Genomic DNA, 57202 nt, shown 5'->3' on the forward strand with positions numbered 1-57202 from the left:
TCGGGGACGTCGTCCTCGTCATCACCAGGATCAAAACCGCGTTGTGTCATGAGGACACATTAGCTTCCCGATGATGGTTAGTGATCGCCTGGAGCCGGACGTGATGCCGCGTTCGCCGAGGGCTCACTCATGGACGGAGAAACTGGATGCGCGACAACGAGACCGCGGAGCAGCCCAAGGGCATGACGCGAGAAGAGTTGCTGGCCCTGCCCGCCGCCGTCGACCTGGACACCGGCAACCGGGCGCTGGGCTTGGGGCGAAGTAAGGGCTACGAGCTGGCCAAGCGCGGCCAGTACCCCTGCAAGGTCCTGCGCCTGGGCAAGGCGTACCGCGTCGTGACCGCCGACCTGTTGAACCTGCTCGGCCTGGCCGCATGACCGCCCGAGCCCATAGCAGACGCTTCTGCGCTGAGCTGACACAGAAACGCTGGACTGTGTCGGGGCGTGGACGTACTGTCCGTGTTCCCTCGCCCCGGCCCAGGAAGCGAGAAAGCCCCCGGCGCGCCAACGCCGGAGGCTCCGCACACTCCACTGCCCGCATACCAACGAACGACCTGCGTGAGTCGGGCCTGCATGCCCGACGTCACCGGAAAAGGAGCTGCCCTGTGCAACCTACGACACCCGAGCCCTATTCCGCACCCGGCAAAGCGGCATGGCCGACGGTCGCCGTGCCCGGCCGGCCCGGCCACGCTCCCGAAGCCGCCCCGGCGGCCGAGGAGCGGGCGCCGGATACGGTCCCGGTGAATCAGCCCGCCGAGGAGGCGGTGCCGGACCCGGAGCCGACGTACGGCTCCGAGCTGCTGAGCGAACTGCGTTCCCAGATAGCCCAGTTCGTGATCCTGCCCTCCCAGCAGGCGCTACACGCGGTCACGCTGTGGGTCGCGGCGACGCACCTGCAGCCCGCGTGGCAACACGCCCCGCGCCTGGCGGTGGTCGGGCCGGCGAAGCGGTGCGGCAAGTCACGGCTCCTGGACGTGCTGACCGAAACGGTCCACGAGCCGATGCTCACCATCAACACCACCCCGGCGGCCATCTTCCGCTCCATCACCGACGAACCGCCCACCCTGCTGGTGGACGAGGCGGACACCATCTTCGGCACCCCGAAGATGGCGGAGAAGAACGAGGAGATGCGCGGCCTGCTCAACGCCGGCCACCAGCGCAACCGGTACGTCACCCGCGTCGTCGGCAACGACCACACGCCCCACAAGTTCTCCACCTTCGCCATGGCCGCGCTCGCGGGCATCGGCGACCTGCCCGACACGATCATGGACCGGTCTGTGGTCATCCGCATGCGCCGCCGGGCCGAGGGCGAGAGCGTCAAGCCCTTCCGCTCCCGCCGCGACACCCCCGCACTCCATGACCTGCGCGACCGCATCGCCGCATGGACACGGCCGCAGCTCGACAAGGCCGCCGACCGGGAACCGGCGATGCCGGTGGAGGACCGCGCCGCCGACACCTGGGAACCCCTGGTGATCATCGCCGACCTCGCCGCCGGCCCCTGGCCACGCCTCGCCCGCGCGGCGTGCGCGCAGATGGTCAAGGCCGAAGCGGCGGCCGAGGAGGACCACCCCAGCTCAGCGCGGATCCTGGCCGACATCCGCCGGGTCTTCGTCGCCCAGCGCGAGGTCGACAGCCTCTCCACGGACGAACTCCTGCACCACCTGCGCCAGGACCTGGAAAGCCCGTGGGCGGAGTGGGGTCGCAAGGGGCTGGGCCCGCGTGAGCTCGGCTCGCTGCTGCGCGACTTCGACATAAGGCCCGGCAACGTCCGCCTCGCCGACGGAACCCAGCGCAAGGGCTACACGCGCAACAAGTTCCTCGACGCATGGCGGCGCTACTGCCCGACCGTCCACCCGGTCGACACCGGCCCCGCGCGCAGCGAGGGCTGAGACCCACCCAGTCCCCGGTTGCCGTCCTTGCCGTCCCTGCCGTAATCCCGCAGGTCAAACGGCATGCAGGCAAGACGGCAACCGGGGCCAGGACGGCAACACGATCATGACCGACGTTGCCGTCCGCCGGGACGCCGCCCACATCCGTCTTGTGCCGTCCCGGACGTCCCCGCCGTATCACCGCAGGTCACAGTACATGCGGCCGGGACGGCAAGACGGATGCGATCCGTCCGTGGCCACCGAACCGCAGCACCCGCCGCCGGTGCGTGGCCCCAGGACGCGCCGGCGCCGCCAGGACGGAACACCGCCCCCCTGCCGTACCGGCCCTGACCTGCGCTTGCAACGGCCAAGACGGCAAAGACGGACCACGCCACCACCCCAGGAGAACCCCGCTTGACCACCCTCTCCACACCCACCCACCAGGACCATCGCCCTGGCGAAGGACGGCCGATGACGAGCAAGCAGGCCGCTGAGCGGTACGCGCTCGTCGCGGCGGGCGTTGTCATCGTGGCGCTCACCGCCGGCGGATTCTGGCTGTCGTACGCGCACCTCGCAGAGGTCGCCGGACAGCACGGCCTCAAGAACTCCCCGGTCCGCCAGTGGGCCTGGCCCGCGACCCTGGACGCCTTCATCGTCGCGGGTGAACTCCTCATGCTCCGTGCGGGTCTGCGCCGCGTCGCCGACGGCTGGGCCATCGCCCTCACCGCCACCGGATCGATCGGTTCCATCGCCCTCAACGTGGCCGGGGTCAACGGCACGGGCAACACCAGCGCCGTGCCCCTCCTCGACTACGTGGTCGCCGCGGTTCCCCCGACAGCCGCGCTGCTGGCCTTCGGCGTCTTGATGCGGCAGATCCACCAGCTCGTCGCCGACCCACCCGACGCCACCGAACGCCACAACGGTCTCCCGGAGCCAGCCGGACTCGACGTGGCGGACGGTCAGGCCGACGTGGCTCGGGGTTCTGCCGAGGTGGCGCAGGGCGCCGCCACTGTGACGGAAACCCCGCAGTCTTCCGCCGAGCCGGAAGACCAGAAGCCCAGCGCTGTGTCCGACGAGTACCTCGCGATTGCCCGTACCGCGCCACTGGGACGCGGAGACCGTGCCTCGCGCCGCCACATCGAAGCGACGATCCGCGGCAAGGGCCTCCCGATCGGCAGGGCCGACGCGGAAAAGCTCAAGGACGTCCTGCAAGCCGAACTCGATGAGGCCGCCTCTCAGCGGCAGGACGACCTCGACATGACCCCAGCTGGCGCTCCCTGAGCCCCCGCGCTCCCATCGCTCCGGCGCAACTCGCATCGCTCGTCCCCGCGCAGGTCCGCGGGGACGAGCGACCGCACCGCAACGAGTCAACCCGACACCGCCGCTCCACCCGTCCTCGCCCTGACAGGTATGGGACGAGGTCGACCGGTCACTGGCTGGCCATCAACACCCCATGGAGAAGCACCTCATGCGCAACCAGCACCACGAACCCCCGTCGCACCAGCAGGAGATGACCACCACCCCAGCCACCAGTGCGCCAGCAAGGTATCCCGCTGGACCGTCCAAGGACGGCCGCAACGGGGAAGTCTCCGCCCCGGGGGTGGCGGAGGACCTCGGGCGCCAGGGGACACCCGAGGAGGAACCGTCCGCCGACACCGCCGCCGCCCAGCTGCCGCGCGCCGCTGAAGCCGCCGCACTGCACCGTGTCGCCCGACGCCGCAAGCCCGACCCGAACGGCCAGCGCAAGGAGCGTGTCGATGCCCGCTACAGCGTCGACGAGAAAACCGAGATCCTCGCCATGGCCCGGTCGCTGAACATCGCCGGCGCCCACTACGTCGGCGCCGTCGTCATGGCACACGTCCACGGCGACCTCGCCCTGCCCGGCCAGCGAACCCCGCTCGACGACTACATCGACGAGCTGACCGCCCTGCGCCGCGAGGTCGCCAAGATCGGCCACAACATCAACCAGATCGCCAAGAAGCTCAACTCCGGCGGCCATCCACACCCTGTGGACGCCGCCGTCCTGGCCCAGGGCGAACGCACCCTGACCGCGGTCGGCGCCACCGTCCGCCACATCGCGGCAGCCGCGAACCAGGCCGTCGCCAAGAAGGCGGCCCGATGATCGCGAAGATCCGCAGCGGTAAGGAAACCGCCGGACTGATCCGGTACCTGTTCGACACGAAGAAGGCCAAGGACCACACCGACCCCCATCTGGTCGCCTCCTGGGACGGCTTCGCCCCCGACCCCGGCCGCGCCGACGACTTCGACGCCGCCAGGAGGCTCCTCGTGGCCGACCTGGACCTGCACGTCAAGCAGGCCCGGCGGCTGGGCCGCGCTCCCGAGCAGCACGTGTGGCACTGCTCGATCCGAGCCGCCGAGAGTGACCGCATCCTCAGCGACGAGGAGTGGGCCGACATCGCCCGCCGCGTCGTCGCGGCCACCGGCATAGCACCCGACGGTGATCCGGACGGATGCCGCTGGGTCGCCGTCCGCCACGCCCCCGACCACATCCACATCGCCGCCACCAAGGTCCGGGCGGATCTGCGCACCGCACGCCACTGGAACGACTACCTCACCGCCGACCGTGAACTCGCCGCCATCGAGAAGGAATACGGCCTGCTCCAAGTGGTCCGCGGTGACCGCACCGCTGCGAAGCGGACCACCCGTGCCGAGCAGGAGAAGGCCCGCCGCGCCGGCCAGGAGAAGCCCGCCCGCGAACGGCTGCGCGCCACCGTGCGCACCGCCGTGGCCGCCGCCACCAGCGTGGAGGAGTTCGTCCACCTGCTCAGCCACATCGACGGCGTACTCGTCGAGATCGTCTACTTCCCCTCGGGTGACGTGCGCGGCTACAAGGTCGCCAGCGAAGACACCACCACCGCCGACCACGAGCCCGTCTGGTTCTCCGGCTCCGAACTCGCCCCGGACCTCTCCCTCCCCAAGATCCAAAAGCGCCTGGAGAGCATCGACCCACAGTCCGCTGAGAAACCAGGCCGGCGCAGGCCCAACCCCTGGCACCAGGCCACCGCCGCCGCCGAACGCATCCCCCACCACCTCGACCAGACGGACGACGAAGCCTCCCAGGCCCACCTTGCCGCCTTCGGCGAGGCCCTCGACGCCCTCCCCCTCCTCGCACCCCAGCCCCTGCGGCCCCAACTCCGAGAGGCGGCGACCGCGTTCGAGCGCGCCACCCGCTCCCGCATCCGGGCCGAACACCACCACGCCCGCGCCCTGCGCGGCGCCGTACGCGCCATGCTCCGCGAGCCTGCCCCCAAGGACGGCGCCGTCCTGGCGATGTTCCTGGACGCGGCGATCCTCGTGGTCGTTGCCGCTGCCCGCTGGCACCAGCTCCGCCACCACGACCAGCAGGTTGGCGCCGCCCAGCTGACACTGCTCCACCTCCAGGCCGCCTACGACCAAGCCGCAACCGCACCCCTGGCCGCCCTCGCGCAGCGCCAGCCACCCCAGCAGGCCGTCGAACGGCAGATCCGCCGCCTACGCCAGGTCGTGCCCGAGCACGCGGAGCAGATCATCGAAGACCCCGCTTTCGCGGCTCTCACCACCACCCTCGCCGAGGCAGAAGCAGCCGGCCACGACCCGGAACGGCTCCTCCAACAGGTCACCGACCAGCGCGCCCTGAACGACGCGCGCCGCCCTGCACGAGTCCTGGCCTGGCGCATCCAACGCCTCAGCGAAAGGCCAGCACCCAGCGCACAGACCCGCGCAGCACAAGCCCACAGCCCAGCCTGGGCCGGCAGCGCAGCACGGCGCCCTGACGCTCCAGAGCACACGGCAGCAGCCGCCCCGGCCCAGCAGCCGTCACAGGCACGACGGCGCTGATCTCGATCTCAGTGCGTGCGGTGACGCGCGGGGAGACGCCAGAACAAGGCACCGCAGCACGAAGCCGGGCTCCCCCAACTGGGGGGCCCGGCTTCACCGCGTGGGAGGCCCTGGAACTGCTGGAGCGTCCAGGAGCCGGTCGAATGTGCTCTCCGACAGCACCCGGCGCAGCACCGGTGCACTGGAACTGAGGGAATCGGCGAACACGGCGACAAAGTCATGCGCGCCAGCGCCGAACGACGCCGACAGGGAGGTCACAAGGCTGCCTCGGCCTTGTCGAGCGCCTTCTCCAGGTTGGCGTCCACAAGTCCCGGCGCGCCCGAGACGAGCACAAGGACGTTGCCGATCCGGATCGCCGTCTGCTTGACGACGCTGCGCTGCCCACCGATCGAGTAGGTGAGCCGCTGGCTCCACTGCTCGTTGCCCAGGTCGGGGGCGGGCGTCACCTGCGTGCCCACTGTGACGACGGTGTTGCCCGACACCACCTGGTACGTGGGGCAGGAGACCATCGCATCGAAGATCTCCCCAATGCCCTTGGACAGCTTCGCCGCGGTGTCGCTGTACAACTCCTCAGCCAGCTCGGAGTTGCTGCCACCAGCGTAGGCGAAGGACGCCTTGGCCTTGCGGGGGAAGGCGAGGCTTGTGCCGGTCGCGGCGTCGCCGCCGAGCTTCTCCAACGCTGGGCAGCCGATCACGGTCACGTCGTCGTGGGCCGCCGCGCGCTGCGGCATGCGGGTGTAGTCCCCGCCGAGGTCGCTCTCGTCCAGGAGCCGCTTGGCCAATGCGGTCGAGGACAACGGAGCGAGCGCAGAGGCGCTCTCGCCGTCCGGGCGCACCGGGACGGTCGGGGAGGGCATCGGGCCGGAGGAGGTGGCGCTGCCATCGGAACAGCCCGGCAGGGCCAAAATAGCGAGGGCGCTGAGGCTGAGGACGGTCGTGGCGTGAAGGCGCATAGGAAACCCCTTTTTGGCCTGTTGTGGCCTGCGAAGCGGACGGTCTGACCAGGCCGGCCCTCCGGGCGCCGGCGGTACGAAGGGGAGCGGGGGTTTCAGGAGGTCAATGGCCGAGGTGGCGCAGGCCCTCTTCGAGAGTGGGGTGGAACTGGTCGACGGGACCGGAGTGGCGGTTGAACCAGACCGCATCCAGGCTGGGCTCCTTCGTCTCGTGGCCCGCCCGGCAGCGCAGCCATATCGAGTCGTTGCGCCTGCAGAAGACGATCCAGTCCCGGTACGCGCCGCACCCGGGGCACGTACGGACCTCGCCGTCGACGACGAGCGGCTGCAGCCAGCGCATCATCACCCCGGCCACCTCCTGGCGCGACGGCACCCGCAGCTCCGGCGGCAGGAAGTCGGGCACAACCTCTTCCCCTGCGGCGGGGGCTTGTGGGGTCGGCTCGGGGAAGTCGGGCCACGGCTGCGTGGCCTGCAGCCGCAGGAGCAGCGCGTGACCCGCACGCTGGGCTTCACGGAACTCGCGGTCCTCGCGAGCGCGTCGGAACAAGAACAAGGCACTCTCCTTCTCTTTCACCTGGCGGGCACGGGGCACGCCTCGTTTACCCTGCTGGCACTCCGGAGATCGGCGACGAGCCGTTTACGACAGCGGCTCTATTGGGCGGGCGCCGTCAGTTGCGGCGGACGACGGTGAGCCGCCCCTCGGCGCTCGCGGGGACGGTGCGGCGGGGCACAGGGACCGGTGAGGCGAGCGAGGCGGCGAATGCCGCCACCAGCTCATGGAGGACGCTGGTGCTGAAGCTGGCACACCACAAATACGGGGCGCTGACGACGGGTTCCGCCCACGCCTGCCAGCCCACCAGGTCGGGGCGCGGGTCGGCGTCTTGGATGAGTGGCGGCAGCATCTCCAAGGAGACGCTGCAGGAGAATCCGGGGTCCGTGGCGGTGGTGCGGGGGCGGTCCACGTCGCGGATCCAGCCTCGGGAACTCAGCTCGTTGAGGACCCTCCGCGGCGCCTCGGAGCCGACGTCGGGCGCCTCGCGGGTGTCGATCGCCACGAGGAGATCGGCGAGCGCTTCGTACGGGACGCCGGCCGTGAAGTACGCGTTCCACGCAGGCACCACGGAGGTGGCATCCGGGCGGGCGCTCAGCTGCCAGGCAACCGGGAGGCCGCCCAGTTCGAACGGGTAGGCCGCGAGGGTCCATTCGGCACCGCGCAGCTCATCTGGGCTGACGTACAGCAGGGTGTGGCGGGAGGTAGGCCACATGCGCCAGCCGAGGCCAGCCAGGGTGTCGCCGATCCGTTCGGCGAGGGCCCCGTCGTCACCCGCCAGATGGCGCGGAGTGACCCAGTACACCGGGTCTGGCGAGTCGGGATGGGAGGGTTCGCTGGGGTGGTGCGGGTGCAGGGGCGTCTCCGTGGGATCAGGGGGAAGGTCTTCCTCAGGGCGTTGTACGTTGGCATGGTTTGCAGCAGCACACCAGCCCTTGCGGGATCTTTCCTGTCTGCCTCCGGCGAACTTGCTCCCCCCAGGCCATTCAATCGACGCGTCTGACAGCGAACCCAGCCGTTTCGGCCTTTGTGATAGCGAACCTAGTCGTGAGGGGTGAGCACGCTGGGACCACACCCCGTGCGTATCTGCCGTACGGGGGAACATGCACCGAGCGCTGCCCTCAAGCGCGCGGCCTCGGGACGGCCATTCGCAACAATCGCCGCTATGACATCGATGACGCAGACCTTCCGACAGGCCCTGCAGACTGCGCTGGCCAGCCGGAAGACGGTGAGCATCCGCAGCACCCTGATCGAGATGCTGGAACGGGATCCCTCCAAGGCAGAGATCTCGGCAGCCAACAAGGCGGCCCGAAGGATCGCCGAGGACGGGGACGCGGTCCTCATCTCCCTGCTTCCCGACCAGGCCGGCGCCGGCGCGTACGTGCCTACGGCCCGCGGCGCCAGGGGGCGCGCGTCGAACTACCTGACCCTGGACGAGAAGATCATCAAGGACCTGCCCTGCCGCGTCGAGTTCGCGACGGAGAAGTGGGACGCGCTCATCGACGAAGGCATGCGGTCCACCCAACAGAAGATCGAAAGCGACCCAGGTCTGTCGGCGTTCCTGCCCGACTGGAGAGCCGAACCGCGCGCTGAGAAGCGGGCTCGCCTCACGGCGGAGGCGGCAGGAACCAGCTGACCCGCTGTTCAGTGCGTCTTTTCCGACACCGGCCTGTTTCGCCGCATCGGTTCAGTGGCGTCCGCCTGGATCCGGGCACCGGGCCGTCCATGACCCGGGGAAGGTCCTCCTGGACGGTCGCCCTCGCGGTCGCGCTGGGCGGAGCTGCCTCGTCGATGTGGGCATGCTGCGGGCGGAGCCAGCCGTGTTCGGGCCGGTGGCCTCCGACTCGACGGTCTCCCGCCTGATCGGCCAGCTGGCCGCCCGCCAGATAGCTAATCCCACGATGCCAGAGCATCGTCTACCGAAGGAGCGTTCTTCGCCAGGGTCGTCCGCCAGTCAAGGTGACCGCGGTGTTGAAGATGACCGACGATGACGATGCGCGCCACGTCAAGCTCAACGGCCAACTGATTGACCCAACGCGCACCGATACGATCTGGGACGTCAGGAATGCCGTGCGGGAAAACCCACTCCGCGGCCTCCGTGTCTGCGTCCTTCTCCCATTTCGTTTCATTTCCTTGAGCCTCGTCGAGCCCCTCGACGATGAGGTGTTCAGCGTCGACGTGATCAAGCAAGATATGCGCAATCTCATGCAAAAGAGTAAATAGGATCTTGTCGAGCCTTTTGCCGCGACCAGACAAGCCAATGACTGGATATCCGTCGACCAGCATCGAGCACCCGTCAATCTTGGCACCCGGAAGCGATTCGACATATACCAGACGCACACCAACCGCACTAAAAAGGTCAGGTAGGTCCTCGAAGTCAGCGGCCGACTTCAGTGTGCGCGAAAGAGTGCCTGCAAGCTCCCTCAGGCGTTTCGCGCAGTATCTCTCCTGAGGCGGAAGCTTACGCGCTTCCCTTCTGATACACGCGACCCATGCTCGCTGCAGCGAGCTGATATCTTCGCTACGGTTGGCTCGTCTAGCAGCAGCTGCGAATCCGGGCTCGTCATCAAGGGAATCCAGCTCGAAAAGTTCCTTCACCTCGGCCTCGAGGGCATCCAAGGTGGCGCCGGTGAGGAAGCCGCGCCTCTTCAATAGCTGGATTGGCCCCTTGTCGTTTAGGCGGGCACGCCGACGCACCTCGTCCAGCTTTACCTGGGCGTTCTCATTCTTGAACTGCTCGGCGAGTAGGTACTGGTCCTGAAGGTTGAGCCAGTACTCCGCTGTATGGCCAAGGGCTGCGCCGATCTGCGCCGCCGACTCCCTGGTGATCTCCTTTTTGCCGGTAACGATCTCGGAGACGAACTGAGTCGGGCGATCCAGAACCGCAGCGAAATCAGCCTGAGACCAGTCCCTGGCCTCGAGCTCCCTCCCGAGGAGTTCGCCAACCGGCACCTGGGCGATCGGCAGCGGGTCGTGTGGAGGGGTGCTCATCGCGAGGCTTCCATCTCTGGAGTCAATAGCTCGAAGATCACGGCACTGTGGCTCTCTGTGCTCTTGAACGTCAAGTTGATAACGCGGCCGGAACTCAACTTCGCCCGCGCCTTGTTCAGGTCATGGGTGTCACCGGGATGGATGCGCAACATGCGCGAGTTCCGCAGGTCGGCGTCGAGCCGAGCTGCACGCGCGCACTGAACGAGGACGCGAAAGTCCGAGACCTCCCGGGCGCTCCAGCCTTGCGGCCGGAATCCGGGGTCCGTAGCGAGGCGATGCAACTCCTCATCCATGTACTCCCGGTCCACGTGCCTGTTCTCCATCACCCATCGGCTGATGACGCTCCTACCTGCTTCGCGCGGATTCTACAGGCATCACCGAATTTCAAGGCCCCTTAACTCACACTCACCCCTTCACCCATGGGGTGATGATGTTGATGCTACACTCGCATCCGAGCTCGCCGATCGGCGGAGGGCGCCATGGAAGGGGACTGTCATGACTGCACCCAGTCACGAGCAGGAGCATGACAAGAGGGATAAAGAGTTTGAAGTAGCCATCAACGGCACAATGGTCACCCTCGACCACGACACCGTGACCTATGACGAACTTGGGCAGCTCGCGTACCCCGGTCACGACCCGCAGGCGATGTTCACCGTCACCTACAAGAACGCCATTGCACCCCATGGCGGGGACGGCATCCTGGTCGCCGGCGAGTCCGTGAAGGTCAAGAAGAAGGGCACGTACTTCCATGTCCGGCTCACGACTCGTTCGTAGTAGCGCCGACCTGGCCCGTCTGGTGCAAGACGGGTACGCCGTCCGCGTCGTCAACGGGTTCCTCGTAATCGACGACATTCCGTTCGTGGACGATGCCGCCCAGGTTCAGTGGGGATCCTTCATCTGCCCGCTGGATCTGAGCGGCGACACCGCGACGGCTCCGAGTAGTCACGTTATGTGTTTTGTTGGCGGCGTACCCCGCAACAAGAATGGCGAGCCCATCGACGGGCTCGTAAACGATGGCGTTCAGAAGTGGTCTGCCAGCCCGGAGCTCACCGCGAGCTGCGGCTTCTCCCAGAAACCCGCGGGCGGCTATCCAGATTATTACGAAAAGGTCACCCAGTACGCCGCGATGGTCATCGGGCCAGCCCAGGCCATCGACCCCGAGGTGACCCCGCTGACCTTCAAGCCTGTCGAGACCGACGAAGACGATGGTGTGTTCCGCTACCTCGACACATTCTCCAGCAGGGCTGGCATCACCGAGGTCAACGCGCGCCTCGCGCTGAAGAAGGTTGTGATCGTCGGTCTCGGGGGTACTGGCGCATACCTGCTCGACCTGCTCGCCAAGACCCCGATACACGCGCTTCATCTCTACGACGGCGACGTCCTCCGCACGCATAACGCCTTCCGGGCCCCCGGTGCCGCGAGCCTTGCGGACCTACAGGAGGGCCTGAAGAAGGTCGAGTACTTCACACGGATGTATTCGCAGATGCGTCGTCACATCGAGGCTCACCCGGTGAACGTCACCTCTGAAAACGTCGGCGAACTCCTCGACGCCGATTTTGTGTTCCTTGCGATGGACACGGGCCCGGACAAAAAGGCCATCATCGAGGCGCTAACCGTCAACGGTATCCCATTCATCGATACTGGTGTCGGGGTCAGCAAGGACGCCGAATGCATCGACGGGCAAATTCGCATCACGACGTCCCTTCCGGGTCGCGTGGAGCATATTGAGCGAGATGGGCTCATCTCGTACTTCGCCGGGGAGGGCGCCGAGTACGACACCAACCTGCAGGTAGCCGAGCTGAACTCCTTCGCTGCGAACTTGGCAATCTTCCGGTATAAGAAGTACCTCGGTTTTTATGCTGACACTGAGAACGAGCTGCACACCGTGTATGCGGTCGGCTCGAATGATCTCTACAACCGCTACGGCACCTCTACCAACCAAGACGAGGGCATCGGACTGGGCGCCGAGCCGGTCCCGGCCAGCGCTGATACTGGGGACGGGTCGGAGGCCGCCGCGTGAAAGCTCGATCCTTGATGCCGGTGTTCATCGAGCACATCCCGGCCGAACCCGAGCCGGGTAACATCTACATCTCCATGCAGTTCGAAACCGCAGTCCATCTGTGCGCATGCGGATGTGGTTCGAAGGTCGTCACACCATTCGGACCGCACGACTGGACCCTGACCTTCGATGGCACTGTGTCCCTGCGACCGTCCGTCGGAAACGGACAACAGCAGTGTAGGTCGCACTACTACGTCCGCAGCGACTGTATTGACTGGTTGCCACGAATCTCGGTGGCAACCAGTCGAGTCGCTAGCTCCCGCGACCGCGCCGCGCACGTCGAGGCCCTCCCTCAACCTCTGGCGGGACGAGCGTCCTGGTGGCGCCGGATTTGGAACCGAATGCGACGCTCCTCCGGCACCAGCCGTAGCAAACGGGATGAATAAATCGCCCCAGCGAACTGGGATAACGCCTGAAGAATTGATGCCAAGCACGTCGCTGCAACGACCAGGAGCACTTAGCACCAGACGGTCTTGTATAACAGCACACCGTCTCTCCGGACGTGCCCTGGCGGCCCACACCCTCGAAAGCGACACTCCTCCACGGCATCGCCCGCCATCAGCGCCTCTGCTGGATCGCGCGGCTGGCGGATCGCATCGAGCGCAAGCAGAACGGCGCCGACTCACGATGGTGAGTCGGCGCCGCGCCCTGATCTCAGACGTCGATGCGGGCGACCTTACGGCCGACCTTGAGGTACAGCTCGGCACCTTCGAGTGCCCCAACCTCGCTCACGACCTCACCGAGCGCCTGCTGCACGGACGCCTCGGTGAGCGGCGTAGGTGCCTGCTCTCCGTCCGCCTCAAGGATCAGACGGAGGCCCTTCTGCTGAGCCACACGGCGCACGGCGGAAATGCTGGGAGCGAAGTCCAGCGTGCGGCTGATCAGCGCCCCGAGCGTGTCCTCGGCGTGGTCCTTCAGGGAGATCACGGGGAGGTTCTGGGTGTCCGCGAAAGAGCGCTTGGAGAAGCGCGCCGTGAACTCCGCGCGAGCGGCAGCCGCAGCGTCCAAGCCGTGGAGGGCTGCCACCACCTCGCCGGCGAGGATGCGCTTGATCGCCATCGGGTGCGCGGTCCCCTCCTCCAGGCGCTTGGTGATCACGCGAATCTCATCGTCCGTCCACTCGGTGAGCAACTGGAGGTACGGCTCGGTCAGGTGGTCGGGGATGGACATCAGCCGGCCGTAGACGTCATCAGGCGACGCCGTCAGGCCCACGTAGTTGCCCTTGCTCTTGCTCATCTTGGTGCCCGTGCCGTCGGTGCCGTCGATGAGCGGGGTGGTGATGACGACCTCGGGGTTCTGGTCCGAGATCTCCATGACCTTGCGGCACATCTGGAGGTTCAACAGCTGGTCCACACCGCCGAGTTCGACATCGGCGTCGATGGCCACGGAGTCCCAGGCCATGACGACGGAGTAGACGAACTCGGCGACGGACAGCCCATGGCCATCGGCTAGCCGGGTGCGGAAGTCCTCGCGCTGGAGCGACATGGAGACCGGCACCCGGGCAAGAACCCCGACAAGCTCCGGCAGGGTGACCTTGTTCAGCCACTCGCCGTTGAAGCGCAGGTCGGCACGCTCGAAGTCGATGAACGGTGTGACCTGCTGCTGGTAGCCGCTCAGATTGCGGGCGATGTCCTCGTCGGTGAGGGGAGGCCGATCCGAGGACCGTCCCGACGGGTCACCGATCTTGGCCGTCACGTCACCGATGATGAAGACGACGTGGTGGCCCATCCGCTGGAACCGGCTGGCGATGATGATCGGTACCGCGTGGCCGAGGTGGACGTCGGGCGAGGTCGGATCGATGCCGTACTTGACGACGAACGGGCGTCCGGCGACCTGCGCGGCTTCGATCCTCTCGGCGAGCACCGCGGCCGAAGGGATCAGGTGGTTCGCACGCCCCTCGACCAGTGCGGCCTGTTCCTCGGGGGAGAGGTCGGAGAGGTCGAGGGAGCGCCGTGCTGTTGTCTCGCTGAGCAGCTGCGCGGCCGTATAGTCCGCGCCCAGGTCCGCTCCATCGAGGATGTGCATGACACGGGTGACAGACTCGCTCAAACGGCTCATGGCGCTTATACGCTCCTGGGTCGGACAACTGGCCTGACCAGTAGGGATTGGAAGCGGCGATTTTATCATCGCCACCCCCGTCGCATCACCGAAATGATCACGGTTCAGCCCGCTCTCCCTGGGTCGTCGAGAGCTGTACCAGCGGCCGGCCCACGATCGCACTGGAGAGGGAGCGTAGCCACGGGGCTATTGGGTCTCGGGCTCGGAGCGTGGCGATGAGCATCCCCGGAAGGAAGATCATGGCGGGCAGGTGCTTCTTTCGCTGCAGGGCGGATTCCACTCTGTGCCCGGAAGCGAGTACGCGGAAATGCTGGGAGATCCCCCTGAGCTGGCGAGTGGTCGCCCAGGTGGGAGGGTTCCCATCCATCATGCGGAGCCGATCGGAGAGTCCCAGACACACCTCGGCCCGATAATCCTGCGACAGGCCGGGCGTACTTCGGTCGGTCATGTTGTGCGAGTGGACCCGATAGGAGGTCAACGGGTCCTGGAGGACGGCACCGCGGCCAGCCTCGCGCAGCGCGTGGAAGAAGATCTCGTTGCTCACCGGCAGGAGGCTGAGGGTAGCCTCGCGATGGACCACCAACGTGCTCGTGTTTCCGCCCGGGTGCGGGTCTTTCAGCTTGGGGTTTCCGTTGGAGTCGACGACGTTTTCCCAGTGCTCAATGAACAGCGTTTCACCCGTCATCGCCTCGGCGCATGTACGGAGCTTCGATGCGTGGAACCAGTCATCGGCGTCGAGCGGAGCCACCCAGTCGCCTGTGCTGAGAAGAAAGGCGTCGGTCAAGGTTTGGCCGAAACCTTGCTGGCTCCTCCGGATGACCTTGACGTTCTTTTCGTGGCGACGGCATACCTCCTCAGTTTCGTCGTTGGATCCGTCGTCGATGACGATGATTTCGTGAAGGACGAAGTTTCCGGGCTCCTGTTCAAGACAACTTGTTATGGCCTGGTCGAGATATCGGCCGTAGTTGTGGCACAGGATCACGCACGAAATACGCGGAGTGGCGCTCACCGGTCACCCCCGTACACGCGGGCGTAGTCGTCCAGGATCGTCCTGTGTTCCTGGGCCCTGTAGTCGAGGAACTCGTGGTCGAGGCGACGGGGCCTGGAGCCGAGCCGCGCTGTCGCTTTCTCGAGCGCGGTCAGGAACTTCTCTCCGAAGAGGTTGGGATGCCCCTGCGACCAGTCGAACCATTCGGGTTCCTCGACGAGCCCCTTGTGCCGCTCATACTGCTCGGGCAAGTGCCCTGTGAGGGAGCAGACCGGAAGCAGGTTCAGGTCGAAGGCCAGTTCCAGCTGCCCGGAGTGACTCCCCCAGAGGTACGGCAGCAGCAGGGAGTCCGAAGCCAGCCCGGCTCTGACCACTTCGTCGTCCGTGGGATACGGGCGCATGGTGAGGCGGATACGGGGATCGTGCCGGGCCGTCTCCAGGAGCAGAGGGGCACGGCCGGCGTCAGCGAAGTCTGCGGGGCTGAACGCGCGCAGGAGGACGTGGAGCGTGCTGTGGGGATCCGTGATCCCCAGGCTCCAGTTGGCCATGGTGGACAACTGGTCCCGGCTGGCCCGGGAGGCACCGAACATGAGGTACCTGGCCCCCGGGCCCCTCGCCTCGCGCTCCAGGTCAGCCAGCGACTCCGGGGCAGCGACGTATCCGTGGGGGATGACCGTTGCAGTGACCCGCTCGCCGAGGACCTCCGTCAGCTTCGTGACGGATCCCTCAGTGAGACAGACCCAGCTGACCTCGGCAGATCGGAGCAGCCGCAGCCGCTCCTCGAAGCGTTCGGCGTTGCCGACCATGGGCCGGGTGTCATGGGCGGTGAAGACCACGTTGACCCCGTAGCCCAGGCACGCGTCGAGCAGGCGCTCCAGGGTGGCGATGTCCTCGAAGTCGATGTGGTGCAGGTGCAGGACGTCGAGCCACGTGAGAGGGCCGTGTTCGAGTAACCATGCGGCGCTGACCGCCTCTGGCACAGTCTCGCCCGTGGGAATCTCCGTCCCGTTCAGGATGTGGAAGTCAGGGCTCTGGAGCTTCCACGCGTACGGGGTACGAGCCGGCAGGTGAACGACACGCAGGCCCCTGGACCGGGGAACCGCCGTCACTGTTCTCCCACCTCCGTCCCTCCCGCACCGACGAGGAGCAGCTGGGTGGACAGACCGTTGGAGGCGTCGTCGCTTCGGGTGAGGCCCGCGTAGTGGATCTCGAATCCGGATACCCGCAGCAGCGCCTGGAACTCGTCGCTTGCCCACTCCCGCACATGGCTGGGGTTGCGCGGTGGTCCAGGGGTGTCGTAGCCGCTGCGGCGCTCACGGGCCGGTGTGGACAGGACGGCAGCGGCGCTGCCCTCCTGCAGCAGGGCCAGGATGAGGGACAGGGCCGGGGCCGGGTCCACCAGGTGCTCGATCACGTCGGAGCAGATCACCACGGACCGGCGGACGAGGTCCGGGTGGAGCGGCAGCCGCTCTGACGATTCGAGGTCCGCCTCCACCCACTGTCCGAAGGGGTGGTTGTCGTGGCACCAGCGCAGGTTGTCCCCGAAGTCCACGCCGACGAAAGTCCAGTCGGGGTGCGCGGCGGCGAGCGAGGCCAACTTGCCCGCCTGCCCGCAGCCGATGTCGATCACGACGTCACGGCCGAGCTCGTTGGCCCGCTCGGCGGCGTAGGGGTACACGTCGGGCTGCCAGGTGACGGTGTCGTCCGTCTCGTCAACGAAGTACTCGACCTCGCTCCGGCTGCGGTAGCCGCGGCGAATGAAGAAGGTCTCGGGGCCGCCTATCGGCTGCGAGGACTCGGAGAGGGCCGGGGGCTGCGGGGCATCGGGGCCAGTCAGGGGCTGTGATGTGGTCGTGGTGTCCGCGTGCACAGTCAGACTCCTTGCTTGCTCGGGTGTGTGGTGCGGCAGAGGGCGCACGGCCTGCTACAGCCGCGGGTTCGGCGCTCCGCCGGAGGGGGCCTGCTACTTCGGCCAGCAGGAGAACAACGTGATCAGCCGCTCGACGAGCTCCTCGCGGATCACATGCCACTCCCGGTCTACGGCGCGCCGCGCGGCGGAGACGCGGTCGTACTCCGCCTGGCCGACCTCGGGCAGACACGCGTACATCTGGAGCAGGGCCGACCCGTCGTCGGAGGGTGCCGAGTCGGTGTCCGCCGCCAGCAGGGCCCTGATGTCCTCGGCGGGCATGGAGCCGTCGATTCCGGAGCCGGGGATGCTCTTACTCATCTTCGGCAGGCCCCCGAGGCCCGGGATCATCTTGGTGTAGATGCCGGCCAGCCGGTCTGCGGGCAGACCCCAGCGTTCCGCCCCGCGCCGGGCGAGGGCGACGTACTTGTGCTCGTCGACGCCCAGGGACACCAGCACGTGCCGTCCTTCGCGCAGCAAGTGCACGAAGTCAGCGGCCATCAGCAACGTGGCCTGCTTCATGCCGTAGTTGAGGTGGTCGAAGACGCCGTGGTTGCGGTAGAGCCCGGCGAGGTCCTCCTCGGCCCAATGGAAGTCGTCGTCGTCCAGATGGCGCGAGAGCAGGAACGCGGTGGCCATGACATCGGTCTCGCCCTCCTGCCGACGCAGTACACCGCGCCCTGGATCGAAGCCGAGCCCCAGTGCGAACTCCTCGTACTGGTCGGCCAGGCGGCGCACCGCGTCCAGCGGCGTGCGGCGCGCGTTGTAGGAGTCGAGGTCGCCCAGCACGATCTGCACGTCGAGCCCGTGCTGCTGGAGCTTGACCGCACGCAGCAGCTGGAAGAGGGTGCCGGCGTGCGGTGGGCCGCCGAGCCCGATGCCGGTCGTAACGATCGTCGGCTGGCCCGCCGCGACGGCGTCCGCGAACTCCCGCGCCCCGGTGTGGCACACCCACTTCGTGTGCAGGTCACCGGGGCTCATCCCCGCGAGGGCGAAGTCGATGGTGCCGAGGCCCAAGTGCTCGTACTGGTGCTGGTCGATGACGCTCTCGTAGTACGCGGTGTCGAACTTCATGCGATCCCCTCCAACTGAGGCTGCTCTCGTAGGGCGAAGGCTCGGCGGACCAGTGGCTCGAAGCCGTCGGCCAGCAGGTCCCCGATCACGGCGTTGCGGGGCGCGGCCACGCTGCCGAGGTCCGCGGTGACCGTTCCGTCGGCGAGGACCCAGACGCGGAACGGGTACGGGTCCTCGGGCGCCCGTGTGGGTTGGGCGAAGATCTCCACCGGGGCGACGGCACCGCGCACCCCGTCCACGGCTCGGACGAAGTCATCCCGCTCGAAGCCGTAGAGCTCCGCCTTGCCCGCGCTGGCACGGCCGATGGGCCTGTACTGGGAGATCAGCCAGTACTCGACCGGCGTGCGGTCAGCGATGGCGGCGACGAACTCCGCGAGCCGCGGCAGCTCCCGCGCGGACGCGGCCGTGGTGAACGTGTTGAAGGCGAGTCGGCGCCGGTCGGCGACGAGGAACTCGACGTTGGACCGGAACCGTTCGAAGTAGCCCTGCCCGCGGAACCAGTCGGCCGAGTCCGCCTCCGGACCGTCGATGGCCAGGGAGTAGAGGGTCACGTGGTCGCGCACCCCCGCGTAACGGTCGCTCAGGAGCAGCCCGTTGGTGTGGAGATTGGTTTCGAAGCCGGCTTCCCGTGCGTGCCGGAGGGCGACCTCCAGGTGGTTGTCGTAGGGCATCACGGGGTCGCCGCCGGTGAACACGATCCGGTGGGCTTCGGACTCGGCGCGGACCTGGTCGATGACCCTCCGGACGGTGTCCGGGTCCGTCTTGACCCGGTTGCGCTCCCGGTAGCAGAACCGGCACACACCGGGTGAGGCGCTGGTCGGTGCCAGGTCCCAGGCGTTGCAGTCGGTGTTGAGGACCAGGTGAACGATCGCGAGTTCGTCGTGCGTTAGCATGGGGCCTTCTCCTTGTTGCCAGGGCTGACCAGGAGGGCTGTCGGGGAGACGGGCCGCAGGAGCGAGCGGAGCTTGTCCGGGGCACCGCCGGTGAGGCGTACGAACTGCTGCAACGTGTCCAGACCCGCGCCGGCGTCGATGATCGTGAGTGCCGTGTCGATGCCGGATTGGATGGTGTGCACCGCCTCGGACATCACCATGAGCAAAGCCGCGTTGAGGGCGACCGCGTTCCGCGCCCGACTGGTGTCCTGGCCTGCCAGTACGCGTATCGCGGCGGCGACGTTCTCCCGAGGGTCCTCGTGCTGGGTGACGGACATCAGGTCCTGCGGCATCGACGACGCGCCCTTGCGTACTTCGTCGTTGAAGGTCAGGTCCTCGTCGCCGGCGTTGATGCGGCAGGCCCGTACGGTGCTTCCGGGGATCAGTTCGTCGACCTGGACCGCCTTGCCGAGGCTGGAGTTGATGACCGTTACGTCGGGCAGGCCGAGTCTGGAGAGCAGCCGGGCGGAAGCGCCGACGGCGGGGTGCGAGAGGCCGTACACGTAGGCGGGACAGGTGACCGGGCTGAGGAGGGCGGGGAACGCCAGACTGAGGGCGTGCACGGCCTGGAACCTGCCGCCGTAGCGACGGTCGAACTCGGGCACGCGGTTCTCGATGGAGAAGAACCCGAAGCCGGTCTCCGCCGTGATGTCGACCATCTCCTGGTGCGGCACCGTGTCGTTCGTCGCCCCCACGAGGTCGATGAAGTCACGGGACCCGGTCTTCGACGACGCACTGCGCGATCCGAGCTTCGCGACGTGTGCTCCCCCGGTGGCCGCCACCAGCGCGGCGGCGGTACTGAGGTTGATCGTCTTGAAGGTCTTCTTCCCACTGCCTGTGTAGCCGACGAACCGCATGCCTTCCGGAGGCTGATGGAAGTCCCAGCCGCTTCGGTCCAGGGCGGTCGCGGCCTGGACAGCGGCCTCGACCTCCTCCAGTCTCGGTCCCCGCAGGAGCAGTCCTGTCAGGACGCTTCCCAGCATCACGTCGCGCGTGTGGCCCTCCGGTAAGGCGAGGATGCGCGTGATCCCGTCGTGGACGTCCTGGGGTGGGATGTCGGCCGGCGAGTTGATCTTGTGGGCCAGCAATGGCGTTGTGACCGCCATGGCGTGGGCTCCTTCCGTCACGTGTCGGATGTGAGCAGGACCTTGAAGGGGCGGTGACGGGCTTCGTTGTCCAGGGCCGCCAGTCCCTGCGGCAGTTCGCCGAGGGGGAATCGATCTCGGGTCATCAGGGCGGCCCAGCCGCCGCCCTTGGCGATCACGTCGATGGCGTCTCGAAAGTCGTCGTGGCCGTCCGCGCGGCAGTACGAGAAGGAGCCGCGCAGGGTGATCGAGCGACGGAAGACATCCCGCAGGGGGACCGAGAGAACGACGCGGGGCGCGTAGGCGTTCTGGACGAGAACCGTTCCCCCGTCACGAACAGCCTTCAGCGCCTGGCGTATGGGGGCGTCGCTGTGACCAGACGCGGCGTCCACGACGGCGTCGCACGCCGGCAGCTCGGCAGAGTGGAGAGTGATGTGCCGGTCGAGGACGTAGCGCAGTTGATGCGACCGCGAGGGTTCCCTGACCAGCATGTGCACGTCCCACCCCGCCTCTGCCGCGCAGATGGCCGTGCACACCGCAAGGACGCCGCCCCCGATGATGCCGAGCCGCCCCATAGGCACACGTAGCCCGCAGCGGACTCCGTGCAGGGCCACCGCCATCGGATCGGCGAGGACTCCGTGCGCGGGATCGTGCAGGTGGCGAAGCGGGACGATGCTGCCGCGGGGCGCCCGCACGCAGCAGGCGAGACCTCCGGGAAGATCCCACCCGATGCGCTGGAGTCGTGGGCAGAGGTGGACATGGCCACGGTCGCAGTAGTGGCACGAGCGGCAGGAGACCAGCGGGTCGATTGCGACCCAGTCACCCGTCTCCGTGTCGACACCGACGATCTCGTGCCCGGGGTACCACGGTACCGGCAATCGCCCTTGCCACGGGTGATTGAGCTTCGCGACGTCGCTTCCGCACAATCCCGTGAAGCGCGTCTCGACGAGCGTCGTGTCACGTGCCGGGGACATGGCGACCGGAGCGGGGAGTCGGCAGAGGACTCCGTTCTCAACTGCCCACGCGTACGGGCCGGTCACCGCTGCCCCCATCTGTCCAGCAAGGTGGGGAGAGCTTCCACGTCGGGTATCGCCCTGCCGGACCAAGCGGTCTCGCCGAACGCGAGGCCACTCGGCCCGCCCCGACGCTCCACGCGCACGGCACGCATGCCGGCCCGCTCTGCGCCGGCAAGCTCGTCACCGCCGCCATCGCCGCAGTAGAGGGCCTGCTGCGGGGCAACACCGAGGTCTCGAAGGACCGCGCGGAAGAGTAGACCGTCGGGCTTCACCGCACCCGCCCGGCAGCTGAACACGACAGCCTCGAAGTGTGGCGCGAGGTCGCCTGCGCTCCACGCTTCGGCGATGTCCGGAGACGCGTCGCTGAGGACGGCCAGCCTGGCGCCACCGCGCCGTAGCTGCTCCAGCGCCCGCAGGAGAGAGGCATCGGCCTGCAGACGGACATGGGCGAGCCGGGCCAGGAGCACTTCCAGCTCATCCACACAGGCAGCAGAGGCGTCGCAGCGAGCGACGAGGTGAACCGCCACCTCGGTGGTGGACGCCATCTGCCCGTCGTGCCTCGCCTGCCAACTGTCGGACAGCACCGACTCGGCGACCGCCGGGGATACGCGCAGGATCGCAGCGAACTGGGCAGCGGCAGCCCTCCGCTCGACCACACTCGGGGCTGCGACGAGCGTGCCGAATAGATCGAGTATCACTGCGGTCGGGTGTGGAGCCGGAGCAGCAGAACTCCGCTGCGGTGAAGGGCCAAGCAGTACGTCGCCCACTGGATGTGTGGCGGGCGCGGACAGGCTCGTCGACATGGAGGTGCACGTCGGCGGATAGCACATGGTGAGGCTCCATCGGTAGATCGGTGATCTCGTGCAGAACCGAACTTTCCGGCTGGCTGGCCTGCGGCCAGATGACGCCTTCTCGGGCGTCCGACAGACGAGGAAGGAGGACTTGACTGCCACCAGGTCGAGGCCGCGCTGGGTCGCCAGGGCCCGGTGAAGTCGTCGGCGCGCTCACAGCCGCAGCCCTGACAGCAAGCCGGCGACCGACGCCGTGACGTCCTTCACGAACGGGCCGACGGTGTGGGTCCCGGCGAGATACAGGCCGAAAACCGAGCACACAACGGCGTGACCCGCCTTGAGCCCACCTCCGCGGCACAAGAAGACGATCACGATGCCGAGGAGCAGCAGGACAGCAACATCGACAGCCACCGCGGAGCCCCCTTCGATCTCGGACGAATAGTGGAGACCGAGGCGGGTACTGGGACGACCGCGTCGGTGTGACCATGACAGCGGCTCGGAGCTGTGCGGAGTATCACAAGCCGTTCCTGAAGCTGCTCATCAGCAGCTCATGGCCGGGCGACCTGACTTTTCAACATCCGCTTACACACGGGTTCATGACAGGCAGACTTAGGCTCCGGATCATGACCAGGGATGGGCAGGCGGTAGGCGCGGTGGGTAAGAGTCGCCCGGGGTGGCGCCCGGACAGGTTGAGACAACAACGCGAAGCTCACGGCCTGACGCTCGAAGGCGCGGGTGAGCAGCTGCGCGAGGTGGCCCGGGCTGCTGGGCTCACGGTGCCGGCGGCCAACTTTCAGACGCTGTGGCAGCACGAGCAGGGAGAGGTCTATCCCGGACCGCACTACCGTCGCGCGTACTGCCTTCTGTACCGCGCGACCGAGCCCGAGCTCGGCTTCCGTAACGCTCTGCCCGACGAGGCCACGAAGCTCAAGTTCACCGCGTCGAGCGAACCGCAGAACGGCGCCCACGTCCTGGCCGTGGAACGGGCGTTGCACCAGCTGGCGCCGAGCGCGGAGGACGCCGACGGCCTGGGCGTCCAGCAGCGAATCCTCGACGCCTGGAAGCGGCGCCACACCGGCGGTGATCCGAACCGGCCGACGCTGATGATGGTCGGCGGCTACGCGGGCAGCGGGAAGTCGGAGTTCGCCCGCTTCGTATCGCAACTCACTGGATGGCCCGTCCTCGACAAGGACCCGATCACGCGCCCGCTCGTCGAGCGCCTCCTTGTTGAAATGGGCAGCGAGCCCAACGATCGGCACACCGACCTCTACCGGGAGAAGGTCCGCCCGCTGGAGTACCAGTGTCTGCTGGAGACCGCGTACGCGAACGTCGACTGCGCGATCAGCACCGTCCTCTCCGCGCCCTTCATCGCCGAGACCACCGACCCTCGGTGGATGCGGCGCCTGATCAACCGCTGCGAAGCCCGTGGCGTCACCGTCGCAGTCGTCTGGATTCAGTGCGACCTCGACACGATGCACGAGTACATCAGCTTCCGGTCCGCCGCCCGGGACAGCTGGAAACTCCAGAACTGGGACACGTACGCTGCCGGGATCGATCTTGAGCTGCGGCCCGTCGTACCGCACTTGGTCGTCGACAACCGGCTCGGCTCCGCGATATCGCTCACGGACCAGGTACGCCAGGTCTTCGGGACGGTGTTTCAGTGAGGCAGGGCATCCTGCTGTACGGGCCGCCGGCCGCGGGCAAAGACACGATCACGGCGGCGCTCACCGAACTCGACGCGGGGTACGTGCCGTTCACCCGGCTGAAGATCGGGACCGGGAAGACCAAGGGGTACCGGATGGGTACGCCAGAACAGCTGACCGCCCTGGAGGCACGCGGCGATGTCATTTACCGCAACGACCGGTACGGCAACATCTACGTCGTCGACCGCCCCGGCGTCGACCAGGCCATGAAGGGCAGCAGGACCCCAGTCGTCCACCTCGGCCAGATGGCGGGGATGGATCAGGTGACCGTCCTCTACCCGGCCCGCTGGGTGCGCGTTCAGCTGTGGTGCTCCAAGGAGACCACCGCTCGACGCTCACCACAGCGCGGTGACACCGACACGGCGGCCCGGCTGGCCGCGTGGGACGCCACTGAGGCCGATCTTGCGGCTCACCCGCGAGCCCAGTGGGAACTGCGCGTGGAGACGGACGCGACGGCACCCCATGAAACCGCACAGAGGATCGACGACATCGTCCGTACCACGCCACCTCGCTCCTGACGGCCAGGACGCCAGCGCCCCAGCGGATGCGACCTGCTTAACTCGGGTTGTCCAGGTCCCGCTCAAGGCGCAGAGCTTCCAGGGCCTCAGCGATATCCAGCCGCTCGTCTCTGTTCCCCTCCCACCGGGCAAGCGTCGCGGCAGCCGCGTGCATAAGAAAGTCCGGCAACCCGGCGTCGGCGAGAAGGGCCGCCGCGTCCTCAAGCTCTGGGCCCCAACGCCAGGCGCGGGCGGCGGTCTTGGGGATGTAGTCGGTCTCCACGAGGTAGCTGCGGGTGCGCTTGGCCGCGATCACCAGCAGCTCGTCCGCGACCCCGTACGTGTCCGCCGCCCCGTAGGCCACGGCAGCCAGCACTCGGGAGACCTTCTGGTAGCTGGAGTACGCGAGCTTGAGTGCGGAGGCTTTGCCGATGCTGTCGCCCAGGACGTGGGTCCGCACATCGGTGCCGGCGAAAAGTTCGGCGATCCGGTCGGCCTGCTCGACGGCGCCGGAAAGGTAGAGCGTCGGGGACTTGCCGCCCGCCGGAGGCGATCCGACCACCGCTGCATCGATGACCGGCATCGGGGCCAGGCGGTCGGCGATATTCACCACGCGCGACGGCGAGACGGCGTTCGCATCGACATAGATCGTGCCCGCTTCGGACATGCCGAGCTCGGCTACTTGGCCGGCGGTCTCCTCCGCTGCGGCGGGAGGGCACAGGGAGAGCAGCACATCGGAGCGGGAGACAAGCTCGGGCAGCGCTGCGGCTTCGAGGCCCGCGCGCTCGGCCCGGCGGCGGGTTGTGTCGCTGCGTCCGTCGGGGCACCACAGCACGATGTGGCCGCTTGCGCGCAGCTGGGCTCCGAAGGCGGCTCCCATGCTGCCGGGGTGCAACAACCCAACGGTGTGCGTCATGCCGTTGTCCTTATGTGGTCGGCGGAGTGCCAAAGCAGCACGTCGATGGCGGCGCGTGCATGCGGCACCATGTGGTCCGGCCCGGGATCGTCAGGAGGCCAGGAGCGGCCGTTGCCGATCCAGATGGTGTGCAGCCCTGCGGAGCGTCCGCCGCCGATGTCGTTGACCGGGTTGTCCCCGACCATCCAGCTACCGTCGCCCAGCACGGTGCCGCAGCGGGCCGCCGCCAGGGCGAAGTGCCGGGTCTGTGGTTTGCGCGCGTCGGCCTCCTCGGAGACGAAGACGCCGTCCACGCGCTCGGAGATACCGGTGGCCCGCAGCTTGGCGTGCTGGATATCCGCCGCACCGTTGGTCGCCACCCCCACTCGCCAGCCGGCCGCGCGTAGCTCGTCAAGGCCGTCGAGGACCGTGGCTCGGCACGACACCAAGGCCGCGATGTCGGTGCAGTACGCGCGCCACAGCTCTGCAGTCGACATGGCCAGCCGGTACCGGCCGCGGATCACGTCAAAGGTGGACGGATAGGCCCGCTCGGCCACCATGTCTAGGACGTTCGCCTGATCTTCGTCCTCCAGGCCGTGCTGGGCGGCGAACTCTGCGGCCCACCCGGCGAGCGTTCCCCGCCGGTCCACGAGGGTGTTGTCGAGGTCGAAGAGAACCAGAGGCAGCTGCACATGCCGCACCATAAGGCGCGAGGGTCAAGCTCTGCACCTGAGCCTTCGACCGCACCCGTATGGCGATCACAACGCTCAGCCGGCGTCGGACGAAGATCCGACCGGTTTCGCCGATGTTGGCGGAACTGGCAGTCGCGGAGATCGGCACCCGAGCGATGCACCACGCGGTACACCACCCACGCTGCACAGCATCGTCGCCAACCAGGAGTGGAGGGTCTATACCCCTCTTGCCCGGTACTGGACCGGTCAAGACGCTGAGTGGTGCGGTTTGGTCTGGCTAAACCCTGCTAAACCGGGCGTGGGTCGCTGCAGGGACCGGTAGAATCCGCGTGCCCGATGCGCTCGCGCTGACAGACGACTGGAGCTTCCACCGTGACTGAACCGTGGCTGTCCGCGGATGACATCGCCGCCCATCTCGGCGTCACGAAAGACACGATCTACGGGTGGATTGCCGAGAAGGGTATGCCGGCCCACAAGCTCGGCCGCCTGTGGAAGTTTCAGACCAGCGAAGTCGATGAGTGGGTGCGCAGCGGTGGTGCCGCTTCATCGAGCGGTACCTAGGACTGGGTTGACCTGGCGGTCCGCCCACTGACGCAAGGGGTGTGTCGGTGGGGCGCCGTATCCTGAAAGACTTGCCTGGTTCCCGAAAGGAGGAGGTGCCCCCCGTGGCGGAAGAGAATGCCTATGCATCGCGCTATGCGCTCTCCTTCACCAGCGGCGCTCTCCTCATGCGCGAGGCACTCATCGTCGCGCCGTTGTACCTGTGCGAGCATGACTGGGCGAAGACACGTGTGGTGATCGAGCAGGGCAACCTGTTGCAAGCTCGTACGGTCGCGTCGGGGCAGCGCTTCGCCCGTGAAGTCACTCAGAGGCTCGCCGTGCTCACCGGCGGCGAGATCGAGCTACTCGTCGACGCCACGGCCGCCGAGCGCGGACACCTGCTGTGGGCGGCTGCCTGCCGTCGCTATGACCTGATCGGCGAGTTCGCTGAAGAGGTGGTGCGCGAGCGATTTCTACTGTTGACACCCACGCTCACGTACGAGGACTTCGACAGATTCGTGCGCGGTAAGGCTCTGTGGCACACCGAGCTAGCTGAAGTCAAGGACTCGACGCTGCGCAAGCTGCGCTCGAACGTATTCCGGATGCTTGACGAGGCCGGTCTGTTCGCCGACCGCGGGCGCCTGTCTCGGGCCGTGCTCTCGCGGCGGGTCGCCAGCGCCTTGTCTAAAGGTTCCCCGAGCGATCTGCGGTTCTTCCCGACCAACGTTGACGCTACAGGAAGGCCCGAGCGGTGACGCCGACCGAGTTGTCCAAGCAGGAAGAGCATCTGTTTGAGGTGCTCAGCGGCAAGCGGTTCCTTCAGATGGAGGGCCTGAGTAATGAGGTGCCGTTCTTCATCTACCACTACGCACCCGAGGATGCTCTCGCCATCGCGGGGTCCAAGAAGCGCATCAAGAATCGACTGGCCAATGAGGGGATCGACGTCCGTGAGATCAATCTCTACGACCTGTCGGTGGGGATGCTCAAAGAGCGCGGGGTCTGGGACCGCCTGCTCGCCCTCGAGCCCGAGCAAGACAAGGCCGACTTCCGCGAGTTGCTCCAGGGAATGCTCGACCCCCAGCTTCACCTGGCACCCGCGATCCGCGCCAAGCTCGCCGAGGGCGACTTCGATGTCCTCTTCCTCACCGGCATCGGTGAGGTGTTCCCGTACATCCGGTCACACAACGTGCTGAACAACTTGCAGAGTGTCGTGACGGGCAAGCCGATGCTCATGTTCTTCCCTGGCCGCTACGAGCAGTCCGACACGTTGGGGTCCTCGCTCGTGCTGTTCGGGCGACTGAAAGACGACCAGTACTACCGAGCCAAGGACATCTTGGAACAGGGGGCTTGACTCGATGAAGCTGAACGAGATCTTCGCCAAGGACGTCCAGCGTCCGATCGAGGGCGTCATCAAGGCTGACGACACCGCGCACCTGGGCACCGAGGTTGATGAGTACGTCCTGACCAATGAGGCGGCCAAGGGCCTCGAACTCCTGCTTGAGGCGTACACGAACTACACCAACGCGAACGGCGTGTGGATCTCGGGCTTCTTCGGCTCTGGTAAATCCCACTTGCTCAAGATGCTCGCCCACCTGCTCGGTGACGTGGACGGGCAGGACTTCCCGCGCGAGCGCGTCTCCGAGAGCTTCCGGTCCAAAGCGCAAGGCGCGTTTCTCCCGGCTCTGCTGACCAAGTCTGATCGCACCCCTGCCAAGAGCCTGCTGTTCAACATCGATCAGAAGGCCACGATCGTTGCGAAGGACCAGACCGACGCGCTACTGAAGGTGTTCGTCAAGGTTTTCGATGAGAGCCGCGGCTACTTCGGCAACCAGGGCCACGTGGCTCGATTCGAGCGGGACCTGGACAACCGTGGCCAGTACGAGCAGTTCAAGGCTGCGTACGCGCAGATCGCGGGCCGCGACTGGGTGCATGGCCGCGAGGAGGGTGTGCTCGAAGAGGCCAATGTGGCCAAGGCGTACGCCATGGTCACTGGTCAGACCGAGGGGGCGCCGACCAATATCCTGACGAAGTACCGCAACGAGTACTCGGTGTCGATTGAGGACTTTGCCGGTGAGGTCAAGGCGTGGGTCGACAAGCAGGAGGAAGGTTTCCGGCTGAACTTCTTCGTGGACGAGGTCGGCCAGTTCATCGGATCGAACACGCACCTGATGCTGAACCTCCAGACGATCGCCGAGTCCCTGAACACCAAGTGTCAAGGGCGGGCGTGGGTGTTCGTCACCTCCCAGGAGGACATGGACAAGGTCGTCGGCGACCGCACCAAGCAACAGGGCAATGACTTCTCCAAGATCCAGGCGCGATTCAGGACCCGAGTGAAGCTCACCAGCGCTGACGTCGAGGAAGTCATCCGCAAGCGACTGCTGGAGAAAAGCGAGGCGGGTCAGTCTGCGCTGGTGACGGTGTACGCCGAGCAGCACGCGAACTTCAAAACGCTGTTTGACTTCGTTGACGGCGCGAAGACCTACCGCAACTACACCGACGAGGCGCACTTTGTCGGCACCTACCCGTTCGTCAGCTACCAGTTCCCGCTCTTCCAGGCGGCGATAGAAGGCATCTCGGACCACAACGTGTTCGAGGGTCGCAACAGTTCGGTCGGCGAGCGTTCCATGCTTGGTGTCGTGCAGCAGGTCGCCAAGGACGTCGGTGATGTCGAGGTCGGCAGGCTCGCGACGTTCGACCACATGTTCGCGGGTATCCGCGCCTCTCTGAAGTCTGCAGCGCAGCGCTCGATCGACGTCGCCGAGCGCAACCTCGACAACCCGCTTGCAGTGCGCCTGCTCAAAGCGCTGTTCCTGGTCAAGTACGTCGAGGGCTTCCACGCGACCCTGCGCAACCTGACCGTGCTGGTCTACGACCGGTTCGGGCTTGACCTGCCCGTGCTGTCCAAGCAGGTACAGGAGGCCCTGACGCTGCTGGAGACGCAGACGTACGTGCAGCGTAACGGCAACGTCTACGAGTACTTGACCAACGAAGAACAGGTCATCGAGGAAGAGATCAAGAACGTCGACATCGACGCCTCGGAGGTCAGCGGTCGCCTGTCCAAGATCCTCTCGGGTGAAGTCATCCGCACCAGCAAGTTGCGGTATGCCAAGAACGGCCAGGACTTCGCGTTCGGCTACAAGCTCGACGACCAGGTGTACGGGCAGCAGCGCGAGCTGACGGTTCACTTCATCACCCCCGAGTACCCGTACGGCCCCGAAGAGATTCGGATGCACAGCGCCGGCAAGGACGAGCTGCGCGTCATCCTGGAACCCGACGAGCGTGCCTTGTCCGACCTGCGGCTGCTCATCAAGACCGAGAAGTACACCAAACGCAAGCAGACGACCTCGCTCTCAGCGATCCAGGACCAGATCCTGCGCTCCAAGGCGACACAGAACGGTGAGCGCGAGAAGGAGCTTGTCGCGCGCATCCGCCGGGCCGTCGGCAAGGCAGAGCTCGTCATCAGTGCCGCCGACGTGGCCTCCACATCTCAGGACGCCGTCACCCGTGTGACCGACGGGTTCCAAGACCTTGTCAGCCGTACCTACACCCAGCTCAAACTGCTCGGTGGGATCACCTACAGCGAGCAGCAGGTCGCCACGTTCGCCAACCCCGATCCGTCGGGCATGTTCGACGATCCGTCGCTGTCCCAGCTCGCCACCCCGGGCGAAGAGGTGCTCTCGTTCGTTCTGCAACGTGACCGGCTCGGTGAGCAGGTGACCGTCAAGACGATCGCGAGTGCGTTCCAGGCGAAGCCCTACGGCTGGGACCTCGCCTCGATCGAGGTCGTCATCGCGTGGCTTGTCGGCGCCTCGAAGCTCACGGCCATCGTCGACGGAAACGCCTTGAAGCGCACTGAGGTCGCGGTGGTGCTGCGCAACACGCAGAAGCACTCGCACGCGGTGGTCGCTCCGCAGAAGGTCTTCGACGGGCGCAAGGTCACGGCACTCCGTAAGTTCTGCACCGACTTCTTCGACGAGGCAGCGTCCGCGCCGAAGGACCCCCTGGAGCTGGCCCGGCACGGCAGCGACAAGCTGCGCGGCAAGCTCGACGAGCTGAAGGCGCGGGTGAACGGGTCGAAGTACCCGTTCGTGGAGCAGCTGGCCGCCCCGATCGCGCTGCTCGAAAAGGTCGTCGACAAGCCCGACGAGTGGTACCTAACCGAGTTCAGCCTTGGCGACGAGCTGCTCGATGCCAAGGAATCTGTGATCGACCCGATCCAGTCGTTCCTCAATGGAGGCCAGCGCGCCATCTACGACGAAGCCGCCATCTTGCTCACGGCGAGCTCGAACAACCTCGGCTACCTGCCCGCCGGCAGCGACGCCGAGGTGAAGCGGCTGCTCGAAGACCCCAATGCGTTCCGCGGCAATCGCATGACGCAGCTCAAGCAAGTCGCGGAGGCGCTCGGCAAGCAGGTCGACGAAGCGCTCGCGACCAACCGTGCCACGGTGATTGAGGCCATTGAGGCACGAAAGGCCGAGGTGCTTGGCAGCGCTTACTTCGAGAACGCCACCGAGGACGCGCAGCAGAGGGTCGTTCGCGCGGTCGCCCAAGTCGTCGACCGAGTCGGTAGGGAGAGGCAGATCGGGCTCATTCGCGAGCAGGGTAACAGCTTCGAGGAGGAGACCTACCCCGCGTTGCTTGATCAGCTCGTCTCTTCCGCCCGCCCCGAGGGCGGCACCGACGATCCCGCACTCGCGCCGGCCAAGCAGATGGTCTCGGTCAAGACCATCACTGTGCCGGGTGCCCACGGCGTGCTGGAGACTGCCGAGGACGTCGACCGGTACCTCGACGCACTCCGTAGTGCCCTGCTGTCCACACTCAACGCCGGAAAGCGAATCACACTCTGATGGAAACCGCTTCGCTCAAGTCCTTCGCTGCCTGGGCACGCGCCGCACTCATCCGCGAGGTAGCGGCCCGCATCTCCATCGTGCTCGCTCCCGCCTCGCCCGAGCACGTCGAGCAACGCACCGCCGTCGCGGCACTGGAGAAGGCCGTCAATGCGGCTGGCGGCGGTGACAGAGGCCGCGCCGCCGTAGCGGACAAGGTTGCCTACACCTGGTTCAACCGCATCATCGCGCTGCGATTCATGGACGCCAATGGCTACACCGGCGTCAGCGTCGTCTCACCCGAACGAGGCCGCGAGGCCGGCCAGCCGGAGATCCTTGCCGAAGCCAAGCGCGGGAACATCGACAGCACGGTCGTCACCAACAAGCGCACCGTCGAGACCGTGACGACCTTGCTCAATGGCACGCGCCGCAGCGACGACCCGCAAGGCGAGGCATACTCGCTGCTGCTCGCGGAGTACTGCCGTCACTGGAACCGCTCCATGCCGTTCATGTTTGAGCGCGAGGGCGACTACACCGAGCTACTCATCCCCGCGAATCTGCTCGCAGACGACTCCGTGCTAGCCCGCGTTGTCACCGTACTCACCGAGGACGTCTGCCAAGACGTTGAGGTGATCGGCTGGCTGTACCAGTTCTACATCTCCGAGCGTAAGGACGAGGTCTTCGCCGGGTTCAAGCAGAACAAGAAGGCTGGCGCTGCCGAGATCCCGGCCGCTACCCAGCTCTTCACCCCACACTGGATCGTCCGCTACCTCGTTGAGAACTCCCTCGGACGGCTCTGGCTGCTCAATCGGCCTACCTCGCAGCTCGCCGACCAGATGGACTACTACATCGCCCCGGCCGACGAGGAAACCGACTACCTCAAGGTCTCCAGCCCCGAGGAGCTGAAGATCATCGACCCTGCGTGCGGCTCCGGCCACATGCTCACTTACGCGTTCGACCTGCTCTACGCCATCTACGAGGAAGAGGGCTACGCACCGTCCGATATTCCGGAGCTCATCCTTACCCGCAACCTCTACGGGACCGAGATCGACCCTCGCGCCGGCGCGCTGGCCGCCTTCGCGCTCACGATGAAGGGCCGCGCACGCCAACGCACTTTCTTCAACAGGCAGATCGAACCGAACATCTGCGTGCTCGAATCCATCTCGTTCACACCGGACGAACTGTACGCGCTCGTCACCGATGGCGGTGATCGCTCCGAGGAGGAGGCGTTCTGGAACCAGTTCGAGAACGCCGACGCCTTCGGGTCGCTCATCCGGCCCGACATCAGCCTGACGACGCGGCTCGGGCAGGTTCTTGAGCATCGGCCGGCTGGGGCCGATCTCATTCAGTTGAGCATGGTCGATCAGGCCCGGCGCGCTGTTGTGCAGGCCGAATTCCTCGCGCGTCAGTACGCGGTCGTCATCGCGAATCCTCCGTACATGGGCTCCGGGAACATGGGGCCCCTCCTGTCTGAATTCGCGCGCGACCAGTACACCTCCACCAAGGCCGACCTGTTCGCGATGTTCATGAAGCGTTGCCTCCAGCTGACGCGTGCCGGGGGCTGTACGGCCATGATCACCATGCAGTCGTGGATGTTCCTGGCCTCGTTCGAGAGGCTTCGGCAGAACATCCTCCACACGGCACCTCCGTCCTCCATGGCCCATCTTGGTGAGCGCGCCTTCGACACGATCGGCGGTGCGGTTGTTTCCACTGCCGCATTTGTCCTGCAGGTTGGAAGGTCGCCGAAGGCCGTAGGCTCTTACATGCGCCTCGTGGACGGCAGGAACGAGGCTGAAAAGTCGGCAGTCCTGCGGAAGATCGCCGCCGGAGGTGACGGTGGCGCGCGACCGGATCTCTTCTGGAGCTCCTGTGAAAGCTTCTCCCAGATCCCTGGCAGCCCCGTGGTCTACTGGCTGACGGATTCCGTCCGCGATGCGTTTACGCAGGGTCGTCCTCTCGGTGAGGTTGCCGAGTTGCGTGAGGGGCTCTCGAGTTCAGACGCGAATCGCTTCGTGCGACTGTGGTGGGAAGTGTCCATGCGCTCGTGCGAGCTTGCCGCAGACAGCCCTGCGGCTGCGCGAGCGAGCAAGGCCAAGTGGTTCCCTTTCAACAAGGGTGGCGATTTCCGCAGGTGGTATGGAAATCAAGAGCATCTGATCAACTGGAGGAACGGCGGAGAGGAGATTCTGGCCGAGCGGCCTAACTCGACCGTACGCAGTCCGCAGTTCTACTTCCGCTCCTGTGTCTCTTGGTCGAAGATCTCATCGGGATCTCCGGCGTTCCGCAGATATCAGGAGGGCTTCGTCCTCGGATCCGCGGCCAAGTCGATCTTTGTGGGATCGGGGCAGGCGCAGCCAGAGGATTTCCTGATGGGGATCTGCAACTCCTCGTTGATGCAGCTGCTGCTCGAAGCGAAGTCGCCGACGATGTCGTTCGTGGCCGAGGACGTCGGCAGCCTGCCCATCATCGGGGCATCGATGAACGCCGGCGGCGAGTCCACCATCGACCAGCTCGTAGAGAACTCCAAGGCGGACTGGGACGCATTCGAGACCTCTTGGAACTTCATGAAGTCTCCGATCGTCGATCGGTGCACCGACGGTAGGGTTTCGACGGCGCTCGATGCCTATCGTCGGCACTGCGACACGCTCTCGCGGCAGCAGCGCTCGCTCGAAGAGTCCAACAACCAGCTGGTTGCAAAGCTGTATGGCCTCGAAGACTCGGTGCGATGCGACGTCCCCCTGGATCGAGTGACTCTGACCCAGAACGTTGCGTTCAAATATTCAGGGAAGGCGGATGAGCAGCGCGAGGCGCTGTTCGAGCAGGACGCCGTGAAGGGCCTCATCTTCTACGCGGTGGGATGCATGTTCGGCCGCTACGGCCTCGACGTACCAGGTCTGGTCCTGGCTGAGCAAGGTGCGACCGTACAGGACTATCTCGCCAAAGTTCCTTCGCCGAGCTTCGAGTGCGAAACGGACAACGTCATTCCGATCGTTGACGGCGACTGGTTCGAAGGCGACATCGTGGCGCGGTTCCGGCAGTTCCTCCGGGCGTCGTTCGGTGATCAGCACTTCGAGGAGAACCTGCTCTTCGTCACCCAGTCGCTCGGTGTCAAGGACGTGCGCGACTACTTCGTGAAGTCGTTCTACAAAGACCACGTTCAGCGGTACAAGAAGCGGCCGATCTACTGGCTATTCTCCAGCTCCAAGGGATCGTTCAACGCCCTCATCTACATGCACCGCTACACGCCGTCGACCGCCTCGACTGTACTGAACGAGTACCTGCGCGAGTACAAGGCGAAGTTGGAGGCCAGCCGCCAGCACCACGAGCGTCTCTCCGTCGGGACGGGCACGCCGAGGGAGAAGGCTGCCGCGCAGAAGGAGCTCGACCGTCTGCGCAAGGTGTTGCTCGAACTCGACGAGTATGAGCACGACGTGCTCTATCCGCTGGCGACCCAGCAAGTGCAGATCGACCTTGATGACGGCGTGAAGGCGAACTACCCGAAGCTCGGTGCTGCTCTGAAGAAGATCCCCGGTCTTGAGGCAAGCAATGGCTGAGACATCCGCCGTCCTGTCCCACCTGGAGCGTCGCTTTGAGACGCACCGAGTGGTGTTCTGGCACGACCCCGAGGGCGAGTACGCCGCTGACCTCGACTCGCTCGGCTTGGAAGGCGTCGAGATCGTACGTGTCGCCAATGACGAGTACGCGGTCAAGTACAGGCTCCTGCAGAAGGATCCCGACTCGAAGTTCCTTGTCTACCGTTCGGGTGCCGTGCCGACGGGGATCGGCAACTGGATGCTCGACCTGGAGCTGGCCTACGGGGTGTTCACCGCGGACCGGGCCTCGCTGGTACAGCAGGAACTCGGGCTCGCTGCCGACGGTGTTGGCGAGGTTGCGCAAGACCACGAGAAGTTCTTCCAGGCAGCGAAGCGGGTGCGGGTCCTCAAGGGGCTGCTTCACGCGGATGATGACACGCAGGTGTTGCAGGCCAAGATGGTGGCTGTGCTGCTCGGGCAGCGTGAGCACAGTCTCCTGGAGATCACCCGCACCTTGCTGGCCGAGAACGCCGACGGTGCGGATGAAAAGTACGGCACCCTCGTCGAGTACGGCCTTGACGACTTCCACTGGCGGGGCGTCGCCTCGATCTACGGCTACACGTCGCAGAGTCCGAGCATCGACGACTTCGTGCTGTGGATGTTTCGGCAGGCCGCCGCCGGGTTCATGTCCGAACGGCCGGGCGGACTGCGGAACATCCAGCTCGACTTCGCCAGCCTGCGCTACGACGTCCGCAGCCAGCAGGCGATGACCACGCTCGCGACTCGTGTAGCTCGCGACCTGGACTACGCGAGCACGATTGAGGAGACAGGCTTCCGGGACCTGCTGGGCAACGACCTGTTCGAGGAAGTCGACCAGAAGATCATCAGTGATCTTGCGCGTGCCGTCGCCGAGCGCACCGTCGCAGCCCGTGAGGTCACCGAGGTCATCCGCAGTCGGCAGAACAGCTTCTGGATCGACGGGTACCGCAAGCTGTACTCCGCGATCGGTAGCGCCTCCGACCTGCTGAACGCGCTCAGCGTGCTCGACCTGTCGATGCAGTCGTTCGACGAGGGCCTGGACCGTTATCGGAACGACTGGTTCCGTGTCGATCAGCTCTACCGGCAGTTCGCCTATGCGGCCCGCACCGCCGAGCACGCCGGACCGCTGGAGGGACTGCGGGCGCAGGTGGAGTCGTTCTATGCGAACAAGTTCCTGTACACCCTGGGCGCCGCATGGCAGCAGCACGTCGATGGCGTCGACCGGTGGCGTTCCGCTGTGCTCCGGCCGCAGACCTCGTTCTTCGCCGACCACGTCAAGCCCATCACGCGGGATGGCCGGCGTAAGGCCGTCGTCATTATTTCCGACGCCCTGCGCTACGAGGTTGCCGACGAGCTCGGTTCGCGTATCCGCCAGGAAGACCGTTTCGACGCGACCCTTGATGCCGTTCTGGGCGTCCTGCCGAGCTATACCCAGCTCGGGATGGCCGCGCTCTTGCCGCACACCACGATCGGACATTCCGGCAAGGGTGATCGCGTCGCCGTGGACGGCCAGCAGTCAGCGGGGACTGACAATCGCAGCAAGATCCTCGCCGGTGTGCGGGGCACGGCGGTTCCTGCCGAAGACCTGCTCGGCATGACCCGCGACGAGATTCGTGAGCTGTACCGGCAGCACCAAGTGTTGTATGTCTACCACAACCGTATTGACGCGACCGGCGACAAGCAGGGCACCGAGCGGCAGGTTTTCGAGGCTGCCGAAAAGACGTTGGAGGAGCTCGTCGACCTGGTCAAGCGCCTCGCGAGCGCCGACGCCACCAACATCTTCGTGACCGCCGACCACGGCTTTCTCTTCCAGGACTCCGCGCTCGACGAGGCGGGTTACCTGTCCGTCGCACCGCAGGGCGACAACATCGCCGTGCAGGCGCGTCGCTATGTGCTGGGCACAGGGCTGAAACCTGACCCGGCGTTTAAGACGTACACCTCTGCGCAGCTCGGGCTCGACAGCGACTACGAGGTGCAGATTCCCAAGTCGATCCACCGGCTGAGGCTGAAAGGCTCCGGTGCGAGGTTCGTGCACGGCGGCGCGGCCCTCCAGGAGATCGTCGTGCCGGTGCTCGCCATCAACAAGAAGCGCAAGAGTGACACTCGGCTGGTCAACATCGAAATCCTGCCCGAGTCGGACAAGATCACCACCGGTCAGCTGGTTGTCAAACTCTTCCAGACCGAGCCGGTCAGCGAGAAGGTCCAGCCACGCGCCCTGCGAGCCGGCCTGTACGTCGGCGAGGCCCTCATCTCTAACCATGCCCCGCTGGTGTTCAACCAGGAATCGGCCGACCGGCGCGATCGGTATCAGAGTGCCGTCATGCTGCTCAGCCAAGATGCGAACGACTACAACAACCGGGCAGTCGAGTTCCGTCTGGAGGAACTGATCCCCAACACGAACCAGTGGCGCGTCTACGGCAAGGCGATGTACACGCTGAAGCGCTCATTCGCCTCGGACTTCGACTTCTAGGAAGGGTGCGGCTATGAGCGAAGTGAGTGAGGCCAGCCCGGAGGAACCGGTCGGCCCAGACGCGCCGACCGATGCAGCTCCCAGGCCGAGCGAGCTGGACCGCAAAATCAACCGGCTCTTCTCGGGCGCCGTCGTGCGCAAGGACTTGGTCAAGGCCGTCAAGGGCAACGCCATCGTGCCCTCCTACGTGTTGGAGTATCTGCTCGGGCAGTACGCGGCCTCCGACGACGAGGCCACCATCCAGGCAGGCATCGACACGGTACGTAAGATCCTTGCCGACCACTATGTGCACCGGAACCAGTCCGAGTTGGTGAAGTCCACGATCCGCGAGCGCGGGCGGCACCGGATCATCGATAAGGTCACGGCTACCCTCAACGAGAAGGACGACGTCTACCAGGCCGAGTTCGCCAACCTCGGCATCAAGGGTGTGCTTGTCGAGTCCGCCACGATCAAGGCGCACCCGAAGTTGCTCGTCGGAGGAGTCTGGTGCATCTGCGACATCGAGTACTTCCACAGTGCCGACCCGCGGGTCGTGCCGTGGATCCTGGGGTCGATCAAGCCTATCCAGTTGTCGAACTTCGACATCGAGGGGTACCTGGCGGCTCGGCGCGAGTTCACCACCGACGAGTGGATCGACCTGCTTGTGCAGTCCATCGGGTTCAATCCCGAGTTGCTCGGGAGCAGGGCCAAGCTCATCCAGCTCGTGCGGCTCGTCCCGTTTGTGGAGCGCAACTACAACCTCGTCGAGCTTGGTCCCAAGGGCACTGGTAAGTCACATATCTTCTCGGAATTTTCGCCCCACGGCATGCTCATCTCCGGTGGCGAGGTCACAGTGCCGAAGCTGTTCGTCAACAACGCCAACGGACGCATCGGCTTGGTCGGCTACTGGGACGTCGTCGCGTTCGATGAGTTCGCCGGCAAGAAGAAGCGCACCGACCGGGCGCTCGTCGACATCATGAAGAACTACATGGCCAACAAGTCGTTCTCCCGCGGTGTCGAGACCCTCGGAGCTGAGGCGTCGATGGTGTTCGTCGGCAACACCTCCCACACCGTCCCGTACATGCTCAAGCACTCCGACCTGTTCGACGAACTGCCCGAGAGTTACCACGACTCCGCCTACCTCGACCGGCTGCACTGCTACATCCCTGGGTGGGAGGTCGACATCATCCGCGGAGAGATGTTCTCGGATGGCTACGGGTTCGTCGTCGACTACATTGCCGAAGTGCTCAAGTCGATGCGCTCCCAGGACTACTCGGACCGCTACCAGCAGCACTTCTCGCTCTCGTCGGACATCTCGACGCGTGACCGCGACGGGATCCACAAGACGTTCTCCGGGCTGATGAAGATCCTCTACCCGCACGGGGAAGCTGCGCCCGAGGAGATCGAGGAGATCCTGCGGTTCGCGATCGAGGGGCGCAAGCGCGTCAAGGACCAGATCCTGCGGATCGATTCGACGATGGCCGACGTCAAGTTCGGATACCTGGACAGGAACGGCTCCTGGCACCCGGTCTCGACGTTGGAGGAGGACGAATACCCGGCGTACTACCGCTGCGAGAGCTCCGATGCCGCGGAACCCAGGGCGGACGTTGTGAGGTCCACCCGGCACGACGGGACCACGAACGAGCGTGTGCAGGTATCTGAGGCTCCACTGTTCGAAGGGCATCGTGAGTTCCAGGAGAACCAGCGCGGTATCTCGTTCGGCACGCTGCTCGGCCCGTACCTGCGCGGAGCCGGGCAGATCACCATCGTCGACCCCTACATTCGTCAGTTCCACCAGGCACGCAACCTCATGGAACTCATCGAGGAGATCGCCTCCGCCAAGGACGCCGCCGACGAAGTCAACATCAAGCTCGTAACCTCAGAGAACGATGGGGGCGAGGACAAGGTCCGTAAGCAGCTTGAGTTCCTCCTCAAGGTCAAGCAGGGCGCAGCAGCTGGCGGCATCAATTTCGATGTCTCGTTCGACGACACGATCCATGACCGCTCGATCGTCACCGACACTGGCTGGAAGATCTTGCTCGGCCGCGGTCTCGACATCTTCCAGTTCGTCACCGGTGACGCGTTCGACCTTGCGACCAGGCGTCAGGAGTACCGCCAGGTCAAAGCGTTCAGCGTGACCTACATCCGTGCGGGCCAGTGATTGAGGTGAAGCCACTCGTCCGAAGGCATGGCGGAGAGGGCAGGCGATGCCACGTCGACAACACCGAAGGCGCTCGGCAGCGGCTGTTACTCGGCTATGCGGGGGGCTTTCCCTTCGGCGGCACTACACGTGCACTCGCGGGTGCCCGCGGGCGGAGCGCCGACGGGGGGTGGGCGCGGTGTCGCCCGCTGCTCGATCGCCGATCGGATGGCGCGTGGGGCTCGCGGGACGCGCTTGACGACGGCCTCGGCGGAGTCGACACGACGCCGCATCGAGGAGATGCAGTGGCGGCTCAATGCAGACTCCTGACCTCGCGCGAAGGGCATGGTTGCGTGAACGATGCGTGAGCGGACGGGACAGTACCCGTTGGATTGAGCGGCATGTCAGCGAGACCGGCAAGTCTCTGACCAGGAAAAACCGGACCGAGCATGATCACGGATAACCACCCGTCACGATCATGCATGCCCTCGTAATGCGTAGGTCTCGGGTTCGAATCCCGAAGGCGGCTCAGTGAAACCCCAGGTCAGGTCCCTGACCCGGGGTTTTTTCTTTGAGGAAGCGCTGGCCCTGCTCGCGGCGCGGGTCGGTACGCACCGGACACGCGCCGAGCCGGTCGCCGCCCGCGAGATCGTCGCCTGTACCGGCGGCCTTCCGCTGGCGCTGGCCGTGGTCGCGGCGCGGGCCGTGGCACAGGAGTACCTGCCGCTGTCCGCGATCGCCGCCGAACTGCGCGAGGCGCACGGCACGCTGGACGCCTTCGGCGGCGCCGACGATGTGCGCGCGGTCCTTTCCTGGTCGTACCGCGCGCTCGAACCGGAGGCCGCCGCCGCGCTGCGCGTCCTCGGCGCCCACCCCGGCCCGGACATGAGCGTCGCGGCGGCGGCGAGCATGCTGGCGTTGCCGGAGCCGCACACCCGCGCGCTGGTGCGCGCGCTGGTCGCGGCAGCGCTGCTGGTCGAGCACCGGCCGGGCCGGTTCGCCGCGCACGACCTGGTCCGCGCGTTCGCCGCCGGGCTGCCGTGGCCCGGCGATCAGGAGCGCCGGGAGGCCGTGCACCGGCTGCTCGACCACTATCTGCACACCGCGTGGGAGGCGATGACGTCCGTCTTCACAGCCCGGCCGAGGATCGCGCTCCCGCCCGCGCTGCCGCGCGTGGTGGTCTCGACACCCTTGCCGGACGCCGCCATGTGGTTCGCCGACGAGCACCCGGCACTGCTGGCCGCGCACGACGTCGCCCACCGGGAGGGGTTCGACGGGCACTCGTGGCGGCTGGCCTGGGCGTTGCGCGACTTCTTCAGCCGGCACGGCCTCTGGCACCACCTGCAGACGTCGCAGCAGCTCGGGTTGGCGGCGGCGCGACGTCTGGGGGACCCGCTCGCGGAGGCGCACTCCCGGCGTGGGCTGGCGCTCATGGAGTCGAACCTGGGGCGATACTCCGCGGCCCGTGAGCAGCTCCGGCGGGCGGCCGAGGCTTTCGAGGCGGCGGGGGCGCGGGAGTTCCTGGCGGAAACGTACCGCTTCGAAATCTGGGTCCTGGACTGCGCGGGTGAGCACGAGCCGCAACTCGATCTGGCGGAACGCTTGCTGGACATGTATCCGCCCGGCACCGATGCGAGTCACCGGGCCTCGACGCTCAACTCGGTGAGCTGGTCCGAGGTCCGGCTCGGCCGGTTCGGCCCCGCGCTCGCGCACGCGGAGGCGGCGCTCGCGCTCGGCGACGGCCTCGGGCCGTACTCGCTGGCCGACACCTGGCACACACTCGGCAGCGCGCAGGCCGGGCTCGGCGACCACGAGGCGGCGGAGCGGAGCTTCACCCACTCGGCGGAGATCTACCTCCGGCTCGGCGCGCACGCTTCCGCCGCGGTCGCACTGCGCGCGCTGGGCGACATGCACGGCGACGCGGGGCGGCACGACCGGGCCGACGCGGCCTACCGGCGGGCGCTGGCGGTGGCGGTGGCGGGAGAGACCGACGACCCGAGAGCGGCGGCGATCAGCAGGGGACTGGCCGTCTACCGGACATGAACGGTACGGGAACCGGCCGCTCCGAGAATGGTGCGCAACCGTTCTCTTACCGGAAGGACCGACCGCCCATGTCCGTACCCACCCCGCCGCCCGCCATCGTGATGACCCAGCTGCTCGGCGGCTTCCAGGTCTCGCAGGCGCTCTACGTCGTCGCGAAGCTGGACGTCTGCACGATGCTGGACGACGGTCCCCTTACCGTCGCCGACCTCGCGGAGCGCAGCGGAGTGTCCGCGGACCCGCTCGGTCGGTTGATCCGCACGCTGACCATGATCGGCGTGTTCCGCAGCGAGGGCGATCGGGTGGCCACCACGCCGCTGGGCGCACTGCTGTCCCGCAACCATCCGGCGTCGCTGGAGGGCGCCGCCGCGCTGTGGATGGAGACGCACTACGGCCCGTTCGGCGGCCTGCTGGAGACGGTCCGGACCGGCGTGCCGGGCGCGACGCGGTACTTCGGCAAGCCGATGTTCGAGTGGCTGTCCGAGGACCCGGCGCGGTCGGCGCTCATGAGCCGCGCGATGGCGAATGTGACCGGTGCGCTGCGGGAGGGTGTATTCGACGGGTACGAGCTTCCCGCCGGCCAGATGGTGGCGGACATCGGCGGCGCGGACGGTTCGGTGCTGGCGCAACTGATCGCGGACCGGCCGGAGCGTACGGGCGTCATCCTCGATCTCCCGGCGGTCGAGCCGGCGGCCACCTCGCACCTCGCGGAGCGGGGCCTGGACGACCGGATCACGTTCACGGCCGGTGATTTCTTCGAGTCGGTGCCCGCGGCCGACGTCTACGTACTCAGCTTCATCCTGCACGACTGGGACGACGAGACCTCCGTACGCATCCTGGAGTCGATCCGGAAGGCCGCGAACCCGGGCACCCGCCTGCTGGTACTGGAGGGCGTGATCCCGCCCGGCGACACGCCCCACATGATGAAGATGGTGGATCTGACCATGCTCGGCATGCTGCCGGGCCGGGAGCGGACCGAGCCGGAGTATCGCACGCTGCTGGAACGGGCCGGGTTCACCCTCGACCGCGTCGTGCCCACCCCGACCGTCTTCTCGATCATCGAAGCGTCCGTTTAACCGGAGTTGACTTCGGACCGTGCCCGGCGGACCGGACCCCACAACCGGGCACCACGTGGCACGAACGCTCACGGTCTCGTCATACGTAGGTCTCGGGTTCGAATCCCGAAGGCGGCTCCACGGTAAACCCCAGGTCAAACCTCTGACCTGGGGTTTCCTTTTGGGTTGACCTTGGAATTCGGACAACGATCGCCGGCCCCCCGTTCGTGGCGTGGACCTGGTTCAGGTGCCGCGGGTGTCGTACGTCGTGCGGTTGGCGAGTACGTCGTCCATGTGCGTCTCGGCCCAGGTCTTGAGGCCCCGCATCATCCGGTGCAGTGAGAGACCGAGGTCGGTCAGCTCGTAGGAGACCGTGACGGGCACGGTCGGCACCACTGTGCGGGTGACGAGACCGTCACGTTCCAAGGAGCGCAGCGTCTGAGTCAGCATCTTCTGGCTGACGCCGGCCAGCAGGCGGGACAGTTCTGAAAAGCGCATCGACCGGGGCTCACCGGCGCAGTCGGCGCCGAACTGATGCGAGCCGTCGCTGCCCAGCGCGGCCAGGACCAGCGTGACCCATTTGTCGGAGATCCGGTCGAGCAGCTTGCGGCTTGGGCATGCCGCCAGGAAAGCGTCATATTCCGCCTTGACCTGTGCCTTCTTCTGGGCCGCCGTCGTGGTTGCCATCGACCGCTCCTTCAACCGTGAGTGACTTACGCACTTCGAGGTGCCTACTTCCTGCTGGGAAGTTACCTACCCATACTGATGCAAGGAGCCGTTGGGCACCACCACCCGGCTCAACACGAAAGGCAGAGGTATGAGCACGCTCTCCGCTTCGCTTCACGGCGGCACCTGGACCCTGGGCGACCTGACCGTCACTCGGTTCGGCTACGGTGCTATGCAGCTCGCCGGCCCCGGGGTCATGGGCCCGCCCGCCGATCACGACAGCGCACTCGCCGTCCTCCGCGAGGCCGTCGACCTCGGAATCACCCATATCGACACCAGCGACGCCTACGGGCCGCACGTCACCAACCAGTTGATCCGTGAGGCGCTGCACCCGTACCCCGAATCGCTGCGCATCGTGACCAAGGTCGGCGCGACCCGGGACCAGCAGGGCGGCTGGCCCCCGGCCCGGGAGCCGGAAGACGTGCGCCGCTCCGTCCACGAGAACCTCGACACCCTCGGCCTCGATGTGCTCGACCTGGTCAACCTGCGGCTCGGCGACGCCCAGGGCCCCCAACCCGGCTCGCTCGCCGAGCCGTTCGAGACGCTCGTCGAACTCCAGCAGCAGGGGCTGATCCGGCACCTCGGCGTGAGCAACGCGACGGCGGAACAGGTCGCCGAGGCACAGGCGATCGCGCCGATCGTGTGCGTGCAGAACATGTACAACCTCGCGTACCGCCAAGACGACAAGCTGATCGACATTCTCGCCGAGGAGGGCGTCGCCTACGTGCCCTTCTTCCCGCTCGGCGGCTTCAGCCCACTACAGTCCGCGGCGCTCTCGACCGTAGCCGCCCGGCGGGATGCGACGCCGATGTCCGTCGCCCTGGCCTGGCTGCTGCGGCGGTCGCCGAATATCCTGCTCATTCCTGGCACCTCGTCAGCGCAGCACCTGCGCGAGAACGTCGCCGGCGCTGGGCTCTCGCTCTCCGACGAGGAGCTCGCCGAGCTGGACAGGACCTAGGGCGGCACCCGGCGGGGGCCACGCGTCGGGGGACCGACGGCCGTACCGCTGGTCCCCAACGCCCTTCCCGGCCTGTATGAGCCTGTGCCGACCGAGGACCGCGAAGATCACAACGGGGTGTACCCAGCACCACCCCCGCAGCCGGTCCGTACGCCCCGTGTGCCGAGCCGTCAGGATCCGTAGCGTCATGGACATGGCGCAGGGTGCGCCCAGGAGAAGGGACGGCGTACATGTTCCACCGGAAGAGCGGCAGCGGAACCACCGGGAGCGGCGAGGGGCCGCGACAGGCCGAGGTCGACGACATCCACGGCCGACCGGGCGGGCTCGCTCTCTTCTTCGCCGTCACCTTCGCGACGACCTGGGCGTTCTGGCTGACCGCGATCGCACTCGGCGGATCACCCACGAGTTCCCCCACCGCCGTGCCCTTTCTGCTCGGTGGCTTCGGCCCGGTGTTCGGCGCGATCGCGGTCCGGGTGCGCCGCACCCGCCGCGGGGAACCCGTGCCCGCGCGTACGGTGCGGTTCCGGCAGGGCGCACGGCTGTTCTGGGCACTGCCCCTGCTGGTCCTGGCATCGGCGAGCGTGGCGGGCGGCGCGCTGCTCGCGGACCTCCTGGGCGGTGCGGGGGTGAGCCTGACCGAGGGCAGGGAACTGATCTCGACCGCCGGCGGAATCGTCCCGTTCTTCATCAGCATGCTGATCGCCGGTCCACTGGCCGAGGAGCCCGGCTGGCGCGGCACGGCGTATCCGCGCCTGCGTGCCTCCATGGGCCGTCTCCGAACCGGCCTGGTGCTGGGTGCTGTCTGGGCGGTATGGCATCTGCCACTGTTCTTCATCGAAGGAACCGTCCAGGCCGAATTCGGTCTGCTCAGCCTGAGCGGCCTGATGTTCTCGCTCAGCGTCATACCGGTGGCCCTGCTGACCGGTTACGCCTACGAACAAGCCGGGGTCGCGGCATCCATCGCGGTCCACCTCGGTTTCAACGCGACGATGGCGGTGCTGACCGTCGAATCACCTCTTACACAGGCATTCATCCTGGCCGTACAGATCGTTCTCGCGATCACGCTCCTCGCCACACAGCGCGACCGCCGTACGGAACCGCCGGTCCGGGCAGATTCCACCGTCGAGCGACACGTGCGAGACGACAGGCCGGTGAACTCCCCCGCCTGAGGTGGCGAGCCGTACCCGGGACCTACGGCGTCCGCTGCTGCCCGGGAAGGGCGTGCGGATCGATGGAGGCGTGCGTCCCGTCCGGCAGCTGCACGATCGTACGAGGGACGGGGAGAGGTTCCACGGCCTCCGGTACGAAGCGCTGCAAGCCGGAATGGTCTACCTCCTTGCCGGCCATGGACCGTCTGGTTATCCGGACGGTCAGTGGTGCTACCCGGGTAGATTTCGTGCTGGTCAGGGGCGCGTCCGGGGGTGAATCCGGATCATGGTTGCTCCCATTCCGGCAGGGGCAACGAAATTGACGGTTCGTCAGTTTGTATAGCCATACCCAGGCCAGTACTGTTCCCGATCGAGAAGCCCGGGTTATGGATTCAGGAGTTGCTGAGTGATACGTGCGAGGGTAGTTCTGGGCGGATTTGCGCTGTCCGTTGTTCTGCTTGCGGGGAGCACTGCGGTAGCGAACGCCGTCTGCATGCCCTACCAGGCGGCGGCAGGCGCTTCGGCGTCGCGCTGAGCTCGGAAGGTACCCCTGACCGCCGCTGCTCCAGCGGCGGTTCAGGTTTGCCCGGACCCCGTCAAGCGTCCGGGCCGGAACCGGTCGGGCTCCAAGACGGAGAACCGACGCACCCCTGCGGAACCACACTGAGACCGCCACCACGGCCCGCACCCACGTCTTCATCGGATACGCCCCGCAGGGGCGTCGCTCAGGGCGAACGCGCACCTGGTTCTCGGTATCGGGGACGCGGGCGCGGGGCGGTCAGTCGGTAGTCGCCCCGGATGCGCCGAGGGGGGAGTGGTGCTGATCCATGAGCCCCTCGACGATTCTCATCACTCGATCCCCCGCCCGATCGATGCTTCCGTTCTGCGTGCTGACCTGCGCGCCTTCGAGTACGAAGGTGATCTCGGCCGCGGCCTGCTCGGGGTCGGGCAGCCCGGCCTCGGTGCACATGCCGACCAGTCTGCGGGTCTGGTGGGCCTTGTGCTTCTCGATCACTTGCCGTGCGGGATGTGAGCGGTCGGGCAGCTCGGCGATGGAGTTGATGAAAGGGCAGCCCCGGTGCGAGATCGCCGGCAACCCCTCGACGATGAAGCGGGCTATGCCCAGGATCTGTTCCCTGGGACGGCCGGGGTATTCGGCCTCGACCCGGTCGAAGGCCGCCTGGTAGTCGGCGGCGACGATCCGCAGCCACTCCGCGACCAGCGCGTCCTTGGTTTCGAAGTGCCGGTAGATCGCCACCTTGGTGGTCTCGGCCCTCTCGGCGATCGCCTGGACGCCCACCCGACGGATCCCCTCGCTTTGGAAGAGCTCTTCCGCCGCGTCGAGGATGCGCTCACGAGGCGGCAGTTTCGCCACCCTGCTCGGCCTTCTGGCGGTAGCTGCCATGACTCACTCCGTCCGGTCGGTTGTGGAGCCCCTCACCCCGCTCTTACGGTACCAGTCAGTTCCCTACGATACCGTTGGGTATCGCTTGGTGCCGAGCGGTATCGTTCTTTCCTCTGGGAGTGACAGTGAGAGTTACCGAGTATGTGAACTTCGACGCGGTCGGGCTCGCGGAGCTGGTGGCCAAGGGCGAGGTGACCCCCGCCGAGCTGGAAGCAGCCGCCCGCGAGGCCGCGCAGGCGGTCAATCCGCGGATCAACGCCATCGTGGAGACCTGGCCGACCGACGACGAGCCCGACCCCGGCAGCACACCGCTGGCCGGGGTCCCCTTCCTGATCAAGGACATCGGAGTCTCCATGGCCGGGAGGCGAATGGAGCTGGGCAGCCGTCTCGCGGTCGGCAACGTCGCCGGCGCCGACTCCTCCCTGATGCGGCGCTTCCGTCGCGCGGGCCTCGTGACGTTCGGGCGTACCGCGACACCGGAGATGGCCTACAGCGTCACGACGGAACCAGTGCTGTACGGCGCGACCCGCAACCCGTGGAGCCTGGAGCGGAGCGCGGGCGGATCCAGCGGGGGCGCGGGCGCGGCTGTCGCTGCCGGGGTGGTCCCGATCGCACACGGCACCGACGCCGCCGGCTCGCTCCGCGTCCCCGCCGCCTACAACGGCCTCTTCGGGTTGAAGCCCACCCGTGGCCGGGTCTCCATGGGCCCCGACTTCGACGAGCTCTTCAACGGCCTGGCCGTGCACGGCAGCGTCAGCCGCACAGTGCGCGACAGTGCGGCACTGCTCGATCAGATCCGCGGCCCGGAACCGGGCGACCCCTACTTCGCCCAGCAGCCGTCCCGGCCGTACGCGGAGGAAGTCACCCGCCACCCCGGCTCGCTGCGGATCGGCGTCCTCACCCAGGCATGGGGCGGACGCCGCACCACCACACCAGTGGCCGACGCTCTCTCCCGCACCGTGCGTCTGCTCGAATCCCTCGGCCATCGGGTGGTGGAGGTCGAGGTCGACCTCGGGGTCGACTGGGAGGAGTACGTCCTGGCCAACGCCCGTCTGTGGACGGCGAATATCGCGGCCTCGGTCGACCAGCTGGCCGCCGCCTTCGACCGGCCCGTCGACTCCTCGACCCTTGAGCCGGTGACCCTTGCCGGCTACCGCTACGGGCAGCGGGTCAGTGGCGCCCGGTTCGTCACCGCTCTCGCGATCCGGAACCGGGTCGCTCGAAGCCTGGCACGGTACTTCGACGCTCACGACATGCTGCTCACCCCGACCTTGCCGGAGCTTCCCGTGCCCCTGGGTACCTATGCGGAGGGCGCGGAGGCGCTGGACGGTCTTGGCTGGATTGACCGCGTCTTCGACCGCTCGCCGTTCACCGTGGCGTTCAATGTGGCGGGCACGCCCGCCATGTCCGTGCCTGTGACGGCCGACGCCGAGACGGGCCTCCCGATCGGTATGCAGTTCGCCGCCGGTTACGGGCTCGAAGGCAGCCTCTTCCGCCTCGCCGGACAACTCGAACAGGCAAGCCCGTGGTCGGGCCGGACCCCCACGGTGTGGGCAGGGAACCGCACGGACCACTGAGGCCCGGCGTCCGCCCGCGACAGCGTCAGCTCACCGCGTCGATCGCCGCCTTGATGACCTCCGTGACGGCCGCCGGGTGGGAGATCAGCGTCAGGTGCGAGCCGCCCTGGAACGTGGTGATCTTCGAGCCTGCCCGGCGGGCCATCATCCGTTCGGACTCGGCGGTGATGATCTGGTCGCCGGTGCTGATGAAGTACCACGACGGGATCGTCTTCCACGCCGCGTACTTCGACGGAGTGTCGAACGCGGCCATCGACGCGGCGCGTTGGGTGGCCCAGAGGTTGGCGGACTGCCGGGCCGGCAGGTCCTGGGCGAACTTCTCGACGAAGATCTCCTGCTTCAAGTACAGGTTCGTCGTTCCCTCCGGGGCGTTCGGGTACGGGACGTTGTCGAACAGGGTCTCGGGCGGGGCGTTGAGCGCCGACGTCGAGCCGCTCAGCGCCCCCGTGGTCTCACCCACGGCCGGAGCGGCGGCGTCCACGTAGACGAGCGCCTTGACGTTGTCGGTCTGTGCGGCGGCGTTCGTGATGACCGAGCCGCCGTACGAGTGGCCGACCAGCACGACGGGGCCACGGATGCTCTTGAGGAAGTAGGCCACTGTCTCCGCGTCGGTGGTGAGGCCCTCCAACGGGTTGGCGATCGCCCGCGCGGAGTACCCCTGGTCGCGGAGCGCCTTCACCTCGCCGCTCCAGCTCGACGTGTCGGCCCAGGCGCCGTGGATCAGCACGATCGTCGGCCTGGCTTCGGCGCCACGCCCGGCCGGGGTGGCAGGACGGGCACTCGCGGCGGGAGCGGCGACGAGCGCCGTCGCCGCGAGCGCCGTGGCGCTGAGGACCGCGGTGAGCGTGTACGTGCGACGCGGATGTGCCCGGCGTATCAGCGGGCCAGGAGTGGACGGCACGGCCATCTGCTCTCTCCTTCGAACGGTGACGGGCTGGCATCAGTGTCACCGCCCCGCGTCGGCGGGGCGCGCGTTAGGAGCATCCGAGTGAAAGGGAACCGCCGCACGGGTGATGTTCTCCGCCCACGTGTGAGTACTCGCCCGACGGCGATTACGGGCGCTGGGCGCCGGGTCCGTCAGGGAGAGCCCCGCCGATCTCGCACGCCCGGCACGGCGGCCGGCCGCAGGTGCACTGCGTGATCGCTTCGAGGACCTGGTGATCGTGGTACAGGCACTGGTCCTTGCAGGTGTGGCGGGGGATGAACCCCGCGGCGATCTCGCCCGGCCATGGTTCCTCACCCTCCCGGCAGCGGACGAACCGCTCAGGGTCGGTGGAGTGCAGTACGTGCATGTTCGCCCGCGCTTCTTCCTCCAGCTCCCGAGCCAACGCCACCGTGGCGGCGATCTGAGCGGCCAGGCTTGAGTACCGGTCGTCGCCGGTGCGTACGTGTGCCGCTCGGAGAGCCATCGTGGCATTGCCCAGGAATCTGCCGGCGTCCTGAAGGTCGGTGGTGTGATGCATCTGAATGCCTGTCACGCCCCTTACCCACACAGCGTCGATGCTCACCGAACCACCTTTCCGTCGATCGCCTTGGTTTGCCTCGGGTTTCCGGGGCGACCGATATCGCTGGAGGGCGGCGTTCTCGTACCCGCCGCATTCCAAAATCAACACATAATTGCGCAGGCTAAATATCGGGGGGGAATTCGTCCAGCAAAATCCGGAGTGAGTCCGCTCACAGTGGGCCCGCATGATCGTCCACGCATGGCTCGGTCGAGCGGTGAAGATCGCGCCACCGGATGTCGCGCCACCGGATCTGCGGGTGCGGCGGCACGGCCACGCGGTCGACCGCCGGTCCTTCTCCTGCCTGCCCGGTGCCCCTCCCGGTTTGACAAGGGAGCCACCGGGGCGTGTTCTGAAAGAGGACTGTCACATAGTGTCTTCGGAAATCCGGTGGCGACTTATGGCGACCTATGAATATTCGTGCGACCGCTGCGGTACCTTCGATCTGCGGCTGCCGATCGGCACGGCGGACAGTACAAGCCGGTGCCCTATCTGTGAGGGCATCGCGAAGCGCGTATTCTCCGCGCCCGCGTTCGCTGTGACCGGCAAGGCGATCGCCTCTCTCCATGACCAGGAGGAACGGTCTCGTGAGGCTCCCGCAATGGTCTCCGAGGTTCCGTCGCGCGGTAGGACGTCGCAGCATACGCATCCCGCGCTTTCAAGGTTGCCGCGCCCCTGAAGGCACACCCCGCAGAGTGCGATGAGCTGCGATGAGCAGAGTGCGATGAATTGAGCGGTGCTTGGCGGTCCGGGCACGGCGAAACGCTGCCGCAGGTGAACGTGGGAGGTGTTTTCCCTTGGCGAACGTGGGATTGCTCTTCGTCGGTGTCGTGCTCTTCATGAACGGATTGATGCTGCTCGGAAAGATCGACGCGCGGGCAGCCGCACTGATCAATCTGTTCGTGGGAGCGCTTCAGGTAGTGACACCGACGTACCTCATCTTCGCCGCCAACGGCGCCCCTGACAAGATCCTCTCGGCGTCCGGCATCTATTTCTTCGGTTTCACGTACCTGTATGTGGGCATAGGGCTGCTCGCCGGGATGGACACCAGTGGTGTCGGTTATTTCTCGCTGATTGTGGCGATCGCCGCCCTCGGGTATTCGTTCGTCAATTTCCATCTCCTCGGAGATCCCCCCTTGGCTGTTATATGGCTCTACTGGGCATTCCTGTGGTTCCTGTTCTTCCTGGTGCTGGGCCTCAAGAAGGATTACCTGACCAGATATACCGGCTGGGTCACGGCGATCGAGGGATGGATAACCGGTTTGATTCCGGGGTTTCTGCTGCTTTCCGGCTATTGGAAGCACCCCACGGAGACCGCCATCGCACTTGGAGCCTTCGGGGTGGTGGTGTTCATTCTGCTGTGGCCGCTGACTCGTAAACAGCGGCTGGCGGCTCGTCGACAGGAACCCGAAAACGAAAACACCACGACAACCGGACCGGGTTAAGCCGGCGACCAGATTCTGAATGAGGTGTTCTCATGCCTGAAGTCGTCTTCAGCGTCGACAACAGCAAGTCCATGCGTAGCCAGGCCGTGCCCGGCCACAACCGGTGGCACCCGGAAGTTCCCGCCGTGGCCATGGTGCGGCCGGGGGCCGAGTTCCGAGTCGAGTGCCGGGACTGGACCGACGCGCAGATCGGCAACAACGATTCCGCCAACGACGTACGGGACATCGACCTGAGCATCCCCCACATGCTCAGCGGGCCGATAGGAGTGGAGGGAGCCGAACCCGGCGACCTGCTCGTCGTGGACATCCTCGACATCGGCCCCGTTCCGCAGCAGACCGGGGACGCACCGGGGCAGGGCTGGGGCTACACCGGCGTCTTCGCCAAGACCAACGGCGGCGGGTTCCTGACCGACTATTTCCCGGACGCCGTCAAGGCGGTCTGGGATTTCCACGGTCAGGTGGCGACCTCCCGACACCTTCCCGGGGTCCACTTCACCGGAATCACCCACCCGGGGCTGTTCGGGACCGCGCCCTCCGCCGACATGCTCGCCAGGTGGAACGCGCGTGAGCAGGCGCTCATCGACACGGACCCGAACCGGGTCCCGCCGCTGGCTCTGCCGCCGAACCCCCAGAACGCGCTCGCCGGCACCGCCACCGGGGAGGTCGCCAAGCGCATCGCCCGCGAAGGCGCCCGTACGGTGCCGGGCCGTGAACACGGAGGCAACCAGGACATCAAAAACCTCACCCGAGGCTCACGGGTCTTCTTCCCCGTGTTCGTCAAGGACGCCAAACTCTCCGGTGGGGACCTGCACTTCAGCCAGGGCGACGGAGAAATCACCTTCTGCGGCGCCATCGAGATGGGCGGATTCATCGACTTCCATGTCGATCTGATCAAGAACGGCATGGAGAAGTACGGCGTCACCACCAACCCGATCTTCATGCCGGGCAACGTCGAGCCGAGGTATTCGGAGTTCCTCACCTTCATCGGGATCTCCGTGGACCACGACACGGACACGAACTACTACATGGACGCGACGCTCGCCTACCGGCGTGCCTGCCTCAACGCCGTCGAATACCTGAAGAGGTTCGGCTACACCGGTGAGCAGGCATACCTGCTGCTGGGCGCCGCCCCCCTGGAGGGACGCATCAGCGGGATCGTCGACATCCCCAACGCCTGCTGCTCGCTGTACCTGCCCACCGCGATCTTCGACTTCGACGTCCGTCCGAACGCCGAAGGTCCGAAGGCCGTCGACCGCGGTCAGTGCGCTGTCTCCAGCTGACCTGGTCCCCGAACGCGACGCGTCGCGTATCCCCTCGTCCCTGGGCGGCACACCTGTCCGGGGACGAGGGTTCGGTATGAGGACCCTCAGCGGGCCACCGCGCCCGGACTGCCGACGTCAGGAGTCGCGCGGGGCTACCAGGCCGGATTCATAGGCGAGAACCACGAGTTGGGCCCGGTCACGGGTATGGAGCTTGGCCATGGCCCGGTTGATATGGGTTTTCGCGGTCAGCGGGCTGATCACCAGATGGCCCGCGATCTCGTCGTTGGACAAGCCCCGCGCGACCAGAACGACGACCTCGCGTTCGCGGCTGGTCAGCTTTTCCAGCCCCGCGCCGATGTCGGTGGGAAGCGGCTGGGTGACGTACCGGTTGATCAGCTTGCGGGTGATCGAGGGCGCGAGCAGGGCGTCGCCACGCGCGGCGACGCGTACGGCGTGCAGGAAGTCGTCCGGCACTATGTCCTTGACGAGGAATCCGGCGGCGCCGGCGCGCAGCGCGTCGAAGACGTACTCGTCCAGGCCGTAGTTGGTCAGGATGACGACGTGCACCCCGGCCAGGGTCCGGTCCGCGGCGATGCGGCGGGTCACTTCGATGCCGTTGGTGACCGGCATCTGAATGTCGACGAGCATCACGTCGGGCAGGTGCTCCTTGGCGAGCTCCAGGCCCTCGCTGCCGTCGGCGGCCTCGGCCACCACCTCGATGTCGTCTTCGAGTTCGAGGAGCGCGCGGAATCCGCTGCGGATGAGGGGCTGGTCGTCGACCAGCAGGACACGGATCATGACGTGCGGTCCAGGGGGAGTTCGGCCTGGACGGTGAAGCCACCCTCGCCGCGCGGTTCCGCCCGCAGACGGCCACCGAGGGCGGTGACGCGTTCACGCATCCCGAGCAGCCCGACGCCGGGCGTCGGCGCGGTGAACGGTGTGGCCTTGCCGTCGTCGTCGACGCGTATCGCGACGGCGTCCGGACGACAGTCGATCCGGACCGATGCCGTGCCGGCGTCCGCGTGACGGGCGATGTTGGTCAGCGACTCCTGAACGATCCGGTAGACGGTCCGGCCCACCGCGATCGGCATGTCGTGCCGCTGTCCGCCGATCGTCAGCGTCGCTTCCAGACCGGCTTTGCTTGCTCGTTCCACCAGTTCCGGGACGTCGTCGAGCCCACGCGGCGGGGCCGTGTCGTCGTCGCGCAGCGCCCGCAGGGTCGCGCGCAGCTCCCGGCTCGCCTCGCGACCGGCCTCCTGGATCGCCAGCAGGGCCTCCGGCACCTGTTCGCCACGTTTGCGCGCCACATGGACGGCGACTTCGGCCTGCACCTTGATGACCGAGATCTGGTGGGTGAGCGAATCGTGCAGTTCCCGCGCGATGTGCAGACGCTCCTCGTCGGCGCGGCGCCGTGCGGTCTCCTCCCGGGTGCGCTCGGCTTCGTCCGCCCGCCGCTCGGCCTGCCGCAGAGCCTCACCCGCCGCGCCGGCCGCGATCAGCCAGGCCAGCTCCAAGGCGCCTCGGGCCTGCGCGAACGCCTCGCCCGTGTTGTGCAGGCCCGAGGCCAGGGCCGCGAGCGGCAGCATGGCCATCGTGGCCACGCTCGCCGCCACCGTGACGGTGCGATGTCCGGCCCGCACGGCCGCGTATACCGCGAACAAGTACGCGACGGCAGGCACGTCGAAACCGGCTGCCTGGTAACCCACCGCGCACAGCCCGGTGACGGCCAGGACGGCTACCGGAGTCCGGCGGCGCGCGGACAGCGCCAGCCCGCCGGCTGTCAGCAGCGCGTACCCGAGCACGTCGGGGGCCGTGGCGGGACGCTGCCCGGACAGCCCGGTGACCAGCAGCGCCGCCGCCACGCCGACGGCGATGACCCAGTCTCCGACACGGGCCCGGACACCGGACTCGCCTGCACTCATGGGCGCACCCTAGCTGGCCGGCACCGAGGGCGAGTCCCCCTCGTGGACGAGCGGCCGGCTACCGCACACGCGGTACCTTCGCGCCTCCCTGCGGCGTCCGTGGTAGCCGCATGCGGCGTCGGCGGCAGCACGAAGTGTCTGCGTCCGCCGGACGACCGGGGGCGGGTCCGGCGGACATGCTCGGGCGACACCCGGTCCCAGGAAGAGAAGGAGCACCTCGATGTCTGTTCGTCGCCTGCTTGTCGCCGCCTCGGCCGCCCTGCTCGGAGGCATCGGGCTTGCCGCACCGGCGGCCGCGCACGCCTCGGTCCAGCCGGTCGCCGTCAGTTTCTACTCCCTCGGCCTCGGGCGGCTCGGAGCCGCCACGGGCGCGCTCCTGGGGCTGGCCGGCCTGGTCGTCGCCGGGCTGGCGCTGGCTCGCCCCGCCGGTCGTCCCGGCGCCGCCAACCGATCACTCAAGGCCATGGTGGCCATCGTGGCGGGTCTGATCGGCATGGCCCTCGGTGGGCTGGTCGCGGCCACCGCCGACGGTGGTCCCGGCACCGGCAACGGGCTGGCCGGGGCATACGTGGCCATGCTGGTGGGGCTGATCGGCACCGTCCTCGGTGTGCTGGCACTGACCCGCTCCCGCCGCGCCGGCTGACCGGAGCGGATACGAGCGTTCGGGGCTGCCCGAAGACCGATCAGTGCCGCCGCGTACCAGCGCCAACTGGCAGGCCCCCGCGGGCGGCACCACCAACGAACGGCTCGACATCGGGTCGGCCGTTCGTTGGGCAGGCACCATGTGAGCGGGACTGCCGCGTGATCAGGTGTAGGCCGAGACGGGGATCGCGAAGTCGTGTCCCGCGGCGGTGTGGCCGTAGGTGTAGTCGTAGGGGCAGAGGCCGTACTTGCCCTCGTTGGCGTAGCCGTTGAAGAACAGCACGGAACACTTGAAGCAGAAGCGCCATTGGCGCTGCGTGCCGGCCGGCTCGCCGATGTCGTGCGGCAGCAGGAACTGCCGGGGGTAGCCACCGGGGTGGATGTAGCTGTGCGCACCGCCCGCCGGGCATCGTAGGGCGGTGCTGGGTGCCCAGTAGAGTCCCGCGCAGCGGTAGCAGTGCCGCCAGTTGGCCTGGGTGTTGGCGTTCTCGCCGGTGCCGCCGGAATCCAGGTTGTACGTCAGCCGGAAGGTCCAGCCCGCGGCCTGATGCGGGCCGCTGTTACGCGGACAGAGACTCTGCTCGACCGTGAAGTCGACCAGGAACAGCTCGAAGCAGTTCACGCAGAACCGCCAGCCGTCCAGTGTGTACCGGGGTTCCGCAGCCGCTTCGGCGGGCGACAACGCGGCTTCGGCTGCCGTTGCCGAGAGGCCGAGCGCGACCGCGCCGGCCAGTACGGAACGGCGCGGTAATCGTCTGGTGCCGGGTGTTTCTTGCATGGATCTCCCTTTGGCGTATTAATTCATGCATGCCGGATGGTGGTGGAGCGGTCGAGGGTCTGGCACGAATTCCGTGAACCGGCCACGCGAGGAGAACTCGTTTCCGGGGAAGTCAGCTTTCGGGCTGACGTAGATCTCCGTACGCGTCAGCGACTTGATGGGATCGCGTTCCGGGTTGGAAGATAACTTTGCGTGACGTGCTGGGGTATCGCCCAGACAGGTGGTTTCTCCGTGGCAACACCGGGGGAGCGCGGCAGTGCGACTCAGCCGCCTGCCTCGTCGTACCGACGCAGGATCAGTTCCGCCACTGCCGCGTGCGTCCCCAGCGGTGCCGAAGTGAGGCCCGCGCCCGAGCGGGAGGCCCGGCGGGAGAAGAAGCCGGGGGCGAGGAGATAGGCGGCCGTGGCGATGGAGTCGTGACCCTCGGCGCGCAGATGGGCGACGGCCTGGGCCGGGGTGGGGGAGTTCGCGCAGAGGTAGGAGGGGAGGACGGGCGCGCTCAGCCGGTCCTGGAGCATCGTGGCCATACGGGCGGTGTCCGCGTTGGCCACCGGATCCGTGGAGCCCGCGGCGGCGAGGACGACCGCGCTCCCGGACCATCCCGCCTCGGTGAGCCGCGCCGACAGCGCGGTGGCCAGCAGTGGGTCCGGGCCCAGCGCGTGGGCGACGGAAGCACGTAGGTGCGGGGCGGCGGCCAGCGCCGTCGGGATGTCGGTGTGGACGTGGTAGCCCGCGCCCAGAAGCAGCGGGACGAGCACGGCCTCGCCCCGCAGCGCGGCCAGGGTCTCGTCCAGCGAGGGCCGCACGAGATCCAGGTAGCCGACCTCGACCCGCAACCCGGGCCGTAGCGAACGGACCAGGTCCAGCAGGGCCTCGGTGGTGGCGACGCCGACCGGGTCGCGGGTGCCGTGGGCGACGGCGACGAGAGTCGGGTCCGTCACCCGCCGACCTCCAGCCGGTACCCGCGCTTCGGGACCGTCCGCACCAGACCCGCGTGCGGTCCCAGCGCACCGCGCAGTCGCGCGACCGCGGCCTCGACCGCGTGCTCGTCCGTGGTCGTGCCCGCCCAGACCCGGCGCAGCAGGTCGGCGCGGCTGACCACCCAGCCGGGGTGTTCGGCCAGGGCCCGCAGCACCGCCGCCGAGACCGGCGGCAGCCAGTAGCTCTCCTCACCGATGACGAGCGCGCTGCCCTGCAGCACCAGGGTGCGCCCGCCGGCTTCCAGCTCGCGGCGGTGGCGCACCGGGACCGTCTCGGTGATGGTGCGCACCAGCGCCCCGAGCCGTCCGCGTTCGGGGCAGACCACGGGTACGCCGACGTT

At 67.0% G+C, this 57202-nt stretch carries 55 protein-coding genes and 1 pseudogene (2 of these 56 running past the window's edge); 28 read left to right on the forward strand and 28 right to left on the reverse strand.

Features of this window, described 5'->3' with window-relative positions; genetic code table 11:
* Positions 1-50: the 5' portion of a transcriptional regulator gene (locus ACIRQP_RS03695; protein ID WP_403882819.1), read on the reverse strand. It extends 631 nt beyond the left edge of the window; only the first 50 of its 681 coding nucleotides appear in the window; its start codon is at positions 48-50; its stop codon lies beyond the left edge, outside the window.
* Positions 51-146: 96 nt separating this feature from the next.
* On the opposite strand from ACIRQP_RS03695, the gene ACIRQP_RS03700 reads away from it, so the two are divergent.
* The 5 genes from ACIRQP_RS03700 (at position 147) to ACIRQP_RS03720 (ending at position 5704) form a co-directional block, all read left to right on the forward strand.
* Positions 147-377 carry a hypothetical protein gene (locus ACIRQP_RS03700; protein WP_361305856.1) on the forward strand — a complete coding sequence of 77 codons (231 nt, stop codon included), beginning with the start codon at positions 147-149 and terminating at the stop codon, positions 375-377.
* 227 nt (positions 378-604) lie between these two features.
* Positions 605-1888: a DUF3631 domain-containing protein gene (locus tag ACIRQP_RS03705; RefSeq protein ID WP_403882823.1), complete on the forward strand. Its 1284-nt coding sequence runs from the start codon at positions 605-607 to the stop codon at positions 1886-1888.
* 393 nt (positions 1889-2281) lie between these two features.
* Positions 2282-3148 (forward strand): DUF2637 domain-containing protein, encoded by an 867-nt coding sequence (locus ACIRQP_RS03710; RefSeq protein WP_403882826.1) that lies wholly within the window; start codon positions 2282-2284, stop codon positions 3146-3148.
* 187 nt (positions 3149-3335) lie between these two features.
* Positions 3336-3989, forward strand: coding sequence for a MobC family plasmid mobilization relaxosome protein (locus tag ACIRQP_RS03715; protein WP_403883283.1), 654 nt, complete (start codon positions 3336-3338; stop codon positions 3987-3989).
* On the forward strand, positions 3986-5704 hold the full coding sequence (locus ACIRQP_RS03720; protein ID WP_403882829.1) for a relaxase/mobilization nuclease domain-containing protein: 1719 nt from the start codon (positions 3986-3988) through the stop codon (positions 5702-5704). The genes ACIRQP_RS03715 and ACIRQP_RS03720 overlap by 4 nt, the downstream gene beginning before the upstream one ends.
* 254 nt (positions 5705-5958) lie before the next feature.
* Here ACIRQP_RS03720 and ACIRQP_RS03725 read toward each other — a convergent pair whose 3' ends face one another.
* From ACIRQP_RS03725 to ACIRQP_RS03735, 3 genes are all read right to left on the reverse strand, one after another.
* Positions 5959-6657 carry a hypothetical protein gene (locus ACIRQP_RS03725; RefSeq protein WP_403882832.1) on the reverse strand — a complete coding sequence of 233 codons (699 nt, stop codon included), beginning with the start codon at positions 6655-6657 and terminating at the stop codon, positions 5959-5961.
* A gap of 103 nt (positions 6658-6760) precedes the next feature.
* Positions 6761-7210: a hypothetical protein gene (locus ACIRQP_RS03730; RefSeq protein WP_403882835.1), complete on the reverse strand. Its 450-nt coding sequence runs from the start codon at positions 7208-7210 to the stop codon at positions 6761-6763.
* A 115-nt stretch (positions 7211-7325) separates the two neighbouring features.
* A complete protein-coding gene (locus ACIRQP_RS03735; RefSeq protein WP_403882838.1) occupies positions 7326-8012 on the reverse strand; it encodes a DUF317 domain-containing protein in 687 nt (228 codons plus the stop codon).
* A 360-nt stretch (positions 8013-8372) separates the two neighbouring features.
* On the opposite strand from ACIRQP_RS03735, the gene ACIRQP_RS03740 reads away from it, so the two are divergent.
* Together ACIRQP_RS03740 and ACIRQP_RS03745 are read left to right on the forward strand one after the other, a co-directional pair.
* The gene (locus tag ACIRQP_RS03740) at positions 8373-8843 is read left to right on the forward strand and encodes a hypothetical protein (protein WP_403882841.1); all 471 of its coding nucleotides are present in this window, start codon (positions 8373-8375) and stop codon (positions 8841-8843) included.
* A gap of 40 nt (positions 8844-8883) precedes the next feature.
* Positions 8884-9087: pseudogene (locus ACIRQP_RS03745) on the forward strand (IS1380 family transposase); the annotation flags it as partial.
* 10 nt (positions 9088-9097) lie between these two features.
* Here the strand turns inward: ACIRQP_RS03745 and ACIRQP_RS03750 are convergent.
* Both ACIRQP_RS03750 and ACIRQP_RS03755 read right to left on the reverse strand, forming a co-directional pair.
* Positions 9098-10198: a hypothetical protein gene (locus ACIRQP_RS03750; RefSeq protein ID WP_403882844.1), complete on the reverse strand. Its 1101-nt coding sequence runs from the start codon at positions 10196-10198 to the stop codon at positions 9098-9100.
* A complete protein-coding gene (locus ACIRQP_RS03755; protein ID WP_390047645.1) occupies positions 10195-10506 on the reverse strand; it encodes a hypothetical protein in 312 nt (103 codons plus the stop codon). The genes ACIRQP_RS03750 and ACIRQP_RS03755 overlap by 4 nt, the downstream gene beginning before the upstream one ends.
* A 187-nt stretch (positions 10507-10693) precedes the next feature.
* Here ACIRQP_RS03755 and ACIRQP_RS03760 point away from each other — a divergent pair, with 187 nt between their 5' ends.
* The 3 genes from ACIRQP_RS03760 (at position 10694) to ACIRQP_RS03770 (ending at position 12643) form a co-directional block, all read left to right on the forward strand.
* Positions 10694-10972, forward strand: a complete 279-nt coding sequence (locus ACIRQP_RS03760; RefSeq protein ID WP_403882848.1) for a multiubiquitin domain-containing protein — start codon at positions 10694-10696, stop codon at positions 10970-10972.
* Complete coding sequence (locus ACIRQP_RS03765; RefSeq protein WP_403882851.1) at positions 10947-12218, forward strand: ThiF family adenylyltransferase; 1272 nt, start codon at positions 10947-10949, stop codon at positions 12216-12218. The genes ACIRQP_RS03760 and ACIRQP_RS03765 overlap by 26 nt, the downstream gene beginning before the upstream one ends.
* 74 nt (positions 12219-12292) lie before the next feature.
* The gene (locus ACIRQP_RS03770; protein WP_403883286.1) at positions 12293-12643 is read left to right on the forward strand and encodes a DUF6527 family protein; all 351 of its coding nucleotides are present in this window, start codon (positions 12293-12295) and stop codon (positions 12641-12643) included.
* A gap of 268 nt (positions 12644-12911) precedes the next feature.
* On the opposite strand, the gene tyrS is transcribed toward ACIRQP_RS03770, so the two are convergent.
* From tyrS to ACIRQP_RS03820, 10 genes are all read right to left on the reverse strand, one after another.
* The gene (tyrS, locus tag ACIRQP_RS03775) at positions 12912-14315 is read right to left on the reverse strand and encodes a tyrosine--tRNA ligase (RefSeq protein ID WP_403882854.1); all 1404 of its coding nucleotides are present in this window, start codon (positions 14313-14315) and stop codon (positions 12912-12914) included.
* 97 nt (positions 14316-14412) lie between these two features.
* Positions 14413-15324, reverse strand: a complete 912-nt coding sequence (locus ACIRQP_RS03780; RefSeq protein ID WP_403882857.1) for a glycosyltransferase family 2 protein — start codon at positions 15322-15324, stop codon at positions 14413-14415.
* Positions 15321-16412, reverse strand: a complete 1092-nt coding sequence (locus ACIRQP_RS03785; protein WP_403882860.1) for a hypothetical protein — start codon at positions 16410-16412, stop codon at positions 15321-15323. Before ACIRQP_RS03785 ends, ACIRQP_RS03780 begins: the two co-directional genes overlap by 4 nt.
* Positions 16409-17173, reverse strand: coding sequence for a class I SAM-dependent methyltransferase (locus tag ACIRQP_RS03790; protein ID WP_403882863.1), 765 nt, complete (start codon positions 17171-17173; stop codon positions 16409-16411). Before ACIRQP_RS03790 ends, ACIRQP_RS03785 begins: the two co-directional genes overlap by 4 nt.
* 93 nt (positions 17174-17266) lie before the next feature.
* Entirely contained in the window at positions 17267-18283 is a 1017-nt protein-coding gene (locus ACIRQP_RS03795) for a hypothetical protein (RefSeq protein WP_403882866.1), read from the reverse strand.
* Positions 18280-19176 carry a radical SAM protein gene (locus ACIRQP_RS03800; RefSeq protein ID WP_403882869.1) on the reverse strand — a complete coding sequence of 299 codons (897 nt, stop codon included), beginning with the start codon at positions 19174-19176 and terminating at the stop codon, positions 18280-18282. The genes ACIRQP_RS03795 and ACIRQP_RS03800 overlap by 4 nt, the downstream gene beginning before the upstream one ends.
* Complete coding sequence (locus ACIRQP_RS03805) at positions 19170-20321, reverse strand: hypothetical protein (protein ID WP_403882872.1); 1152 nt, start codon at positions 20319-20321, stop codon at positions 19170-19172. The genes ACIRQP_RS03800 and ACIRQP_RS03805 overlap by 7 nt, the downstream gene beginning before the upstream one ends.
* A 17-nt stretch (positions 20322-20338) precedes the next feature.
* Positions 20339-21352 carry an alcohol dehydrogenase catalytic domain-containing protein gene (locus ACIRQP_RS03810; RefSeq protein WP_403882875.1) on the reverse strand — a complete coding sequence of 338 codons (1014 nt, stop codon included), beginning with the start codon at positions 21350-21352 and terminating at the stop codon, positions 20339-20341.
* Positions 21337-22014 carry an HAD family hydrolase gene (locus ACIRQP_RS03815; protein ID WP_403882878.1) on the reverse strand — a complete coding sequence of 226 codons (678 nt, stop codon included), beginning with the start codon at positions 22012-22014 and terminating at the stop codon, positions 21337-21339. Before ACIRQP_RS03815 ends, ACIRQP_RS03810 begins: the two co-directional genes overlap by 16 nt.
* A gap of 306 nt (positions 22015-22320) precedes the next feature.
* Positions 22321-22518, reverse strand: a complete 198-nt coding sequence (locus tag ACIRQP_RS03820; RefSeq protein ID WP_109916195.1) for a hypothetical protein — start codon at positions 22516-22518, stop codon at positions 22321-22323.
* A 212-nt stretch (positions 22519-22730) separates the two neighbouring features.
* Here ACIRQP_RS03820 and ACIRQP_RS03825 point away from each other — a divergent pair, with 212 nt between their 5' ends.
* On the forward strand, positions 22731-23771 hold the full coding sequence (locus ACIRQP_RS03825; RefSeq protein ID WP_403882882.1) for an AAA family ATPase: 1041 nt from the start codon (positions 22731-22733) through the stop codon (positions 23769-23771).
* The gene (locus ACIRQP_RS03830; RefSeq protein ID WP_403882885.1) at positions 23768-24328 is read left to right on the forward strand and encodes a guanylate kinase; all 561 of its coding nucleotides are present in this window, start codon (positions 23768-23770) and stop codon (positions 24326-24328) included. The genes ACIRQP_RS03825 and ACIRQP_RS03830 overlap by 4 nt, the downstream gene beginning before the upstream one ends.
* A gap of 37 nt (positions 24329-24365) precedes the next feature.
* On the opposite strand, the gene ACIRQP_RS03835 is transcribed toward ACIRQP_RS03830, so the two are convergent.
* Together ACIRQP_RS03835 and ACIRQP_RS03840 are read right to left on the reverse strand one after the other, a co-directional pair.
* On the reverse strand, positions 24366-25223 hold the full coding sequence (locus ACIRQP_RS03835; protein ID WP_403882888.1) for a DUF1932 domain-containing protein: 858 nt from the start codon (positions 25221-25223) through the stop codon (positions 24366-24368).
* On the reverse strand, positions 25220-25894 hold the full coding sequence (locus ACIRQP_RS03840; protein ID WP_403882891.1) for an HAD family hydrolase: 675 nt from the start codon (positions 25892-25894) through the stop codon (positions 25220-25222). Before ACIRQP_RS03840 ends, ACIRQP_RS03835 begins: the two co-directional genes overlap by 4 nt.
* A gap of 372 nt (positions 25895-26266) precedes the next feature.
* Here ACIRQP_RS03840 and ACIRQP_RS03845 point away from each other — a divergent pair, with 372 nt between their 5' ends.
* The 9 genes from ACIRQP_RS03845 to ACIRQP_RS03885 all read left to right on the forward strand — a co-directional run bounded on the left by ACIRQP_RS03845 (position 26267) and on the right by ACIRQP_RS03885 (position 42537).
* Positions 26267-26455: a helix-turn-helix domain-containing protein gene (locus tag ACIRQP_RS03845; protein ID WP_403882894.1), complete on the forward strand. Its 189-nt coding sequence runs from the start codon at positions 26267-26269 to the stop codon at positions 26453-26455.
* A gap of 104 nt (positions 26456-26559) precedes the next feature.
* Positions 26560-27189: a DUF1819 family protein gene (locus ACIRQP_RS03850; RefSeq protein WP_403882897.1), complete on the forward strand. Its 630-nt coding sequence runs from the start codon at positions 26560-26562 to the stop codon at positions 27187-27189.
* On the forward strand, positions 27186-27785 hold the full coding sequence (locus ACIRQP_RS03855; RefSeq protein ID WP_403882900.1) for a DUF1788 domain-containing protein: 600 nt from the start codon (positions 27186-27188) through the stop codon (positions 27783-27785). Before ACIRQP_RS03850 ends, ACIRQP_RS03855 begins: the two co-directional genes overlap by 4 nt.
* A gap of 4 nt (positions 27786-27789) precedes the next feature.
* On the forward strand, positions 27790-31281 hold the full coding sequence (gene brxC / locus ACIRQP_RS03860; RefSeq protein ID WP_403882902.1) for a BREX system P-loop protein BrxC: 3492 nt from the start codon (positions 27790-27792) through the stop codon (positions 31279-31281).
* Entirely contained in the window at positions 31281-34814 is a 3534-nt protein-coding gene (gene pglX / locus ACIRQP_RS03865; protein WP_403882905.1) for a BREX-1 system adenine-specific DNA-methyltransferase PglX, read from the forward strand. Before brxC ends, pglX begins: the two co-directional genes overlap by 1 nt.
* A complete protein-coding gene (gene pglZ, locus ACIRQP_RS03870; protein WP_403882908.1) occupies positions 34807-37302 on the forward strand; it encodes a BREX-1 system phosphatase PglZ type A in 2496 nt (831 codons plus the stop codon). Before pglX ends, pglZ begins: the two co-directional genes overlap by 8 nt.
* A gap of 13 nt (positions 37303-37315) precedes the next feature.
* Positions 37316-39442, forward strand: a complete 2127-nt coding sequence (brxL, locus tag ACIRQP_RS03875) for a BREX system Lon protease-like protein BrxL (RefSeq protein WP_403882910.1) — start codon at positions 37316-37318, stop codon at positions 39440-39442.
* Between the two features lie 510 nt (positions 39443-39952).
* On the forward strand, positions 39953-41464 hold the full coding sequence (locus tag ACIRQP_RS03880; RefSeq protein WP_403882913.1) for a tetratricopeptide repeat protein: 1512 nt from the start codon (positions 39953-39955) through the stop codon (positions 41462-41464).
* A gap of 68 nt (positions 41465-41532) precedes the next feature.
* Entirely contained in the window at positions 41533-42537 is a 1005-nt protein-coding gene (locus ACIRQP_RS03885) for a methyltransferase (protein WP_403882916.1), read from the forward strand.
* A gap of 222 nt (positions 42538-42759) precedes the next feature.
* Here the strand turns inward: ACIRQP_RS03885 and ACIRQP_RS03890 are convergent, their stop codons facing one another.
* Positions 42760-43203 (reverse strand): winged helix-turn-helix transcriptional regulator, encoded by a 444-nt coding sequence (locus ACIRQP_RS03890; protein WP_403882919.1) that lies wholly within the window; start codon positions 43201-43203, stop codon positions 42760-42762.
* A 130-nt stretch (positions 43204-43333) separates the two neighbouring features.
* On the opposite strand from ACIRQP_RS03890, the gene ACIRQP_RS03895 reads away from it, so the two are divergent.
* Together ACIRQP_RS03895 and ACIRQP_RS03900 are read left to right on the forward strand one after the other, a co-directional pair.
* Positions 43334-44200 (forward strand): aldo/keto reductase family oxidoreductase, encoded by an 867-nt coding sequence (locus tag ACIRQP_RS03895; protein WP_403883289.1) that lies wholly within the window; start codon positions 43334-43336, stop codon positions 44198-44200.
* Positions 44201-44430: 230 nt separating this feature from the next.
* Positions 44431-45369 carry a lysostaphin resistance A-like protein gene (locus ACIRQP_RS03900; protein WP_403882922.1) on the forward strand — a complete coding sequence of 313 codons (939 nt, stop codon included), beginning with the start codon at positions 44431-44433 and terminating at the stop codon, positions 45367-45369.
* A 22-nt stretch (positions 45370-45391) separates the two neighbouring features.
* Here the strand turns inward: ACIRQP_RS03900 and ACIRQP_RS03905 are convergent, their stop codons facing one another.
* Together ACIRQP_RS03905 and ACIRQP_RS03910 are read right to left on the reverse strand one after the other, a co-directional pair.
* Entirely contained in the window at positions 45392-45517 is a 126-nt protein-coding gene (locus ACIRQP_RS03905; RefSeq protein WP_403882925.1) for a hypothetical protein, read from the reverse strand.
* Positions 45518-46126: 609 nt separating this feature from the next.
* Positions 46127-46753 (reverse strand): TetR/AcrR family transcriptional regulator, encoded by a 627-nt coding sequence (locus ACIRQP_RS03910; protein ID WP_403882928.1) that lies wholly within the window; start codon positions 46751-46753, stop codon positions 46127-46129.
* A 125-nt stretch (positions 46754-46878) separates the two neighbouring features.
* Here ACIRQP_RS03910 and ACIRQP_RS03915 point away from each other — a divergent pair, with 125 nt between their 5' ends.
* On the forward strand, positions 46879-48330 hold the full coding sequence (locus ACIRQP_RS03915) for an amidase (RefSeq protein ID WP_403882931.1): 1452 nt from the start codon (positions 46879-46881) through the stop codon (positions 48328-48330).
* A gap of 25 nt (positions 48331-48355) precedes the next feature.
* On the opposite strand, the gene ACIRQP_RS03920 is transcribed toward ACIRQP_RS03915, so the two are convergent.
* On the reverse strand, positions 48356-49237 hold the full coding sequence (locus tag ACIRQP_RS03920) for an alpha/beta hydrolase (protein WP_403882934.1): 882 nt from the start codon (positions 49235-49237) through the stop codon (positions 48356-48358).
* Between the two features lie 145 nt (positions 49238-49382).
* Positions 49383-49838 (reverse strand): hypothetical protein, encoded by a 456-nt coding sequence (locus ACIRQP_RS03925; RefSeq protein ID WP_403882937.1) that lies wholly within the window; start codon positions 49836-49838, stop codon positions 49383-49385.
* Between the two features lie 394 nt (positions 49839-50232).
* Here ACIRQP_RS03925 and ACIRQP_RS03930 point away from each other — a divergent pair, with 394 nt between their 5' ends.
* The 3 genes from ACIRQP_RS03930 to fmdA all read left to right on the forward strand — a co-directional run bounded on the left by ACIRQP_RS03930 (position 50233) and on the right by fmdA (position 52557).
* Positions 50233-50511 (forward strand): zinc ribbon domain-containing protein, encoded by a 279-nt coding sequence (locus ACIRQP_RS03930; protein WP_403883292.1) that lies wholly within the window; start codon positions 50233-50235, stop codon positions 50509-50511.
* Positions 50512-50629: 118 nt separating this feature from the next.
* Positions 50630-51277 carry an AmiS/UreI family transporter gene (locus ACIRQP_RS03935; RefSeq protein ID WP_403882940.1) on the forward strand — a complete coding sequence of 216 codons (648 nt, stop codon included), beginning with the start codon at positions 50630-50632 and terminating at the stop codon, positions 51275-51277.
* A 32-nt stretch (positions 51278-51309) separates the two neighbouring features.
* A complete protein-coding gene (gene fmdA, locus ACIRQP_RS03940) occupies positions 51310-52557 on the forward strand; it encodes a formamidase (RefSeq protein WP_403882943.1) in 1248 nt (415 codons plus the stop codon).
* A 117-nt stretch (positions 52558-52674) separates the two neighbouring features.
* Here the strand turns inward: fmdA and ACIRQP_RS03945 are convergent, their stop codons facing one another.
* Complete coding sequence (locus tag ACIRQP_RS03945) at positions 52675-53337, reverse strand: response regulator (protein ID WP_403882946.1); 663 nt, start codon at positions 53335-53337, stop codon at positions 52675-52677.
* On the reverse strand, positions 53334-54461 hold the full coding sequence (locus ACIRQP_RS03950) for a sensor histidine kinase (RefSeq protein WP_403882949.1): 1128 nt from the start codon (positions 54459-54461) through the stop codon (positions 53334-53336). The genes ACIRQP_RS03945 and ACIRQP_RS03950 overlap by 4 nt, the downstream gene beginning before the upstream one ends.
* Before the next feature lie 220 nt (positions 54462-54681).
* On the opposite strand from ACIRQP_RS03950, the gene ACIRQP_RS03955 reads away from it, so the two are divergent.
* Positions 54682-55104: a DUF6223 family protein gene (locus ACIRQP_RS03955; RefSeq protein ID WP_403882952.1), complete on the forward strand. Its 423-nt coding sequence runs from the start codon at positions 54682-54684 to the stop codon at positions 55102-55104.
* 162 nt (positions 55105-55266) lie between these two features.
* On the opposite strand, the gene ACIRQP_RS03960 is transcribed toward ACIRQP_RS03955, so the two are convergent.
* From ACIRQP_RS03960 to ACIRQP_RS03970, 3 genes are all read right to left on the reverse strand, one after another.
* Positions 55267-55881, reverse strand: coding sequence for a hypothetical protein (locus ACIRQP_RS03960; protein ID WP_403882955.1), 615 nt, complete (start codon positions 55879-55881; stop codon positions 55267-55269).
* Positions 55882-56144: 263 nt separating this feature from the next.
* Entirely contained in the window at positions 56145-56822 is a 678-nt protein-coding gene (locus ACIRQP_RS03965; RefSeq protein ID WP_403882958.1) for a sirohydrochlorin chelatase, read from the reverse strand.
* Positions 56819-57202 carry the final stretch of a uroporphyrinogen-III synthase gene (locus ACIRQP_RS03970; RefSeq protein WP_403882960.1) on the reverse strand. Its footprint extends 771 nt past the window's final position, so the window shows 384 of its 1155 coding nt (coding positions 772-1155); its start codon lies off the right edge, out of view — the gene reads right to left on this strand; its stop codon occupies positions 56819-56821. Before ACIRQP_RS03970 ends, ACIRQP_RS03965 begins: the two co-directional genes overlap by 4 nt.

The sequence above is a fragment of the Streptomyces sp. NPDC102274 genome, assembly GCF_044766385.1.
Classification (GTDB): Bacteria; Actinomycetota; Actinomycetes; order Streptomycetales; family Streptomycetaceae; genus Streptomyces.

Coding starts and splice junctions, on each gene's coding strand:
- ACIRQP_RS03700 (WP_361305856.1), top strand. CDS start 147: ATGCGCGACAACGAGACCGCGGAGCAGCCCAAGGGCATGACGCGAGAA.
- ACIRQP_RS03715 (WP_403883283.1), top strand. CDS start 3,336: ATGCGCAACCAGCACCACGAACCCCCGTCGCACCAGCAGGAGATGACC.
- ACIRQP_RS03720 (WP_403882829.1), top strand. CDS start 3,986: ATGATCGCGAAGATCCGCAGCGGTAAGGAAACCGCCGGACTGATCCGG.
- ACIRQP_RS03725 (WP_403882832.1), bottom strand. CDS start 6,657: ATGCGCCTTCACGCCACGACCGTCCTCAGCCTCAGCGCCCTCGCTATT.
- ACIRQP_RS03740 (WP_403882841.1), top strand. CDS start 8,373: ATGACATCGATGACGCAGACCTTCCGACAGGCCCTGCAGACTGCGCTG.
- ACIRQP_RS03750 (WP_403882844.1), bottom strand. CDS start 10,198: ATGAGCACCCCTCCACACGACCCGCTGCCGATCGCCCAGGTGCCGGTT.
- ACIRQP_RS03760 (WP_403882848.1), top strand. CDS start 10,694: ATGACTGCACCCAGTCACGAGCAGGAGCATGACAAGAGGGATAAAGAG.
- ACIRQP_RS03765 (WP_403882851.1), top strand. CDS start 10,947: ATGTCCGGCTCACGACTCGTTCGTAGTAGCGCCGACCTGGCCCGTCTG.
- ACIRQP_RS03770 (WP_403883286.1), top strand. CDS start 12,293: ATGCAGTTCGAAACCGCAGTCCATCTGTGCGCATGCGGATGTGGTTCG.
- tyrS (WP_403882854.1), bottom strand. CDS start 14,315: ATGAGCCGTTTGAGCGAGTCTGTCACCCGTGTCATGCACATCCTCGAT.
- ACIRQP_RS03795 (WP_403882866.1), bottom strand. CDS start 18,283: ATGAAGTTCGACACCGCGTACTACGAGAGCGTCATCGACCAGCACCAG.
- ACIRQP_RS03800 (WP_403882869.1), bottom strand. CDS start 19,176: ATGCTAACGCACGACGAACTCGCGATCGTTCACCTGGTCCTCAACACC.
- ACIRQP_RS03805 (WP_403882872.1), bottom strand. CDS start 20,321: ATGGCGGTCACAACGCCATTGCTGGCCCACAAGATCAACTCGCCGGCC.
- ACIRQP_RS03810 (WP_403882875.1), bottom strand. CDS start 21,352: ATGGGGGCAGCGGTGACCGGCCCGTACGCGTGGGCAGTTGAGAACGGA.
- ACIRQP_RS03825 (WP_403882882.1), top strand. CDS start 22,731: ATGACCAGGGATGGGCAGGCGGTAGGCGCGGTGGGTAAGAGTCGCCCG.
- ACIRQP_RS03835 (WP_403882888.1), bottom strand. CDS start 25,223: ATGACGCACACCGTTGGGTTGTTGCACCCCGGCAGCATGGGAGCCGCC.
- brxC (WP_403882902.1), top strand. CDS start 27,790: ATGAAGCTGAACGAGATCTTCGCCAAGGACGTCCAGCGTCCGATCGAG.
- pglX (WP_403882905.1), top strand. CDS start 31,281: ATGGAAACCGCTTCGCTCAAGTCCTTCGCTGCCTGGGCACGCGCCGCA.
- pglZ (WP_403882908.1), top strand. CDS start 34,807: ATGGCTGAGACATCCGCCGTCCTGTCCCACCTGGAGCGTCGCTTTGAG.
- brxL (WP_403882910.1), top strand. CDS start 37,316: ATGAGCGAAGTGAGTGAGGCCAGCCCGGAGGAACCGGTCGGCCCAGAC.
- ACIRQP_RS03885 (WP_403882916.1), top strand. CDS start 41,533: ATGTCCGTACCCACCCCGCCGCCCGCCATCGTGATGACCCAGCTGCTC.
- ACIRQP_RS03890 (WP_403882919.1), bottom strand. CDS start 43,203: ATGGCAACCACGACGGCGGCCCAGAAGAAGGCACAGGTCAAGGCGGAA.
- ACIRQP_RS03895 (WP_403883289.1), top strand. CDS start 43,334: ATGAGCACGCTCTCCGCTTCGCTTCACGGCGGCACCTGGACCCTGGGC.
- ACIRQP_RS03900 (WP_403882922.1), top strand. CDS start 44,431: ATGTTCCACCGGAAGAGCGGCAGCGGAACCACCGGGAGCGGCGAGGGG.
- ACIRQP_RS03910 (WP_403882928.1), bottom strand. CDS start 46,753: ATGGCAGCTACCGCCAGAAGGCCGAGCAGGGTGGCGAAACTGCCGCCT.
- ACIRQP_RS03920 (WP_403882934.1), bottom strand. CDS start 49,237: ATGGCCGTGCCGTCCACTCCTGGCCCGCTGATACGCCGGGCACATCCG.
- ACIRQP_RS03930 (WP_403883292.1), top strand. CDS start 50,233: ATGGCGACCTATGAATATTCGTGCGACCGCTGCGGTACCTTCGATCTG.
- fmdA (WP_403882943.1), top strand. CDS start 51,310: ATGCCTGAAGTCGTCTTCAGCGTCGACAACAGCAAGTCCATGCGTAGC.
- ACIRQP_RS03945 (WP_403882946.1), bottom strand. CDS start 53,337: ATGATCCGTGTCCTGCTGGTCGACGACCAGCCCCTCATCCGCAGCGGA.
- ACIRQP_RS03950 (WP_403882949.1), bottom strand. CDS start 54,461: ATGAGTGCAGGCGAGTCCGGTGTCCGGGCCCGTGTCGGAGACTGGGTC.
- ACIRQP_RS03955 (WP_403882952.1), top strand. CDS start 54,682: ATGTCTGTTCGTCGCCTGCTTGTCGCCGCCTCGGCCGCCCTGCTCGGA.
- ACIRQP_RS03960 (WP_403882955.1), bottom strand. CDS start 55,881: ATGCAAGAAACACCCGGCACCAGACGATTACCGCGCCGTTCCGTACTG.